This window comes from Phreatobacter sp., from assembly GCF_030691135.1.
GTDB lineage: Bacteria > Pseudomonadota > Alphaproteobacteria > Rhizobiales > Phreatobacteraceae > Phreatobacter.
Map to the genome: position 1 here is coordinate 1 of NZ_JAUYFA010000015.1, position 54,378 is coordinate 54,378.

Consider the following 54,378-nt stretch of genomic DNA (forward strand, 5'->3'; position numbering starts at 1 on the left):
CGGCTTCATCATCGGCATCTGGGCGGAGGGCTTCGAGCAACTCCAGTTCGTGCCGATGCTGGTGGTGACGCCCCTTACGTTCCTGGGCGGCAGCTTCTATTCGATCGACATGCTGCCGCCCTTATGGCGGACGATCAGCCTGTTCAACCCGGTCGTCTATCTGGTGAGCGGCTTCCGCTGGAGCTTCTTCGGGACGGCCGACGTGCATATCGGCGTCAGCGTCGCGATGACGCTGATCTTTCTCGCCCTCTGCCTGGCCGGGATCGCCTGGATCTTCAGGACGGGCTACCGGCTCAAGGCCTGACCCGCCGGGATCAGGACCGCGCGATGGCGGCGAGCCTCTTCTCGTCGAGGACGCGCACGGCCTCCGGCACGATGAGGATGATGCCATCGCGGGCGAGCTTGGTCAGCGTCCGGCTCACCGTCTCGATGGTGAGGCCGAGATAGTCGGCCATGTCGATCCGCTGCATGGGGAGCTGGATCGTCACCGAAGGGCCCTTGATGCGGGCCCAGCGCTCGCGCATGGCGATCAGGAAGGCGGCGACGCGCTCCTCGGCCGAGCGGCGGCCGATCAGCGTCATCTGTTCCTGGGCGATCACCAGTTCATGGGTGGCGAATTCGTGCAGGCGGCGCAGGAAATGCGGCTTGGCGGTGATGAGATTGTCGAAGTCCCGGCGGTCGAACCGGCAGAGCCCGACAGGGTCCACGGCATCGGCCGAGAAACCATAGCGGTTGTGCAGGGCGAGGCCGAGAAAATCGCCCGGCATGGCGAAGCCGATGATCTGGCGGCGGCCGTCGGAGAGCAGCTTGTAGAGACGGACCACGCCTTCCGTGACGGAGAAGACGGATTCGGCCGTCTCGCCCTGGTGGATGAAGGTCGTCTTGGCATCGGCACGGGTGTGGTGGACAATGCTGTCCAGTTCCGGCAATTCCTCGGCCCCGAGCGCCGCGCAGACCGCAAGAGATCGGACCTTGCAGGTATCACAGTAGTTTTCGCCGGGCTTCCGACCGCAAGCGTGGCCGTGCGGCTTTGCAACTTCAATGATTTCGGTCATGGCAGTGACCCTGATTGGGGGAACAAGGCACTATTGGAGTATGCATATTCAGACACCTATACACCCGATTTGATTTAGAGCAAGGACGGATCGCGGTCGGTCTCTCAGGCTCCGGCATTCCATGCATGGCGGGAGCCTCAGCCTTGATGTTCAAAGGCCGCATCATCGACGCTCACGAGGCCATGACCGTCTTCGGTCTGGTGCGTCTCTGCTACCCCGACATCAAGATCGACGCTTGGCGGCAGCACCTCGCCGGCCTCGGCACCGGCAAGCGCCGCCGATCGGGCTGCGTGGTGGTCGACGACCGGCGTGGCTACATCCATGCGGCATGCCTCTTCCGCATCGCGGCGGACCCGCGCTCCGGCCGGCGCCTCGAATTGTCCTACCTGTCGAAGGCGGAACTGCCGGCGAGCACCGCGACCGATACGCTGTTCGATTTCATCGACAACCTCGCCCGTAACGAGGGCTGCTCCACCATCCTGATCGATGATAGCGGTCGTGTCGCGCCGGAGCGGCTGGCGGCCTGGGCGGACATTGACCTAGCGCTGACGGCTCACAACTTCCGGCCTGGCTCGGTCGGCTTCGTCAAGACGGTGCCTGCCGCCTCCTGATCCGTCGGCAGGCGCGCCGATTCGGGAATCGCATCGTCGTCCATGATGGCGCGCCATGCGGCACCGTCGAGATCGTCATATTGCCCCGTCTTCAGCGACCAGAGGAAGGCGGCGAGCCCGAGGCCTCCGAGCCCCAGCGCCAGCGGCACCAGAAAGACCAGAACGTCCATGGCTCATGTCCTCACAACCGGCCGCGCCGCGCCCGGAGGGCGTTGGCGGTGACGATCACCGACGAGCCCGACATGGCGAGAGCGGCGATCAGGGGCGTGACCATGCCGGCAATGGCGATGGGCACGGCGATGGCGTTGTAGACGACGGCGATCCAGAGGTTTTCCTTCATCAGCCGCAGGGCCGTGCGCGAGACCGCCAGCGCATGGGCGACGGGGGCCAGCCTATCGCCGAGGAAAACCGCATCGGCTGCCGCCTGCGTCAGGTGGACGGCAGTGACAGGCGACATGGAGACATGGGCCCGGGCGAGGGCGGGGGCGTCATTGAGCCCGTCGCCGACCATCAGAACCCGGCGCCCGGCGGCCTTCAGGACGTCGAGGCGGGCGATCTTGTCGGCGGGCTTCATGTCGCCGCTGGCGGTGGCGATGCCGAGCGTGTGCGCCACCGTGGCGACGGCGGCTGGCCGGTCGCCGGAAAGGATCTCGATGTCGAGCCCGGCCGCCCTCAGGGTGGCGACCACCGCCACCGCATCCGGCCGCAGGACCTGACGGACCGCGAAGACGTGGCGGAGATCGCCATAGCGGAAGGCGATGAGGGACGCGTCGGGATGGCGTTCGGCGACCGCGGCGCCTTCGGCCGCGGCATCGCAGAAGGCGAGACTGCCGAGCCTGACCTCGGTCCCGTCGACCATGGCGCTGACGCCCTTGCCGGGTTCCTCGGAAGCATCCGCCAGAGGCCTGGCCGCCGGGAAGGCCGCCGCGACGGCGCGGGCGAGGGGATGGTGCGAGGAGATGGCGAGCCCGCCGGCCAGCGCCCTTGCCTCGTCCGACAGACCGTCGGGCCAGTCGAGGGCCGGTTCGGGCAAGGTCAGCGTGCCCGTCTTGTCGAAGACGACGGTGTCGACCGCGGCGAGCCGTTCCAGCGCGTCGCCCGACTGGAGCAGCACATGGGCCTTGAACAGGGCGCCGGCGGCGACGACCTGGACGGCGGGAATGGCGAGGCCGAGGGCGCAGGGGCAGGTGATGATCAGCACGGTGATGGCGATGATCAGGGCCGGCTGCCAGGCGAGGCCGGCGAGGATCCAGCCGGCGAGCGTCGCGATGGCGGCGATGTGCACGACCGGCGAATAGAGCGCGGCGGCCCGGTCGGCGAGGCGCCGGTAGGACGAGCGGGCCTCCAGCGCGGTTTCCAGCAGGCGGCCGACCTCGTCGAGCAGCGTGCCGCGAGCGGCGGCCCTGACCTCGACCGTCAGCATGCCGCTGGTGTTCAGCGTGCCGGCATAGATCGCGTCGCCCGGCCCGACCTCCTGCGGCAAGGTCTCGCCGGTGACGAGGCTCTGGTCGAGCGCCGAGCGCCCGGCGACGATGAGACCGTCGACGGCGACGCGCTCGCCCGGCCGGACCATGACCCTGTCGCCGGCCAGGATGGCGGCGATCGGCATCTGCCGCAGCGCGCCGTCCGGCATGATCTTGACCGCCGTCTCGGCCTTGAGGGCGGCGATGTTGGCGGCGACGGTGCGCGTCTTGCGGCGCATCAGCTGCTCGAAGTAGCGGCCGATGAGCAGGAAGAAGAGCAGCATCACCGCGCTGTCGAAATAGGCGTGGGTGGCGTGGTTCGCGGTCTCCACCAGCGACATGCCCACCGCCAGCAGGACGCCGAGCGAGATCGGCACGTCCATGTTGAGCTGGCGGGCGGCGAGCGCCATGCGCGCCGAGCGGAAGAACGGTCTGCCGGCATAGGCGACGGCGGGCACGGCGATGAGCGCCGAGAGCCAGTGGAAGAAGTCGCGCTGCTCCTGGGTGATGTCGGTGACGTTGCCCGACCAGACCGACACCGACAGCAGCATGATGTTCATCATGGCGAAGCCGGCGACGCCGAGGCATTGCAGCAGGAAGCGCGCCTCGCGGGCCTCCTCGCCCTCGACCGCCTTCGGGTCGAAGGGGAAGGCGCGGAAGCCCATGGCGGTGAGGCGTTCGACGATGCGCTGCGGCGTCGTGGCGGCCTCGCGCCATTCCACCGTCAGACGGCGATGGGTGAGGTTGACACGGGCGGCATCGACGCCGGGCTCGCGGGCGAGCCCCTGTTCGATGACCGGCATGCAGGCGGCGCAGGTGATGCCGTCGACGGCGAAGTCCATGCGCGCGCGACCCTCGCCGAGCGGTTCGACATAGAGCGAGAGGTCGGTCCCACCGGAAAGGGGGGGCGGCGGCAGGGCCAGGTCTGCGGATGTCGGCGCCGTGCCGGTCCGGTCGGCCGCGCGCAGGGTGCTCATCGTGTCGCTCACGGCAACATGACGCGGTTGCGCGAGCGGTAGAGCACAGCTCCGTCGCGCTCGACCTCGATGACGAGGTCCTGGGCCCCGGCCATGACGCCTTCGGCGGTGCCGATATAGAGGCCCGGGCCGCTCCGCGTCACGTCGAAGCCGCGGTCGTTGGTGCGGTGCGCCGGGTGCATCAGCCGTGCCTTGACGGTGATCCGCTCGACGGGCGCGCCCGTCGGTTCGCGCACCGAAACGGTCATGGCCGCGATGCCGGCCGGGTCGCGGTCGACCCGCGCGTCGACCGCCCAGGCGCGGGCGGTCCGTTCGCGGGCGGCCGTCAGGTCCTGATTGAACCGCTGGCTCGCACGGTACGAGCTGTCGGTGGTGGTGCCCGGCATGGTGTCGAGAGCCAGGGTCATCATCAGCGCATTGACGCTGAAGACGACGCCGAAGAAGGCGGCGAAGCCGAAAAACACCATGCGGCCGGTGAGGCGGCGCTCGCGGGGCAGGGCGGGGGAGGCGGGATTGGACATCGGGGGGGTCCTCAGGTCAGCGGGAAACGAAATGGTCGACGACACTCGCCTTGTCGCCGGTTCCGAGCTCGGTGATGCGGAAAGTGATGCGGCGGGACGCCGGCAGGTCCGCGGGCTTCGCGGCGGTGACGTGGACGATCAGTTCGCGGGTCGAATCGGGGCCGATGTCGATCACCGGCCAGTCTCCCGACGTCGTCGTGATGCCGACGGCGCTGAGCCGGGCGAGAGGCAGATCGTCGACGGCGAGCACGAAGATGCGGTGGAGCGGCCGCTTGTTGAGGATGCGCACCGTGTAGCTGTTGCGGACGGAGCCATCCGACAGCTGGACGAAGAGCGGGTTGCGGTCGTGCAGCACCGACAGTTCGGTGAAGGAGCGCGTCATCAGCCCGTAGAGCATGACGAGGCCAACGGCCGCGATCATGGCGGCATAGAGCACCGTGCGGGTGCGGATGATCGGATAGACCTCCTCCTGCCCCTGCCGGCGCCGGTCCATGTTGACGTCGTTGTCGTAGGCGATGAGGCCGAGCGGCCGGTTTACCTTGGCCATGACCGTGTTGCAGGCGTCGATGCACAGGCCGCACTGGATGCAGCCGAGCTGCGCGCCGTCGCGGATGTCGACACCGGTGGGGCAGACGACCACGCACTGGTGGCAGTCGATGCAGTCTCCGGCGGGCTGTTCCGCCTCGCGCGCCCTGGCGGCGGCCTTGGTCGACATGCGCGGCTCGCCGCGATCGTAGCGGTAGGTCACGTTGAGGGCATATTCGTCGGTCAGCGCCGCCTGGATGCGGGGCCAGGGACACATGTAAAGGCAGACCTGCTCCTTCAGGAGCCCGGCCAGCGCATAGGTCGTGAAGGTCAGGATGCCGATCCACATATAGGCGACCATCGGGGCCTGGAAGGTGGCGAGATCCTTCACCAGGGTGGGAGCATCGGCGAAATAGAGCACCCAGGCGCCGCCGGTCCACCAGGCGATCATCAGCCAGAGAAAGTGCTTGAGGACCTTGCGGCCGGCCTTGGCCACCGACATCGGCTTGGCATCGGCGATCATGCGCTCGCGGCGGTCGCCCTCCACCCAGCGCTCGACGACGGTGAAAAGGTCGGTCCAGACGGTCTGCGGGCAGAGATAGCCGCACCAGACCCGGCCGGCGACCGCGTTCATCAGGAAGAGGATCAGGGCCGACATCACCAGCAGGCCGGTGAAATAGTAGATTTCCTGCGGCCAGATCTCGATAAAGAAGAAGTAGAAGCGGTTGTTGGCGATATCGACGAGGACAGCCTGGTCCGGCTGGTTCGGACCGCGGTACCAGCGCAGGAACGGCAGGAAGTAATAGACGCCGAGGCAGGCGAAGAGGACGACCCATTTGATCGTCCGAAGGCGACCCTTGACGCTCTGCTGATAGATTTCGCGCCGGCTCTCGTAGAGCGGTTCGTCATCCGCGCTTGGAATGACCGGGTCGGTCTCCGCGGCGGCGGATTTGCGAGCGGCTTGAGCGAGAAGGTCCGACATGGGGTGTCCGGGGGCAAAATCGTGCCATCCGAGGCGGCACGCCGGGACCATCGGCCAATTGCGGGCGGTCAGCCTTGACCTGCCTCAACAGCGGCCCCGAAAAGACGACGGTGCGCGCCGCTGCCACGGCGCGCACCCCCCCATTCCGCGCTCGGTTGAGGCGGGCTTACTGCCCGCCGCCCAGCGCGTGGACATAGACGGCGAGAGCCTTCACCGTCGTTTCGTCGAGACGGGTGGTCCAGCCGGGCATGACGCCGCCGCGGCCGAGGGTGATCGTCTCGATGATGGTCTTCTCGTCGGAGCCGTAGACCCAGTTTCGGCCCGTCAGGTTGGGAGCGCCCAGGTCGCGATTGCCGCGGCCATCCTCGCCATGGCAGGCGGAGCAGTTGGCGATGAAGAGTTCCTTCCCCTTGGCGAGATCGGCGCCCGGACGGGTGGTTTGCCCGGACATCGAGAGGACGTAGTTGGCGACGGTGACGATCTCGTCGGTCTTCAGCACGCCGTTCGGCCCGCCGAGCGGCGGCATGTTGCCCTGACGAGCGCGGTCGTCGCCGTTGCGGATGCCATAAGCGATGGTCTGGTGGATGTCCTGGATGCCGCCGCCCCAGAGCCAGGAATCGTCGCGCAGGTTCGGGAAGCCGCGCGAACCGGCGGCCCCGAGGCCGTGGCAGGGCGCGCAGTTGTCGCCGAAGGCCGCCTTGCCCTGGGCGAGGGCGAAGGTCAGCAGGGTCGGGTTTTTCGTGATGTCCTCCAGCGGCGTGCTGGCCAGCGCCGTGGAGCGCTCGGCCCGCAGGGCCTTCAAGGCGTCGAGGTCACGCACGACCTCCTGCCGTGAGGAATAGCCGAAGGCACCCTTGGTGTAGTTCGTGACCAGCGGCCAGGCGGGATAGACCACCCAGTAGCCGATCGACCAGACGATGGTGGCGTAGAAGATGTAGAGCCACCATTTCGGCAGGGGCGAATTCAGCTCCTTGATGCCGTCCCATTCATGACCGGTCGTGGTGCGGCCGGTGGCCGGGTCGATTTCGGGTTGAACGGCCATGGTGTCACTCCTCCCTCAGCGGGATCTGGGCGGCCTCGTCGAAGCGCTTCTTGTTGCGCGGCCAGAAGGCGTAGACGGCAATCGCGAGGAACATGCCGACGAAATAGAGAAGCCCGGCGGTCTGGGCGAAGTTGGCGAGGGTCGTGTAGGTGCTCATCATCCTTCTCCCGGCTCAGCGCATGTTCGCGCGGGCGTCATAGGTCCGGAAATCCACCATCGTCCCGAGCACCTGGAGATAGGCGACGAGGGCGTCCATCTCGGTGACGGTGCCGTTGCCGGCGGCCGCGGGATTGCCGCCGAAGGCGCGGGCGGTGGCGCCGGGATAGCGAACCTGCAGGGCCTGGACGTTGGGACTGTCAGGATTGACCTGCGCGCGCAGGTCGGTCAGGGCGTTCTGGATCTGCTCGTCCGTGTAGGGGACGCCGCCGAGGCGGTTGCTCCTCAGGTGACCCTCCACCTGCTCCGGCCGGATCTCGGCACGGGAGAGGAAGGCGTAGCCCGGCATGATCGACTGCGGCACCACCGAGCGGGGATTGGCGAGGTGGGCGACGTGCCACTCGTCCGAATACTTGCCGCCGACGCGGGCGAGGTCGGGCCCGGTGCGCTTGGAGCCCCACTGGAAGGGCTTGTCGTACATGCTCTCGGCCGCGAGCGAATAGTGGCCGTAGCGCTCCACCTCGTCGCGCAGCGGGCGGATCATCTGGCTGTGGCAGTTGTAGCAGCCCTCACGGACGTAGATGCTGCGCCCGGCCAGTTCCAGCGGGGTGTAGGGGCGAACGCCCTCCACCTTCTCGATGGTGCTCTTCAGATAGAAGAGCGGGGCGATCTCGACGAGGCCGCCGATGGCGACCACGACCAGGATGCCGACCGTCAGGACGATCGAGTTCTTCTCGAAGATGGCGTGCTTGTTCCAGAGCGACATAATCCGTCCTCCTCACTGGGCCGGAACGAGGGCAGGGGCGGATTCGGGCTCTGCAACCTCGCCCTGGCGCACCGTCATGATCAGGTTGTAGGCCATGATCAGCGCGCCGACGACGAAGAGGGCGCCACCGAGAGCACGGATCACGTAGTAGGGGTGCATCGCGTCGACGGTCTCGATGAAGGAATATTCGAGGAAGCCGAGTGCGGTGTAGGCGCGCCACATCAGGCCCTGCATGATGCCGGCGACCCACATGGCGGAGATGTAGAAGACGATGCCGAGGGTCGAGACCCAGAAGTGCCATTCGACCAGGCGGTTCGAATAGAGCTGCTTCCTGTTCCACAGCCACGGGACGAGGCAGTAGATGGCGCCGAAGGAGATGTAGGCGACCCAGCCGAGCGCGCCGGAATGGACGTGGCCGATGGTCCAGTCGGTGTAATGCGACAGGGAGTTCACCGCCTTGATGGACATGAGCGGACCCTCGAAGGTCGACATGCCGTAGAAGGCGAGCGAGACGACCATCATGCGCAGCACCGGATCGGTGCGCAGCTTGTCCCAGGCGCCCGAGAGCGTCATCAGGCCGTTGATCATGCCGCCCCAGGAGGGCATCCACAGCATGATCGAGAAGGTCATGCCCAGCGTCTGCGCCCAGTCGGGCAGGGCGGTGTAGTGCAGGTGGTGCGGGCCGGCCCAGATGTAGAGGAAGATCAGGGCCCAGAAGTGGACGATAGACAGCCGGTAGGAATAGATCGGCCGCTCCGCCCGCTTCGGCACGAAGTAGTACATGATGGCGAGGAAGCCGGCGGTCAGGAAGAAGCCGACCGCGTTGTGGCCGTACCACCACTGGAACATGGCGTCTTGGACGCCGGACCAGACGATGTAGCTCTTCGGCGAATAGATGGAGACCGGGACCGCGGCGTTGTTGCCGAGATGCAGCACGGCGATGGTGACGATGAAGGCGAGATAGAACCAGTTCGCCACGAAGATGTGCGGTTCCTTGCGCTTCCACAGGGTGGCGAGGAAGACCAGCAGATAAGTGACCCAGACGACCGTCAGGAAGAGGTCGGCATACCATTCGGGCTCGGCGTATTCCTTGCCCTGGGTGATGCCGAGCAGGTAGCCCGTGCCGGCGATGACGATGAAGAAGTTGTAGCCGAGGATGACGAACCAGGGAGCGATCTCGCCGGCCAGGCGGGCGCGGGAGGTCTTCTGCACCACGTAGAAGGACGTCGCCAGCAGCACGTTGCCGCCGAAGGCGAAGATGACCGCCGAGGTGTGGAGCGGGCGCAGGCGGCCGAAATTTGTCCAGGGCAGATCGAAGTTGAGGACCGGGTAGGCGAGCTGCAGCGCGATGATCAGGCCGACCGTGAAGCCGGCGATGCCCCAGAACACCGCCGCCACGGTCGCGAACTGGACCGGCGCCATGTTGTAGTTCGGCTTGCCGTTGATCTCCTGCGGGATCACCGCGGGGCGCGCCAGGTAGCGGTTGCCGAGGGCGAAGATCGCCGCCACCGAAGCGGCCGCGAACAGGTAGACGTGGAAGGAGTAGGCCGGGTCGACCGAGCCTGATGCGATGAACAGGCACAGCATGGCGGTGGCCGCGAAGGCCGCCATGCTGGTGACCTCCGGAACTGACATTGTCTTCTGGGCTTGACCCTGGCTCATCTCGTGCCCCTCGTCCTGCTGGCGGCAGACGGTCCGCCGGAACAGGCGACCCCGTATTGCAGAGCACCAATGGCAGGCGCAGCGGGGGTGACATTGATGTGCATCAAGACGGCGCGGCGCGGCGCGGCGGCCGTCGGCGGTCGTTGATGTCGATCAACGCGCGCGCGTCCACATCAGTGAAGGTTCAGGATGTTGGCGGATATGGTGCCGCCCTCGTCCGGAGGTCCGCCCCCCATGACGTCCTCGACGCATAAGGCAGCCGCGAGCGCTGCTGCATCCGCTCCCCGCGACGCGGTCTTTCCGGCCTCGATGGGCAATATCGCGCTCGCCGAGAAAAGCGTGCCCCGCTACACTTCCTATCCGACCGCGCCGCATTTCACCCCGGCCGTGACGGCGGCGACCTATCGCCGATGGCTCGGCGAATTGTCGCCCTGCACGAGCCTGTCGCTCTATCTGCATGTCCCCTTTTGTGCCGCGATGTGCGCCTATTGCGGCTGCCACACGAAGGTGACGCGGCGGGCCGAGCCCGTCGCCACCTATCGCGATCATCTGATCGCCGAGATCGACCTCGTCGCCGGGCTGACGCCGGCCCGCCAGGTCCGCCACCTGCACTGGGGCGGCGGAACGCCTTCCATGCTGGGCGAAGCCGGCCTCACCGCCATCGCCGAGCGGCTGGCGCGCCGCTTCAGGATCGGCGCCGATGCCGAACACGCCATCGAACTCGACCCGCGCCAGCTTGACCGCAACCTCGCCGCGGTGCTGAAGCGGGTGGGCGTGACGCGCGCCAGTCTCGGCGTGCAGGACCTCAATGCCCACGTCCAGCAGGCGATCGGCCGGGTACAGCCACACGCCGTCGTCGCCGCGGCGGTCGAGACGCTGCACGCGGCGGGGATCGACGCCCTGAGCTTCGACCTGATGTACGGCCTGCCGCATCAGAGCCTTTCCGACCTGATACGGACGATCGAACTGGCCGCGGCGATGCAGCCGAGCCGCATCTCGCTCTTCGGCTATGCCCATGTGCCGTGGTTCAAGACCCACCAGCGCCTGATCGACGAACAGGCCCTGCCGGATGCGGTCGAACGGTTCCGGCAGCAGACGGTGGCACGTGAAGCGCTCCAGGCCCTCGGTTATGAGGCGATCGGCCTCGACCATTTCGCCCGCCCCGACGACGCGATGGCGGTGGCGGCGCGGGATCAGAAGCTGAAGCGCAACTTCCAGGGCTATACCACCGACGACGCGCAGGCGCTGATCGGCTTCGGCGCCTCGGCCATCGGCCGGCTGCCGCAGGGGTTCGTGCAGAACGCCCCGGACACCGCCGGTTACCACCGCGCGATCGATGCCCGCGAGCCGGCCACGGTGCGGGGCCTCGCCCTGTCGCTGGAGGACCGCGTGCGGGCCGATGCGATCGAACGGCTGATGTGCGACTTCTCCGCCGATCTCGAGGCGGTCGCGAGCCGCCACGGCGTCTCGCGCGACTTCTTCGATCGGGATCTGGAGGAGTTGCGGACGCTGGAGAGCGAAGGCCTCGTCTCGCGCTCGGCGCGCACGGTCGTCGTCAGCGATGCCGGTCGGCCGCTGGTGCGGGTCGTCGCCTCGCTGTTCGACGCCCACCTCGCCAAGGCCGGCCGCCATTCCAGCGCGGTCTGATCCGACGGTTCCGCCATGACCCCCTCGTCCCTGACCCTCTTCGCCGGCATCCTGATGGGATTGGCCTCCAGCCTGCACTGCGCGGGCATGTGCGGCAGCATCGGCTCGGCCTTGATGCTGACCGTTCATCCCGACGGCGATGCGCGGCAGCGGGCGCGCACGCTCCTCGTGACGCAGTTCGGCCGCGTCCTCGCCTATGCGGTCGCCGGCGGCATTCTCGGCACGTTCGGGTCGGGGATCGCCGGCGCCTTCGACCAGACGGCGGCCTACCGGGTCCTGCAATGGGCGAGTGCCGTGACGCTCGGATGGATCGGGCTGTCCACCGCCGGTCTCATTCCCTCGCTGGTCGCCTTCGACCGCCTGGCGGCCCCGGTCGGCCATGCGATGATGACCATGACCTCCCGCCACCCCGGTTTCGGCGTCGGCGGGCCGATGGCGCTCGGAATCGTCTGGGGGTTCATGCCCTGCGCCATGGTCTATGGCGCCCTGTTCACCGCCATGCTGGCCGGGACGGGCGCCGGCGGCGCGGCGCTGATGCTCGGTTTCGGGCTCGGCACCGTGCCGGCCGTGATGGCCAGCGCCATGGGGGTCGCGACGCTGAAGACCCTCGGCCGCAATCCGGCGGCGTCGATGGCGTTGGGCCTCGCGATCACCGCCTTCGCCGTCGCCTCGGTGCTGATCGGACCCGAGGGCGGCATTCTCTGCCTGCCGGCCCTCCGCTAGCCCGGCAGCCTGCTTCATTTCGCCTGTTTGCGCCGCAGCCGGGGATAGTCGACAGTGCCGGCCATGGAGCCGCTTGTCGATCCCCGCCGCGGTGATGCCGAAGACGACGCGTCGAGCCCGGCGACCCGTTCCTTCATCAAGCTTGCAGGCTCGCTTTTCGCCGAGATCAGCCTGCCCAAGCTCATCTTCGCATGGACGAGCCTCATCCTGGTGCCGGGCCTGCTCCTCGGTGCGGCGCCGCTGGTCGTCACCGGCTGGGTCGACACGCTGTCGGGCCGGATCACCGCCCTCGCCGGGTTCAGCTCCGTGCTGCTGCTGCTGCTGGTGGCCGTCGTCGGCTGGGTCGGCTGGCGTCCGCTGTTCCGCTCGGCAGAGCGCAGTTTCTGGTCGCTCAACGCCCTGGCCATCCAGCCGGGCTATGCGACGAGCCGCGAGGCGCTGCGCCATGTCGTCGAGCGCCTCTCGCCGTCGGCGACCCTGCCGGCGGGTCGGGCGCGGCTGAGGTCGCTCTCCGCCATCGGTGCTGCCGCCCTGATTGCGGTCGCCGCCATCGGTGTCATCCTGCTTGTCTGGCCCTCGACCCGCTGGACGGCCGATTTCATCGACTTCGCGCGGCCCAATCGGCTCGTCCGGCCGGCGCTCGCCAATGCGGTCGTTCTGGTGGCGGTCTACATGGCGATCGCCTCGATCAGCTGGGGTTATGCCGATTCGACCATGGCGCCGCCCGTCGATCTCGAGGGCTTCGACCTGCCGGCCGCGGGCGGGCGGTCATGGCGGGTCGCCCATCTCTCCGATCTGCACGTCGTCGGTGAGCGCTACGGCTTCCGCATCGAGTGCGGACGCAGGGGGCCGCGCGGCAACGGGCGGCTGGTGCGGATCCTGGAACGGTTGGCGGCGCTCCATGCCGCGGAGCCCCTCGACCTGATCATGGTGACCGGCGACACGACCGATGCCGGTCGTTCGGCGGAATGGGCGGAGTTCCTCGACCTCGTCTCGCGCCATCCCGAACTCGCCGCGCGGATGCTGCTGCTGCCGGGCAACCATGACCTCAACATCGTCGACCGTGCCAATCCAGCCCGGCTCGACGTGCCGTTCAGCCCGGCCAAGCAGTTGCGGCGGCTGCGCACCCTTTCCGCCATGGTGACGCTCCAGGGCGACAGGGTGCGCCTCCTCAACCGGGATCGCGGCGTTCTCGGCCAGACCCTGGCGGCGGCGGCGGGGCGCAAGCAGGACCTCATCCATTCGCTGGCGGAGACGGCCTCCCTCGGATCCGCTGTCCAGTTCGCCACCTTCTGGGACAATCTCTTCCCGCTGGTCATGCCGCCGGCGACCGATGACGGCCTCGGCGTCATCCTGCTGAACTCGAACGCCGAGACGCATTTTTCCTTCACCAATGCGCTGGGGCTCGTGTCGCATGAGCAGGAGGCCGCGCTGGCGGCGACCATCCGGCAATATCCGCGGGCGTCGTGGATCGTCGCACTGCACCACCACCTCATCGAGTATCCCAGGCCCGCCCGCGCCTTCTTCGAGCGGGTGGGCACGGCGCTGGTCAACGGCAGCTGGTTCGTTCGCCAGCTCGATCCGCTCGGGGACCGGCTGGTCGTCATGCACGGCCATCGCCATGTCGACTGGATCGGCCAATGCGGCGCGGTGCGGATCGTCTCGGCCCCGTCGCCGGTCATGGTCACCGACGAGGCGGCTCCGAGCGTCTTCTACCTGCACGGGCTTTCATCGGGTGCGGGCGCGGGTCCGCGTTTGCGGCTCGCCGAACCGGAGCAGATCATCGTCCAGCCGGAGGCGCCGTCCCTGGCCTCGGATTGGCGCGACGCTGTCGGGACCCGCCGGGCGGGCCGTCGCTAGGGCGCCGAGGACCACGCCGACCAGAATGGCTGTGGAGCACCTTCGCCCGCCGAGGCCTAACCCTTTCGTGATAGCGCCGATGGGGCTAGTGATTGACCCGGCCATCGCGGTCCTGTTCAGTAAAATGCAGTTTTTCCAAGCGTTTCCGAGATCATGACACGGCCAGGCACCGCTCACTCACGCAGCTGGCGCGGCCGGGCAGCCCTGGCCGTAGCGCTGCGGTCGCGCTCGCTGCCCCTGGTGCCGGTCGCCGTTGCTCTCATTCTCGGTCTCACGGGCTGTGCGGTCGGGCCCGACTACCAGGCTCCGTCGCTCGCCCTCACCGCCAATCACGCCAATGCACGCCATGCGCGGCCGATCCGGCCGGGCGAACTGACGGACTGGTGGAAACGCTTCGGCGACCCGACGCTGAACCAGCTCATCGAGGAGGCCGTGGCAGCCAATCTCGACGTCGCGGCCGCCACGGCGCGCATCCGCGCAGCGCGGGCGACACGCGTACAGGCTGCAGCGGCCTTCTTCCCGCAGGTCAATGGCGGGGCCTCATCGTCGCATGCGCGGTCGAGCGCCTCCGCCTCCGGCGTGAACTTCACGTCCAACCTCTATCAGGCGGGCTTCGACGCGAGCTGGGAGCTTGATCTTTTCGGGGAGACCCGGCGAAGCCTCGAAGCGGCGGATCGGGGAGTGGAAGCGGCGGAGGAGAGCCTGCGCACGACGCTTCTGACTCTCGTCGGCGACGTCGCCCAGAACTATGTCGAGGCGAAGGGGTTCCTCGCCCGCGCCGGGTTCGCGCAGCGGACGGTGGCGATCCAGCGGCAGACCGCGGCACTGACCCGCGCCAGGTTCGACGCCGGCGCCGCTTCCGCCGTCGACGTCGCCAGGGCGACCGCCCTGGCCAGCAGCACCAGCGCCAATATCCCGACGCTCGAGACCGCCTTCTCCGCCTCCGCCCACCGGATCGGTGTCCTGATTGGCCGGGAGCCGGCGGCGGTCGTCGCCCGGCTGCGGCGCGGCACCGGCATTCCCGCGCCGCGGCACAATCTGCCGCCGGGGGTTCCTGCCGACGTGCTGCTGCAGCGGCCCGACGTGCGCCTCGCCGAGCGGCTTCTCGCCCAGTCCACCGCGCGGATCGGGCAGGCGGAGGCTGCGCTCTATCCCAGCATCTCGCTCACCGGCTCGCTGCGTACCAGCGGCATCCGGATCGGCGATCTCGGCAACGGCTCGTCGCTCGCCTGGTCCTATGGGCCGTCGGTGACGATCCCGGTGTTCAACGCCGGGCGGCTCAGGGCGGCGGTCGAGGTCGCGGAAGCGCAGCGCGACCAGTCCTATGCGGGCTTCCACCAGGCGGTGCTCTTCGCGCTCGAAGATGTCGAGAACGCCCTCGTCGGCCTCGCGCAGCAGCGCATCCGCTACCAGAGCCTGGCGACCGCCGTGCGCAATTTCCGCGAGGCCGGGCGCCTCGCCCGCATTGTCTACGGGCAGGGGGCGTCGAGCTTCCTCGAGGTGCTCGACGCCGAGCGCTCGCTCTACGATTCAGAGGATTCGTTGCTGCAAAGTCAGGTCCTGATCGCCACCCGGTTCATTGCGTTGGGCAAGGCGCTCGGCGGCGGGCCGGGCGGCGTCATCGACGTGTCGCGGCCGCTCGTCGTCGACGGCGACAGGGGCCCAAGGCTCGCCCGCTGAGGCCGATGGGCTTCAGACGAACTGCACGGAGACGCTGCCGAGCGGTCCGAAGTCGGCGTGGAGCGTGTCGCCCTTGGCCGCCCAGACCGGCCGGGTGAAGGAGCCCGACAGCATGAGGTGGCCGGGCTGCAGCACGGTGCCGAAGCGGCCGACCTTGTTGGCGAGCCAGGCGATGGCCATGGCCGGATGGCCGAGCACGCCGGCAGCGATGCCGGTCTCCTCGATCTCGGCATTGCGATAGAAGATCGCGCCGACCCAGCGCAGGTCCACCGCGTCGGGACGGACCGGGCGGCCGCCGAGGACGATGCCGGCGGCGGCGCCGTTGTCGGCCACGGTGTCCTGGATCTTGCGCGGGTTCTGGATGCGGGCGTCGATGATCTCGATGGAGGGCACGACCCATTCGGTGGCGCGCAGCACGTCGACGAGGCCGATACCGGGGCCCTTGAGCGGCTCCTTCAGGATGAAGGTGAGCTCCGGCTCGACGCGCGGTACGCAATAGTCCTCGAAGCGGACCTTGGCGCCGTCGTTGAGCAGCATCGAATCGAGGAGGTGGCCGTAATCGGGCTCGTCGATCTGCGACGAGGCCTGCATCGCCTTCGAGGTGAGGCCGATCTTGTGGCCGATCAGGCGGGCGCCGCGCGCGATCTTGGTCTCGGTTACCAGCGAGGAGATGGCATAGGAATCCTCGATCTGGATATCCGGCCAGGTCTCGGTGAGCTGGGGTGCCGGCGTGCGGCTCTCCTCGGCGGCGAGCAGGATGTCAGCCGCCTTGCGGCGGTCGGCGTCGGACAGCATGGGTGGCGGTTCCTGTGGTGATGCGGTTGCCGTCAGGCTTTGTCGGGGAAGAGGCCGGTGAGGACCTCTCCAGCGAGATTGAAGGCCGCGACACCGCGGAACAGCGCCGCGACGGCGGCGGCGGCGTGAAGCTCTTCCAGTGTCGCGCCGGCCTTGATCGCCGCCTTGGCGTGGTTGGTGGCGGCTTCCGAGGTCTGGGTCAGCAGGATGGCGAAGGCCATGAGCTGGACGGTCTTCTGGTCGAGAGCCTCCGGCGTCAGGGCGGTGATGCGCCAGTCCTCGATGGCAGCGACGACCTCGGGGGCGACGGCCATGCCGAGCTTCAGCCGCTTGGCGATGCGCGGCGGCGTGAAGCCGATCATGTCCTCGTAGCGCTTTTCCAGCTCGGCGAGGGTCGGAAGGTCGTCGCGCGTCTTGGCCATGAAGTCTCTCGATGGGGGAGGGAAGGCGGCGTCGCGCCGTTACTGGGGCGGGACGCCGGCGGCCTTGACGATGGCCGTCCACTTGTCGGTCTCGGCCTTGAGGTAGCGGCCGAAATCCTCGCCGAAGACGGTGCCCGGCTCGGCGCCGAGTTCCGCGAAGCGGGCGATGATCGCGGGCTCCTTGAGGACCGCGGCGGTGGTCTCGACCAGCACCTTCAGGGTCGCCGGGGGCGTCGCCGCCGGGGCGACGAGGCCGAACCAGGACGAGGCCTCGAAGCCCGGGACGCCGGCTTCCACCATGGTCGGCAGTTCCGGATAGAGCGCGGAGCGGGTCGCGCCGGCCACGGCGATCGCGCGGATCTTGCCGCCGGCGACCTGCGGGCGAACCGCCGGCATGTTGTCGAACATGAAGGGGATGTGCCCGGCCACGAGGTCGTTCATGGCAGGGGCCGCGCCGCGGTAGGGGACGTGCTGGATGTTGATGCCGGCCAGTGACTTGAAGAGCTCGCCCGCCAGGTGGTTGGTGGAACCGGCACCCGAGGAGCCGAAGTGGAGCTTGCCCGGCTCGGCCTTGGCGAGGGCGATCAGTTCGGCGACCGTGTTGGCGCGCACCTGCGGGTTGACCGCGAGGACGATCGGCACGGAGGCGGTCAGCGCAATCGGCGCGAAATCCTTCAGCGGATCGTAATTCATGCGCTGGAAGAGCGAGGGATTGATGGCGAGCGGCCCGGGAGCGGCGAGCAGCAGCGTGTAGCCGTCGGCATCGGCGCGGGCGACGGCCTCGCCGCCGATATTGCCGCCGGCGCCGCCGCGGTTCTCGATGACCACGGGGTGCTTCCAGATCTCCGAGAGACGCTGGCCGATGATGCGGGCGATGACGTCGTTCGAGCCGCCGGCCGGGAAGGGCACCACGATGCGCACGGCGCGGTCGGGGAAGGCGGCGGCGGGAAGAGCAGCGAGGGCCAGGGCGAAAAGCCCGGCCGTCAGGGTCATGAACCAGCGGGACATGGTGTTCTCCGGATGAAAATATCGATTATTTATAGATCATCGATTTTTATGGTACACCATCGGTTCAGCCGGTCAATGGGACAGGCCGGGGACAGGGCGGGGCGGTTATCGCTCTGTTAATGACGTAGAGGTAGCCCATGAACGCCCCTGGCGAGAGCGCGCCGGTGCCGAGATCCTGTGAAGGACCCGACCGTCATCCACGCCGCCCGGCCTTCGTCATGCCGCGCGGCGCCTGCGACACCCATGTCCATGTCTTCGGTCCGGCGGCGGAGTTCCCGTTCAGCCCGGCGCGCAGCTACACGCCCGAGGACTGCACGGTGGAGGATCTCTTCGCCCTCCACGCGGTGCTCGGCATCGACCGCGTCGTCATCGTCCATGGCGGGGCCCATGGCACCGACAACAGGGCGACGCTCGCCGCTCTCGCGCGGGCGCCCGCGCGCATGCGAGGCGTCGCCGTCATCCCCTCCGGCCTACCGCAGGCGGAGATCGAGGACATGCACCGGCGCGGCATGCGCGGCTGCCGCATGTCGACCGTGGTCAGCGGCGGCGCCTCGTTCGAGCACCTGCCGCGGCTCGCGGCGGAGACGCGCGATTTCGGCTGGCACCTCGTGCTGCATTTCCACCGCGCCGACGAGCTCCTGGACGTCGAGGCCGAACTCACGGCCTGCGGCAGCCCCTTCGTGCTCGACCATCTCGCCCGCATCACTGCGGCGGAGGGGGTCGGTTCGCAGCCCTTCGCCGCCGTCCTGCGCCTTCTCGACACCGATCGCTGCTGGGTGAAGCTCGCCAGCCTCTACAGGCTGTCGTCAGAACCCTATCCGCACCGGGACATGCTGCCGCTCATCCACCGCGTCGTGGCTCACCGGCCGGACCGCATCCTGTGGGGCAGCAACTGGCCGCATCCGATCTGCCCGGTGCCGATGCCGAACGACGGCGACCTCGTCGATCTCGTCCCGCTCTGGATTCCGGACGCGGATCACCGCAGGCTGGCGCTGGTCGACAATCCGGCCGCGATCTACGGATTCGCGGCCGTCGATGACTGAGAGGCCAGAACGATGAGCCTGCGCGATGCGACGTCCGCTTCCCCGGCCACCTTGACGACGACGCTGGCGGGACGGCTGCGCGACGCCATTCTGCGCGGCGATCTGGAACCCGGCTCGAAGCTGGTGCTCGACCGTATCCGGGTGGGCTATGGCGTCAGCCTCAGCCCGCTGCGCGAGGCGCTGTGCCGGCTGGAGAGCGAGGGCCTTGTCGAGGCCGAGGACCAGCGCGGCTATCGCGTCTCACCGGTCTCGGCCGACAACCTCACCGAGGTGATCCGCCTCAGGGTGGAGCTCGAGGGCATGGCGGTTCGGGAGGCCATCCTGCATGGCGACGCGGCCTGGGAAGGGCGCGTCGTCTCGGCGTTGCACCAGCTCAGCCGCTGCGTGCACGGGGCGCGCTCGGCCGAGGAGCAGGAGGTCTGGGAAGCACGGCACCGCGCTTTCCATGCCGAACTGATCTCGGCCTGCCGGATGCCGCTGCTGCAGCAGTTCTGCGAGACCCTGCATGACCAGTCCGACCGCTACCGTCGCATCTTCCTGAAGGACCACGCGCCCGACAGGGACGTGCCGGCCGAGCATGCGGCCATCGCGGGGGCGATGATCGAGCGGCGGGCCGACGATGCGGCGAAGCTTCTGCGCGAACATGTCGAGCGCACCGGCCGCAACATCCAGGCGGCCCTGCGCGGCGCCGCCTGAGCGGCGTCAGGCGGCCGAAGGCTTCAGCCCGAAGGCGTGCCGCAGCAACTGCCAACCGGCCGGCGCGGCAGACCCGTCGGGATAGGCGCCGCCGGCCTGCGCCGTCAGTGTGGCGACGAGGCTCTCCTTGACGCCGAAGACCGCATCGCTTTCGAGCCAGGGATCGCCCGGCATGAACAGATGCGTCACCAGCGTCTCGTGGCCGGGAGCGGCAATGCGAAAATGGATATGGGCGGGGCGCATCGGATGGCGCTTCGTCGCCTCCAGCAACTGGCCGACCGGGCCGTCATGGGGGATCGGATAGCTTGACGGCACGATCGTTCGGAAGCCGAACCGGCCGTTGGCATCGGTGAGAAAGCGGGCGCGGAGCGAGGGCTCCTCGGTGCCCTTCTGGGCATCGTAGAACCCCTCGTCGTCAGAGTGCCAGATGTCGACCGCCGCCCCGGCGATCGGCGCGCCGTCGGACGAGGCGACCTTCCCCTCGACGAAGAGGCGCTCGCCCGGCTCATCCGCCGCGATGTCGGCGCCATTGGGGGTCACGCGGTGCTCGCCGAGATAGAAGGGGCCGAGCACCGTCGTCTCGGTGGCGCCGTCCGGCATGCGGTGATTGATGGCGTCGACCAGCATGGAGATGCCGAGCACGTCGGACAGCAGGATGAATTCCTGCCGCTTGTCGTCGCACATGTCACCGGTGCGGGTGAGGAAGCCGATGGCGGCAATCCATTCCGCCTCGGTGAGCTCCACCTCCTTGACGAAGGCATGGGCATGGCGGACCAGCGCCTGGACCACCTGTTTCAGCCGCGGATCCGGACAGTCGGCGAAGCGGTCGACCACCGCGTCGGTGAGATTGTGTTCGTTGAAGCTGAGCATGGCGGCCTGCTAGCGAACGAGGAGTGTGGACAACGGCGGGAAAATCGCAATGAAGAACAGGGCGATTCCCATTACCGTCACATAGGGCATGGACCCGGCGAAGATGGTCTCGATCCTGACGCTGGGATCTCCCAGTGTCGCCTTGACCGTGAAGACCGAGATGCCAAAGGGCGGCGTCAGCAGCCCCATTTCCACGGCAATGATGGTGACGATGCCGAAATGGATGAGGTCGAAGCCCATGGCCGAGGCGATGGGCGCGCCGATCGGCACCATGATGAGCAGGATCGAGGTGGAATCGAGGATCATGCCCATCAAGAGGATGACGACGACGAAGACGAAGAGGAAGCCGTAGGGCCCGAGGCCGAGATGCTGGACGAAGTCGCCGATGGCATTGGGCACGCCCGCCATGGAGAGCATGCGGGAATAGAGGCTGGCGGCGATGAGGAGGAAGAGGATCGAGGCCGAAACGATGCCCGCCTCCTTCAGCACCCGCCAGAATTTCGGCCAGTCGAGCCGGCGGCGGACGAGGGCGATGATCAGGGCGCCGGCGGCCCCCACGGCGCCGGCCTCGGTCGGCGTGAAGAAGCCTGTGTAGAGCCCGCCGAGGATCAGTACGACGAGGCAGGCGATCGGCACGGACTTGGCCAGCATCTCGGCGGTGCCCATGGCCGGCACGTCGTCGACATCGGACTTGCTGGCATCGACGAAGATCTTGTGCGGCCAGACCGTGGCGTAGACCCAGATCATCGCGGTGAAGCCGAGGGCGATGATGATGCCGGGAATGACACCGGCGACGAACATCTTGCCGATCGAGACCTCGGAGAGCACGCCATAGACGATCATCAGCAAGCTCGGGGGGATGAGCATCCCGAGGATCGATGAGCCCGCCACGGTGCCGGCGGCGAAGCGCATCGTGTAGCCATGCCGGACCATTTCCGGCACCGCCACCTTGGTGAAGACGGCCGCCGAGGCGATGGAGACGCCGGTCACCGCCGCGAAGACAGCGTTGGCCGCCACGGTGGCCATGCCGAGGCCGCCGCGGATGCGGCGCAGCAGCGCCTGCGCCACCTCGAACGTGTCCTTGCCGACATCGGATATCGACACAAGCAGCCCCATCAGCACGAAGAGCGGGATGGTGGCGAAGAGATAGTCCTGGATGCCGGAATAGGTGGCGAGCGCGGTGAAGCGGAAGGCGAGATCGACGTTTTCCCTGATCAGCCAGACGCCTATCGCGCCGGTGCCGATGAGCGACAGGCCGATGGGCAGGCCGAGGACGATGAGCGCCACCATGGCGCCGATGAGCACGAATCCGAGTGTGACGTCTTCCATGGGATCAGCCTTCGGCCGGTTTGCGCCGGCCGCCGATCTCGGCGACGAACAGCATGACATAGGCGATCGCACCGGCGGTGCCGCCGAGAACGATGAGGGCGCGGAAGGGCCAGGTCGGCACCGTGAACACGCCCTGGACGCCGAAGAACTCGCGCGCGGCGAGGGAATTCCACACTCCCGGCCAGCCCGCCCAGGCGACGAAGGCCATGACCGCCGCGCCGATGAGCAGAAATAGCGCCTCAATCGCCCAGGCGAGGCCGGGAGCGCGCCGCGAGAGGATGCCATCGATGAGGAAGTCGGCTCGCGTCATGCGCCTGGCATAGACGGTTGCGCCAATCTGGAGGAACACGATGCCGACGATGGAATGGGCGGCGATCTCGGCGACACCGGTGATCGGCATGGAGAGGAAGGACCGCCCGATCACGTCGGCGCAGATGAGAAGCATCAGACCGAAGGTCCAGACCGTACCGACGGCGGCCATTGCGTCGAGCAGGAACCGGACGGGATCGAAGGGCTGTGGCGCCGCCCCGCGCTCGAGTGCCGACATGTCGATGTCGTCGGACATGGTCTGTCTCCGGATGTCTGCAAGGAAAAATGCGCGCGGGCGCCGGGAGGGTCCCGGCGCCCGCCATTGTGCTCAGGATCAGGCCGAGGCTTCGCGGTCCCAGTCGCGGCCGGGCGTCTGGCCAGCGGCACGGATGGCGGCGAAATAGGCACGCAGAACGTCGCGAGAGGCGGGGCCCGAGGTGTCGGCCCAGGTCTTGGCGATGTTCGGCAGGCCGGTGATCCAACGCTTGCGCTCGGCATCGGAGAGTGTCGTGATGATGGAGCCCTTGGCGACCATCTCCTTCTCGGCCGCATCGATGCGCGAGGACACGTCCGCAATGTGCCTCTGCGTGGTGATCTTGCCGGCATCTGCGACGGCTTTCTGGAAGGCGGCCGGCCAGCGGTCATGACGCTGCTTGTTGGCGGCGATGCCACCGACATACATGGCGCCAGTGTCGCATTTGGTCACGTATTTCGCGACCTCGTAGACGCGGGTCGGCAGGATGCCGACGAAGAAGGAGAGCGCGCCTTCCGACACGCCGGTCTGGATGTCGGTGTAGTAGGTGGTCAGCGCGCCGTCGACCGGGGTGGCGCCGGTGCCGGTCAGCCAGTTCGCCGAGGTGCCCGGGGCCGAGATCTTGCGGTTCCGCAGGTCGTCGAGGGTGCGGATCGGGAAGGTCGACCAGATGTGGTAGGTGTCGGTGATGAACGAGGAGAGCGGCACCATGTTGAGGCCGTTCCAGTTCTGCTTGATGGCTGGAACCGTCTCGTTCAGCGTGTCGAAGGTGCGGGCGATGAGGCCGTGGTCGCCGGTGGTGAAGGGCGTGAAATAGCTGACGTTCTGGAGCGGCATGGTGGAGCCCTCCCAGAGCGTGCCGACATAGCCGATGTCGGTGATGTTGTCGCGCACCGCCTCCATCGTGTCCTGGAATCTGTAGAGCGTGCCGCCATAGGCCTCGCGCCAGTTGACGCGCAGCTGGTTGCCGTTGTCGCGCAGGTGCTTCTCGACCTCCGGCTGGAAGACGTTCTTCATCATCGAGACCCAGAAATTCTGGACAGGATGGCTCGCCGCGATCGTGACATTGAGGGTCTGCTGGGCCGAGGCCCGGATGGAGAAGACGGGCAGTGTGGCCGCGCCGGCAGCGCCGGCCATGAATGTGCGCCTGGTGGTCGTCATCGTCGTTCCTTCCTTGGGGTCGAGGATCGCTGCGATCCTCTGTTTCCTGCTGTTTTAGGTGGCCGGTTGGTCCGGCCTTTCGGTATCGGGGGGCAGGCTAACACCGGCCCCCCAGGCTCATGCAATGGTTCCTAGCGCCCTCAGGATCCGGTCCGGGGTGAAGGGCTGGGCGAGAACCCGCGCGCCGAGGGGTGAGAGGGCGTCGTTGATGGCGTTCATGATGGCGGCGGGGGCGCCGGCCGTACCGGCCTCGCCCGCGCCCTTGGCACCGAGGAGGGATTCCTTCGTCGGCGTCTCGACGTGGCCGACATGCATGTCGGGCATCTCGGCTGCCATCGGCACGAGATAGTCGGCGAGGGTGGTGGTGAGGAGCTGGCCGTCCTCGTTGTAGATGCAGTGTTCGTAAAGCGCGCCGCCGATGCCCTGGACGATGCCGCCGCGCACCTGCTCGTCGACGAGCATGGGGTTAATGACGCGGCCGCAATCCTCGACGCACCAGTGCTCAAGGAGCTTCACCATGCCGGTCTCGACATCGACCTCCAGCCAGCTTGCCTGGATGCCGTTGGTGAAGGCGAAGGGGTATTCCTTGGTGATGAAATGGCGCGTCTGGACGAGCTCGCGCGCCAGATCCTTCGGCAGCGTGTCGCCGCGGTAGTAGACGATGCGGCCGAGCTCAGCGAGCGGCATGCGCACCTGGCCGGTGGCCTTGTCCACCACCTCGCCCATGACGATGTCGAGGCTCGCGGCCTGCGCCTGCAGCATGGCGCCGGCGACCTCAAGGATCTGCTCCTTCAGGGCGATGGCCGATTGCAGGGCCGCCTCGCCGCCGATGCCGGCGCCGCGGCAGGCCCAGGTGCCGCCGCCATAGGGCGTCGTCTGGGTATCGCCGGTGACAACCTTGACCTTGGAGACCGGCACGCCGACGCCGTGGGCGACGATCTGGGCGAGGATGGCCTCGGTGCCCTGACCCTGTTCGGTGACGCCAGACAGCGCGACGAGAGAGCCGTCGGGGTCCATGCGCACCGTGCAGCCGTCCTGCGCCGAGATCTTGGCGCCGCCGATCCCGTACATGAAGGGCGAGGGATTGGTCAGCTCGATGAAGCTGGCGAAGCCGAGGCCGCGATAGACGCCGCGCTTGCGCTGCTCGGCCTGGTCGGCGCGGATTTTCTCGACCGGCACCATCTCCAGAAGCTTGTCGAGGGACGCGTGGTGCGACAGGCCCTCGAACTTCATGCCAGCCGGCGAGGTGCAGGGATAGGCGTCGTCGCGGATGAGGTTCTTCCGGCGGATGGCGACCGGGTCGATGCCGAGCGCCTCGGCGGCGAGGTCGACGAGGCCCTCGGTCACGGTCGTGGCGATGGGGTGGCCGACGGCCCGGTACTGAGAGGTCGGCGCCTTGTTCTGCAGCACCACCGTCGTGGTGCAGCGGTAATTGTCGAAGGCATAGGGGCCGCCGCAGAGGTTGACGACCTGGTTGCCCTCCACGGCGCTGGTGCGGGGATAGACCGAATAGGGGCCGATGCCGGTGAGGTCGTCGATGTCGAAGGCCAGGAAGCGCCCCTCGGCATCGACCGCGAGGCGGCCCTTGATGCGATGGTCGCGGGCATGGATGTCGCTGCCGAAGGCCTCGAAGCGGTCGGCGATGAATTTCACCGGCCGTCCCATGATCTTCGACATGCAGGCGACGGCCATCTCGTCGGGATAGACGTGGACCTTGATGCCATAGGATCCGCCGACATCCTTGCAGATGACGCGCACGTCGCCCTCGGCCATGCGCAACTGCGTGGCGAAGACGTTCTGCATCATGTGCGGCGCCTGGGTCGAATGGTGGACCGTCAGCGTCCCGTCGGCGCGGTTGTAGTCGGCGATGATGGAGCGCGGCTCCAGCGTCACGCCGGTATGGCGGCCGGTGTGGAAGGTGGCTTCCACGACCTTGTGGGCGCCGGCGATGGCGGCCTCGACATTGCCGGTCTCGGCGGTGCGGGTGAAGACGAGGTTGTCGCCGAGCTCGGGATGGATGACGACCGCGCCAGGGGCGAGCGCCGTTTCCATGTCGACCTGGGCCGGCAGCGCATCGAAAGCCACGGCCAGCGCCGCGACGCCGTCCTCGGCCGCAGCGCGGGTCTCGGCGACGACGGCGACGACCGCCTCGCCCTGCCACGTCGCGCGCTCCAGCGGCAGCGGATATTGCGGCGCCGATTTCATGCCCTTGAGATGGGCGAGCACGGCCACCCATGGATCGCAGACCTTGGCGAGGTCGGCGCCGGTGAAGACCCTGACGACGCCGGGAACCGCCAGCGCCGCCGCCGTGTCGATCGAGACGATGCGGGCATGGGCATGGGGCGAGCGCAGGAAGGCTGCGTGGACCAGCCGCGGCAGGGTGACGTCGTCGGTATAGGTGGCGCGGCCCTCGACCAGCTTGCGGGCATTGGGGCGCGGCACGGAACGGCCGATATAGGAGTTCGGCAGGTCCTCGCGAGAGAGCCCGAGGGACTTCGGCGTGACGATCTCGTTCATCAGGCGGCCTCGCTTTTGCGACGCGATTTCAGCACGTCCTCGACCGCGTCGACGATGGCCTGGTAGCCGGTGCAGCGGCAGTAGTTGCCGGAGATGTGCTCGCGGATCTCCTCGCGGGAGGCGTTCGGCGCTTGGGTGAGGATGTCGGCGGCGGTGACGAGCATGCCCGGGGTGCAATAGCCGCACTGGGCGGCGTTGCGGGCGACGAAGGCCTCCTGCAGGTCACGGATCTCGCCGCTGTCCGACAGGCCCTCGATGGTCTCGACCACGGAGCCGTCGAGGCTCGCCGCCATGACGAGGCAGCCGCGCACCGGGTCGCCGTCGAGGCGCACGGTGCAGGCGCCGCAGACCCCGTGCTCGCAAGCGGTATGGGCGCCGGTGAGCCCGAGTTCCGTGCGCAGGAAGTCGATGAGATGGAGGCGCGTGTCGACGCTGCGGGAGACCCGCTCGCCGTTGACGGTCAGGGTGATGTCGATGCGGCGGTTCATGCGGCCTGCTCCGCCGATGCGAGGAAGGTGTCGAGGGCGCGGGCGGTGATGACGCGGGCGAGGTGCCGCTTCAGTTCGGGCCCGCCGTGCAGATCCCCCGGCGGATCGAGATCGTCGGCCAGCGCGCCTTGCGCCGCGGCGATGGTGGCACGCGTGAGCGGAGCCCCGATGAGGGCGGCGGAGGCGCCCGTCGCGATCTCGGCGCCGGAACCGACGCCGAAGAAGACGAGCCGCGCGGCGTCGACTGTGCCGTCCGCCCGCATCGCCAGGACGGCGGCGAGGCCGGCCATGGCGTAGTCGCCGGAGCGGCGCGTCACCTCGACGATGGTCTGGCGGCTTGCCGGTGTCGCCACCGGCACTTCCACGGCCGTGATGATCTCGCCGGGCTGGAGATCGGTCGTGAACAGGCCCTGGAAGAAGTCGGCGGCGGGCACGCGGCGCTCGCCGCCCCGCGAGGCGACGACGATCGTGGCATCGAGGGCCACCACGCAGGCCGGCAGTTCGGCGGCCGGGTCGGCGAGCGCCAGGCTGCCGCCGATCGTGCCGCGGTTGCGGATGGCGGGATGGGCGATGAGCGGGGCGGCCTCGGCAAGGATCGGGGCATGGGCGGCGACGAGCGGGTCGCGGCCGAGTTCGGCATGGCGCGTCAGCGAGCCGATGCGCAGCGTCGCGCCCGCCACCGACACGCCGCGGAGCGCCGCGATCCGCGTGATGTCGATGAGGCCCGAGGGCTCCGACAGGCGGAACGACAGCGTCGCGAGCAGGCTCTGCCCGCCCGCCAGGATCTGGGCCTCGGGTCCGGCGGCGTCGAGCACCTGCCAGAGTTCATCGAGGCTTTCGACGCGGGCATAGCCCATCGCCGGCCACTTCATGGTACGTCTCCTCGTCGAGGCCGGCTGTGTTGCCTTGCGGCGCAGCGGTCCGTATTCTTTAATTGGTCAAATGATCAACGACGGGCGGGGCGTGAGTCAAGGGGCTTCCGCCGGCCGTTCGACCCGGGGGAGACGCATGGCGGACGGCATGGCCCTGACCGCGCGACGCAAGCGGCTGGCGCCCGAGGCGCGGCGCGAGCAGATCGTCGACGCGGCCGTCTGCTATTTCGCGGAGGTCGGCCTCGCCGGTACGACGCGGGATCTCGCCAAGCGGGCGGGAATCACCCAGGCGCTGCTTTACCAGTATTTCGGCAGCAAGGCGGAGCTGCTCGAGGCGGTGTTCGCCCGTGTCTATCTCGACCGGATGTCGCCGCACTGGCCCGGACTGATTACCGACCGCCGCCGGCCGCTGCGCGAGCGGATACTGACCTTCTACGCGGAATATGCCGGCGCCATCTTCTCCTATGAATGGCTGCGCATCTTCATGGCGGCCGGCCTTGCCGGCGAGGCGCTGAACCGCCGCTATCTCGACCATGTGCGCGACGTGCTGCTGGCGCCGCTGCTGGACGAGATCCGCTTCGCCGCGCGACCCGATGCTCAGCCGGAGATGGAGGACCTGTGGAACCTCCACGGCGGCATCATCTATCTCGGCATCCGCCGGCACATCTACCATCTGCCCACGCCGGACGACGTGATGCCGGTGATCGAGCGTGCCGTCGACCGCTTCCTCGCCGGTTTCGCCATCGGCCAATGATCCGCCGGCTCCACCAGCAGGACCGCCCATGACCGTACTCTTCGCCATCCATGCCGTCGACCGCGCCGGCGCCCTGCCGGTGCGGCTCGCCCATTACGACGCCCACAAGGCCTTCCTGTCCGACACGGCGGCGTTCGGCGTGCGCATCGTCATGTCGGGGCCGCTGATGAGCGACGACGGCAAGGCGATGATCGGCAGCCTGTTCCTCATCGAGGCTCCCGACCGCGCCCATGTCGAGGCTTTCAACCAGGCCGATCCCTTCCACTCCGCCGGTATCTGGCAGAGTGTCACCATCACGCGGTTCCTGCGGCGCCAGGGCTGACGACGGCCGATGGTCAGCTGATCACGGAGGGACTCGTGCGGCCGGTGAACCGCGAGACGTCGGCGACCTGCATGGCGAGAGCCTGGACTTGGGCGAGCGCCTCCGCTGGCAGGCGCCGGTGGTCTTCGCCACGCGGGGCGAAACGCTCCAGATAGACCCGCAGGGTGGCGCCGCGCGTTCCCGTTCCCGACAGGCGATAGACGATGCGGGCCTCGTCCGCGATGATCTGGACGCCCTGCCGGGTGGCCATGGAGCCATCCACCGGATCGGTATAGGCGAAGTCGTTGACCTCGGTGACGGTGAGCCGTCCCGCGAGGTCGGCTGCGAGAAGCGGCATCCGGCGCCGCAGCGTCTCCATGAGATCCTCGGCGGCGGCGGCATCCACCTCCTCGAAGTCGAGCCGCTGATAATAGTCGCGCCCGTGGGCCTGCCAGTGGTCGCGCAGGATCTCGGCGACGGGCTGCCGCCGTTCGGCGAGGATGTTGAGCCACATCATCACCGCCCAGAGGCCGTCCTTCTCGCGGACGTGGTTCGATCCGGTGCCGGCGCTCTCCTCGCCGCAGATCGTGATGAGGCCGGCCTCGAGGAGGCTGGCGAAGAATTTCCATCCCGTCGGGGTGACGTGACAGGGCACACCGAGGGAGGCTGCGACGCGGTCGAGTGCACGGCTCGTCGGCATGGAGCGGGCGACGCCGGCGAGGCCGCCGCGATAGCCGGGGACGAGATGGGCGTTGGCGGCGATGACCGCGAGGCTGTCGCTGGGCGAGACGACCAGGCCGCGGCCGACGATCAGGTTGCGGTCGCCGTCGCCGTCGGAGGCGGCGCCGAAATCGGCCTGGGCGCGGCCGGCGACGAAGTCCACGAGGTCCGCGGCATGGTGCGGATTGGGGTCTGGATGCAGGCCGCCGAAGTCGGGCATCGGGATCTGGTTCATCAGGCTGGCCGCGGGCAGGCCGAGGCGGCGCTGGAACAGCTCGGTGGCGTAGGGGCCGGTCACGGCATGCATCGCGTCGAAGCGCATGGTGAAGCCCGACCGGAAGAGATCGGCGATGCGGTCGAAGTCGAACAGGGTTTCGAGCAGCGCGACATAGTCGGTGACGCCGTCGATCACCTCGATGAGGCAGCCGTCGACCTGGTGGCGGCCGTCACGGTCCAGCGCGATGTCCGGCATGTCGGCGATTGCGTAGTGCGAGGTCGTGCGGGTGCGCCGGTGGATGGCGTCGGACACGGCAATGGGGATGGGACCACCATGGGCGGCGTTGATCTTGATGCCGAAATCGCCGTCCGGGCCACCGGGATTGTGACTCGCCGACAGGATGATGCCGGCCTTCGCCCGGCGTGCGCGGATGAGGGCCGAGGCGGCCGGCGTCGACAGCAGCCCGCCACGGCCGACGACCACATGGCCGACCTTGTGGGCGACGGCCATCTTCAGGATGGTCTGGATGGCCTCGTCGTTGAAATAGCGCCCGTCGCCGCCCACCACCAGCGTCGCGCCGGCGACGTCGAGCTCGGCGAAGACCGCCTGCATGAACAAGGCGACATAGTGGGGCTGCATCGCATGGCCCGTCGGCTTCCTCAGGCCCGACGTGCCGAGGGTCTGGTCGAGATAGGGGCTGGCATCCACGGACAGGATCACATGCATCTCCAAGGTGGCGGCAGGTCTTCGGTCGTCGGCTGCCGCGCCGACGCTGCGCCATAGCACTGCAAGGTCGATGAACCCTAGCTGAAGTCGGGACCTCGACGACAGGACCTTGAGCGGATGCCGATGGGATCGACGGTCGTCCCTGCCGGCTTCAGGCCGCCGGGTGGCCCTCCGCCGCCGCGACGCGGGCGAGATAGACCGTCTGGGTGTAGCGCCGGTCGAGCAGCGGGTTGTGGAAGGTCACCGGCTCGGCCCAGGCCTCGGCGAAGACGCCGGCGAGCCTCTCGACGAAGGTCGGGTCGGGCATGGCGTCGGACCACAGGCCGAAAATGCCGCCGGGCCGGATGTGGCGCGCCACTGCCGCGAGGCCCTCGGGCGTGTAGAAGCCGGTGCTGCGGCCATCGAGGAGTTCGTCGGGGGAGTGGTCGATGTCGACCAGAATGGCGTCGAAGAGCCGGTCGGGCACCTCGGGGTCGAGGCCGGTGCGGCTCGCCGCCAGGGCGAAGAAATCCCCCGCGACGAAGCGGCAGCGCGGATCGCCGTGGAGCGCCGTCCCCATCGGCAGGAGCCCGGCCCGGTGCCAGCCTATCACCGGTTCCAGCATCTCGACGACGACGAGCGAGGCGACGCCCGCATGGTCGAGGACGGCTTTGGCGGTATAGCCGAGGCCGAGGCCGGCGACGGCGACATCGGCTGGGCCGCCGGCCAGGCTGGCGAGGCCGAGATCGGCGAGCGCGATCTCGGAGGCGGTGAAGAGGCTGGACATCAGGAACTCGTCGCCGAGCTTGATCTCATAGACGTCGACATCGAGCCTGTGCTCGCGCCGCCGCCTGAGGCTCAGGGCGCCGATCGGCGTCTCCTGATAGTCCAGTTCCTGGAAAAAGAGGCTCAACCCATGCATCCCGCTGCGCCGCCGTCCATGCGACAGCCGGGCGGACCCTAGGCCCAAAGGGCGGCCAAGGATACCGCGCCGTCCGGTGTCAGGGCTGATCCGTCCCGTCTTCGGCCTTGCGGGCGATGATGAAGGTGCGGGGGTCCCAGCGCTTCGATCCATGGCGCTCCGCTGCGAGGACCGCGTAGCCGGCAACTGCCAGTTCTGCTTCGAGGTCACTGGCGGAGAATGTCGAGACGAAAGGCGCCTTGCCGATAGCGCGCATGAGCGGAATGGCGAGGCGGATCAGCAGGTTCATCTCGGCGAGAGCCGGCGTCTTGGTGATGAGGAGGCCGCCGGCCTTGAGCCGGTGGCGGATGGCGCGCAGGGTCGCGGCACGATCGTGCACCAGATGCAGCAGGTTGAACGCCAGAACGGCATCGTAGCCGCCGTCGACCTCCGGGCTCGTTTCCGCAGTTCCGACCGCGAAGTGGGCGTCGATGCCAGGCACCGCCTGCGCCTTCTCCCGGGCGATCGCGATCATGGCCTCGGATAGATCGGTCGCGACGATGCGGCGGATGCCGGGAGCGATGGCCAGCGCGGTGGTCCCGGTGCCGCAACCGATCTCCAGCACGACGTCCGAGGATGTGAGCAGGCCGCGTGTCCGATCGACGCTCCGCTCGTAGCCGGCCATGTCGGCAATGCGCCCCGCGGCGTATTTTGGGGCGATCTTGTTCCAGAACGCAGCGTCTCGATCGATCAGGGTCATGTTGTCCTCTTCTGGACGGGGCATAGCATATGCGCTTGCGCATCGAATTGCGCAAAAGCGGACAAGTGATATACGGATTTCCATGGTATCGGTGGACTGGAACCAGCTACGCGCCTTCGCCGCGACGGTCGATTGCGGCACGCTGTCGTCGGCGGCGCGGCGACTTGGGCTGACGCAGCCGACCCTGTCGCGCCAGATCGCTGCGCTCGAAACGAGCCTCGGTGTCGCCCTGTTCGCGCGGGTCGGCAAGCGGCTGGTCCCGACCGAGGCGGGCCTCAGCGTGATGCACCACGCCCGGACGATGGCCTCGGCCGCCGATGCGATGGCCCTGGCGGCTGCGGGACAGGCGCAGGAGGTGGCCGGCAGGGTGACGATCTCGGCCACCGATGCCATCGCCGCTTATCTCCTGCCCGACATTGTCCGCGCGCTGCGGCAGACGGCGCCGCAGATCACGCTGACGATCGTCGCCTCCAATGCGCTCAGCGATCTGAGGCGGCGGGAGGCCGATATCGCCATCCGTCACGTGCGGCCGCTGGAGCCCGACCTGATCGCCCGGCTGATTGGCGAGATGCCGGCCCATGTCTATGCGGCGGCGGCGTGGCTGGAAGGCCGCGATCGGCCCGCGACGCTGGCCGAGCTCGGCAAGGCCGGCATGCTGGCTTTCGAGCCGGCCGAGAGCTTCGCCGCCCATCTCGCGACGATCGGCATTCCGGCGCAGGTCGAGGATTTCCCCATCGTGTCCGAGAATGCGGTCGTGCTCTGGGAGATGGTGCGGCAGGGGCTCGGCATCGGGATCATGCTCGAGGCGGTCGCAAAGCTGACGCCGGGCATGGTGCGGCTCGCGCCGGACCATGCCGGCATCCAGGTTCCCATCTGGCTCGTGAGCCACCGCGAACTTCACACCAGCCGTCGCGTGCGCGTCGTCTTCGACACCATGGCCGAGGTCCTCGCGCGCCATGTCCGCAAGGGCCGGTCGGTCCGCCGGTCAGAGGGTCTCTGACCGCAGAGAAAGGCTATCCGTGATTGCCGGCGTGTCGGTGGGGCGGGCGTTGCCCGGGCGCACCTGGTCGTCGATCCCGCCCGGTGGGGGTGCCGGGCGGGATCGGGACGGCGACGCCTCAACTGTGTCCGTGCGAACCCGGCGCCGCGTGGCCGCGGGTCTTCCAGAGCGAGAAGACCACGCCGCCTGCGATGAGCGACAGGGTGACGCCGAGCGAGATCGCGGGATCGAGTTTGCCGACGATCTGGTTCCAGAAGATCTTGCCGCCGATGAAGATCAGGACGATGGCAAGGGCATATTTCAGATATTCGAAGCGGTGGACCATGGCGGCCAGGGCGAAGTAGAGCGCGCGCAGGCCGAGGATCGCCATGATGTTGGCGGTGAAGACGATGTAGGTGTCGGTGGTGATCGCGAAGATGGCGGGCACCGAGTCGACCGCGAAGACGAGGTCGGCGATGTTGATGACGACCAGCGCCAGGAACAGCGGCGTGGCGAAACGCACCATCTTGCCGGTCACCGGGTCGGGCTGGGTGACGAAGAAGCTGGAGCCGTGCAGTTCCTTGGTGATGCGCATGCGCTTCGACAGGAAGCGGATGACGGGGTTGGCGGAGACGTCCTGCTCGCTCTCGCCCATCATGAGCATCTTGATGCCGGTGGCGATCAGGAACGCGCCGAAGATGTAGAGCACCCACTCGTACTGCTGCACGAGCGCCGCGCCGAGGGCGATCATGATGCCGCGCAGCACCAGGACGGCGAGAATGCCCCAGAGCAGGGCGCGGTACTGGTACTTCGCCGGGATGGCGAAATAGCCGAAGATGATGGAGATGACGAAGACATTGTCGATCGACAGGGCCTTCTCCAGCGCATAGCCGGTGAAATACTCGATGCCCGAGGTCGGCCCCATGGACCACCAGATCCAGACGCCGAACACCACGGCGATGGCGATGTAGAAGGCCGACAGGATGAGGCTTTCGCCGACGCCCAGTTCCTTGTCGGTCTTGTGGAGCACGCCGAGGTCGAAGACCAGCAGGGCGCCGACCAGAATGAGGAAGATCAGCCAGAGCCATGTGGCCTTGCCGAGAAAGTCGCCGGTCAGAAACGAGACGAGCAGTTCCATTGTGAACCCTTGCGTGGTCGCGCCGCGCGGCCACCGCGCGGGTGGCCGGGACGTCGGAGATATCGGTTGTCTTCTCTGCTCCCCGTGATCCCGGCCGTCACTTGGTCCGGGGTCTCGGCGAGCCATTCAATCTGCCGGGTGGGGGTTCAGGCCCCCGCCGGCAGGTGTCGTGTCGATGCATGCGTCGGTCTATCGCCCGTTCCGTGTCTCAGTGGGAGAGCAGCACAGGCAGCGGCGGCTGCGAGACGATGGTCTTCGTCGCGCCGCCGAGAATGAAGTCGCGCAGGCGCGAATGGCCATAGGCGCCCATGACGAGGAGGCCGAGCCCATGGGTCGCGGCGTAGTCGCCGAGTGCCTGGCCGATCGGCCGCCCGGCGGCGTCCTCCTCGTCGAGGATCGCCGTGATCCCGTGGCGGGCGAGGTGGCGCGCCAGTTCCGCGGCGGAGCGGTGCGTCGGGATCGTCTTCTCCCGGGTGACGGTGACGATGCGCACGGTCCTGGCGCGCGCCAGGATCGGCAGGGCATCGGCGACGGCACGTGCCGCCGGGCGGCTGAAGTCCCAGGCGATGCCGACGGCATCGAAGGCGGCGGGGGTGACGGCCGCCGCCGCGGCCGGAAAGACCAGGGTCGGGCGGCCGGAGCCGAAGATGACGCTCTCGACGACGTGGTGCTGGAGGCCGGATTCCTCACCGACCGGGATCACCGTCATGTCGCGCATCCGGGCGAGTTCGGTGACCAGGGTCGCGAGCTGCGAGCTCGGGCAGGATTCGACGACATGGTCATGGGCGACGCCGCGCCGGCTGGCTGCGGCCTCGAAGACGGCGATCGTGGCCTTGGCGCCGGCCTCGCTCTTCTCCCGCTCGGCGGCGATCATGCCCGGCAGATCGAGCAGGCTCTTCGCCAGCACATTGCCGACATGCGGCAGTTCGATGTGCACGGCGAGTGCCGCGATCGACGCGTCGAGTGCGGCGGCGATGCCCACCGCCCCCTCGATGGCGGCGACCGGTGTCGCCTCCGGGTAGCTGTTCAACGGGAACAAGAGGTCCTTGAAAGCCATCTCATCGTCCTTGTTTTGACCTGAACGTCCCGCCTGAGGCGTCGGGCCGCACCCCGGGAGGGCCGGGAGCGGGCGGAATATGGGCTTGATCGATCATCGAAAAAAGCAGATTGTTTGCGCTGATATGATCGAAAAAAACTGCGAATGACAAAGGGCTGCCGGTGCTCAATTACAAGCAACTGAACTATTTCTGGCAGGTCGCCAAGGCCGGCAGCATCGCAAGGGCCGCCGCCCAGCTGCGCCTCGCGCCACAGACGATCAGCGCCCAGATCGGCACGCTGGAGGAGGCGCTGGGCGCCAAGCTGTTCCGCCGCGTCGGGCGTGGCCTCGAACTCACCGCCGCCGGCGATCTGACGCTGTCCTATGCCGACGAGATCTTCCAGATCGGGCGCGAGCTGGAGGCCAACCTGCGCAACCAGACCAACAGCAAGGATGTCCTGTTCAGGGTGGGGGTGGCGGACGTGGTGCCGAAGTCGATCGCCTATCGACTGCTGGCACCGGCCCTCGCCGGCGGGGCCCGCGTCCGCCTGATCTGCCGGGAGGACAAGCTGGACCGGCTGTTCACGGAAATTGCCACCCACAAGGTCGATCTGGTGATCGCCGACCGGCCGCTGCCGCATGCCCTCGGCGTCAAGGGGCAGAGCTACTCGCTCGGGCGCACCGCTCTCGCCTTCTTCGCGACGGCCGAGCTTGCCGCCCGCTACCACCCTGGTTTTCCACGCTCGCTGCACGGCGCCCCCATGCTGCTCCCCGGCGACGGCTCCACCATGCTGATGGGGCTGACGCGCTGGTTCAGCGACCATCAGATCGAGCCGCACATTGTCGGTGAATTCGATGACAGCGCGTTGATGAAGGCCTTCGGCAAGGCCGGCACCGGGATTTTTCCCGCGCCGGCGATTCTGGCGGACGAGATCCAGGAACAGTTCTCCGCTTCGATGATCGGCCTCGCAGAGGGCATCGCGACCCAGTACTACGCCATCTCGGTCGAGCGGAAGCTGAGCCACCCTGCGGTTGTCGCCATCAGCGAGGCGGCGCGGGCCGAGGAGGCCCGCTGAGCCTCCTCCGGCGGGGTCGGATCAGGCCTTGCCGATCAGACGCCGACGGATCGTGGCGTCACAGGTCCGGTGCCAGTGGTGCGCCAGCCCGGTCTCGAACAGGAAGTCCTGGCCGGGGAAGCGCAGGTTCTGGGTGGCTGTGCCGGTGATCGCGTGGACCTCGCCGAAGGGCCGGTCAACCGCCTCCCAGACATTCGCCTTGGAGCCGTTGGTGAGCATGATCGGCCGGTCGAGGTGATCGGCGTGGACATGCAGCAGCTGCGGCGAGGCGGTGTCGACATCGGCGACGATGGCCAGCGGCATGCCATCGAACCAGACGTACTCGCGCACAGTCGTGCCGTTCGATCCGGCGACACTGGAGATGCTGCGAGAGGAGACCGACAGGTGACGGCGCCATGCGCCGCTCACGCCGGAAGGCTTCTTCTGCTCCAGAGCCCGAGTGCCGCGAGTGCTACCGCCGAGACCACGATCAAAGCGAGCGTCGCGTCGGGCACATAGTAGGTGGTGTAGATTTCCCACCCCATAAGACGCAGCGCCTGCGAGGCGGCGGTCGGCGTGCCCATCAGGTGACCGCCGATGGAGCCGGTGATGGCAAGCAGGAGGCCGCCCAAGCAGCCGAGACCCAGCATGACCCATCGGGTCACACCTTCCCATATCGCCGGTCCCTGCAGCCAGCGGGTGACGAGCAGCAGAGTCCAGTAGGCGACCGTCCAGGCGGCAGCGAGCACGTGGTTGCGCCCGAGAGGGCTGGAGAAGGTGGCCTCCATGGGCCAGACCAGCAGGCCGACGGCAAAGGCGGCGACAGCCGACAGGACACCGAGAGACAGCAGCGGCACCAGGGCCCGGTCGGTGGCAAGCGCCAGCGGCCCGTCGGAGAATGCCCTGAGGGCGATCACCAGTGTTGCGGTCACCAGAAGCGCGATCGGAAAGTGGACGACGACGGCGTGATAGGGACCCATGGTCATGCACCTTTGCGGCCGAGAAGCGTGTTGAGGGCGAAGCCGAAGCCGGCGATCAGGAGGATGCCGGCGAGCAGGGTGAGGGCCCACTGGCGCTGGATGGGACCGTTGAACTCCATCTCGATCCCGTAATGGGCCAGCTGGTCCTCGCTGTGACGGTAGCGCACCGGCACCCCGGCCCTGACATTGCTGGCCCCAGCATGGCGGGTGCTGTTGATCAGCGCCCAGTTCACTTGGCCGGGATAGAACAGCGTGGCGTTGAGCGGCGGCTGCTGCCAGCCGGGCGTGTCACCTTAGAAGCGGGTGGCCTGGATGGTGGCATCGCGTCCGAGCCCGAGGGTCACCGGCAGCGACACGTAGTGCCAGCGGCCGCCGGTCGCCTCGCGATGAATGGCGAAGGCGAGCTGGTAGAGGCCGCGCTCGACGAAGATCTTGTCGTCGCGCGGATTGCCCGTATCCATGCGACGGCTGAGCGTCACCTCCCAGAAGCCGTCGGTCCAGCGCGCCCGGCCACTGACCGCGATGTCGGCCCGCGATCCCTGGCTCGTCCGCAGGATGCGCCGCGGGATGGTATCGCCGTCGCGCCACGCGAGAGCGGGATCGAAGGGCACCGCCTCGTCCTCGCGCAGGGCGTAGACGTCGTCCTGCCCGATCCGGCCCTGGACGATGGCGTCGAAGTTGAGTGCCGAGCGCTCGACCCGGGCCGGATTGAACATGAGCCGCGGCTGTCGCTTGGCGGAATCCCAATTGGTGGTGTACGCGCCGCGGCCGGCGTCGCTCAGCCTGCCTGCCGCCACCATCTGGTCGTCGGCCACGCCCATCGGGTTCGAACGATTGGCGCGCCAGTGCCAGAGATCGAGAAAGTAGCCTGCCGAGATCAGCGCCTGCTGCTCGGCCTCAGGCAGGGTCGAGGCCCAGTCGTTGATGTTCGAGCGGGTCCCCGGAAGGTATTTGGTGCCCTCGTCGAGCCCAAGCCGCTGGCCGAGATAGGGATGCGCTTGCACCTCGCGGCCGGGCACTTCATTGGCGGTTCCGGCAAGCCGGTGGCCGATCGCGACATAGCCTCCATACCGGCCGAATTCCGGCACGCGGCCATCATCGACCATCATCGCGACGCGGTCCTCATGCAGCCCGTCGGGCTGGGGACCGGCAACGGTGGCACCGCGCACGACCCAGGCCTTGCCGTCATACCGTAGCACGTCGTGGAAGATGCCCGGGCGGGGCGATGGCCAGCGATAGCGGAAGAAGATGGTGGTGCCGTTGTAGGCCGCCTGCACCTGCAGGGGCACGGTCAGCGCCTGCGGAATGGAGATATGGCGCGCGGGGTCGTTGTGCACGACGCCCCTGCCGTGGGTGAGCCAGGACACGCCGAGGACTCCTATGAACAGGGCCACTGCGGCATAGATCGCTGTTCGTCTCATGTCTCTCTCCCCGCAGCATGCGCCAGTGACGCAGCCGTTGTTCTCATCGTTGGTCAGCGGCAAGTATTCGGCCGGCCATATCGCCCGCGAGGGGCACTACAACGATCGCGAATGCCAAGCGCCGATCAGGCTCGCGGGCGCCTTTCACAGGAGTTCCGGAGGCCAATTGGCTCAGTCCGGCCGGAAAGCATCCGACACGACGCCCTTCTGCGCCGGAACACGAGATTTTGGCAGTCACTCAATGTGAATTGCACAATTGATCCTGAGCACCTGTCTCCCACTGATGTGGATCAAGCTGCTCTCTCCACCCCGGTGCTCGGCGCCAATGCCGGCTTGACCGGCGTGAGCCGCGCCAATCGCGATGGAAGGCCTGCTGGCTCAAGAGCCGCGGAGGTCACAGTCGGGGTCAGCGACCCACAACATCGGTCCTGGGCCTTGCCCGTCGGGTTGTGACGGGGTGAGATGGAGGAGGCCGCAAGCCAGCCGCTGTGGAGACAGCCCAGAATGTCCGTTTCCGGGCGGCGCTCCGATGACCGCAATGCGGGCGCGAAGCGGACGTATCACGTTGAGCGTGCCAAGCTCGGCACAAATGCGGCCCGTCGGCAATGAGATCGACCTATGCAGGCTTCCGAAAGTCAGAGCAGGTACTCGCCGTGTTACCCCGGTGTTACCCTGAGGGCCGTCGATCTGCTGCAAAATCCCGTAAGTCTTTGAAAAAAATGGCGCGCCCGAAAGGATTCGAACCTCTGACCCCCAGATTCGTAGTCTTGCTAAACTAGTTGCGGCGCATTGCGTAACGTTGACATATCAGCGATTTAAGTCCATTGGTCTTTCGCCTAGATGCTTGTGAATGGGGCGCTTGTGGTAGCTAAATGGTAGCTATCCCAGATCAGAGGGCGAAGGCAATGCCGACCGTGAAGCTGACGAAATCCGCTGTCGACGATCTGCCGACCGGTGGCGTTCTTTGGGATCAAGCCGTGCGCGGCTTCGGCGTCAGGCGGCAATCGCGCGATCCGGTCTTCGTGTTGAAGGCCCGCGTGAACGGCCGTCAGCGCTTCCTCACTATCGGTCGGCACGGTTCGCCTTGGACCGTGGACACAGCCCGGAACGAGGCCAAGCGTCTGCTTGGCGAAATTGCTGGCGGCCGTGATCCGGCTGAACGACGCGCTGACGAAAAGAGCGCTCCGACCGTTGGTCAGCTTGCCGACGATTTTTTGAAGGAGCACGCCACCGCCAAGCGGAAGGCCTCGACGGCGGACTACTACAGGATGATTGTCGAGACGCACATCAAGCCGGCGTTCGGCCACCTGAAGGCCAACGCTCTGACTTCGGCTGAAGTCGAGAAATGGCACGCGGGCGCGAAGCGGAAGCCGACCGCCAACCGAGTGGTAGCGGTCCTGTCGAGCATCTATTCATGGGCTGCGAAGACGAAGCGTCTCCCCGATGGGCCAAACCCGGCGCGCCCGGTCGAGCGGTATCGAGAGGAAGCCCGCGAGCGCTACCTGACGTCTGACGAACTCGCGCGCTTGGGCGACGCCATCCGTGAAGCCGAGACGGTCGGCACCCCATGGAATGTGCGCGAGACGACGAAGGCGAAGGCCACAGCCAAGCATCTGCCCAGGGAGGGCAATCAGCGGACGAAGATCGCGCCTGCCGCAGCCGCCGCGCTGCGGCTCTTGATCCTGACCGGCGCACGGCTTCGCGAAATCCTGCATCTCGAATGGCGACATGTCGATCTGGAGCGCGGCATTCTGTTCCTGCCGGACTCCAAGACCGGCCGAAAGGCGCTGGTGTTGAACGGGGCGGCCGTCCAGCTTCTGACCGACCTTCCGCGCCTTGGCCGCTATGTGATCGCGGGCGCGAGCGTCGGGACAGAAGATGAGCAACCGCGATCCGACCTGAAGCGGCCATGGGCGCTTGTGGCAACGCGGGCGAGGCTGGAGAACGTTCGGCTTCACGATCTGCGACACACCTTCGCGTCGGTCGCGGCGGCCGCGAACATCGGGCTCCCGGTCATCGGCAAGCTGCTTGGTCATTCGCAGACAAGCACGACCGAACGCTATGCGCATCTCGCGGTCGACCCGGTGCGGGCCGCCACAGATCTCGTCGGGCAGAAGCTCGCGGCGGCGATTGGTGGACGCTGATGGTGGGTGTGCCGCCCTTCACGCTGGAGCAGCGCGCAAAGGCCACATGCGCCTTCGCAGACGCAATCATGGTCGAGATAAGCACCCTGCCGCCGATCACGAATGAACAGCTTGACCGAATGCTGCGGATCGCTGCTGCTGTGATCGAAGCTGGCCGCGTGGATGGTGCCAGCCCGGATGATCTAATCCCGCACTTCGCAATGGTGTTCGCATTGGTGCGATATCGGCCGAATGAGAGATCTGGCAGGCGTGGCCGGCCTCCAAAGGAATCTCGGGGCTGGTTCGCACTGACCGTGGCCGGTGAAGAAACATGGACGACGCGCGAGCGGCGCTTCATGGCCCGGCTCAATCGACAACGTAACGCTGGTGATCGCGGTCCGCTTCCGCAATCGACCTTCGATATGTCCGTTTATGACGCCGAGGGTCTGTTGCAGATGCTCGGCTACATGAGCGCCAAAGGCACCGGGAAGCAGACTGCGGCCTATGCGGCAACGGAGAAACCATTTCGCTCGCACGGCCGGGATGGCGGCGAACACCCACCCGAAGTCAGGCGGCTGGTCGACGCTTTCAACCGCTTCAGCCTGCGTGGGTTTTCTGAAGACCTGCCAAAAATGCTGCTGCATCGGCTTATCGCCGCCGCGCTCGATACCGGCGACATGGACGAAGCCCGCGCGCTTGCGGCGAAGCTCTAGCTGCTCCACTGTTTGCTATTATCGAAAAACAAACAGCCGCCCCGGCGAGCCAGAGATGGCCGGGATGGCTTAAGCGGCGAGGTGTGAAGGTCTGACCGCCAGTCACGCGGGCGCCGCTGGAAGACCGGCCCCGCGATCTTTGGGCAGTGCTACCGGCCGGGCCGGAAGCCGAGCCGCTTCGCCTCGCTCGCGGCCATGAGGATCGTGTCGGCGCTCATAATCGCGACGTTGAAGCTGGCGTCCAGCGCCGGGGACTTGTCCGCCAGATATTCGAGATAGGCCACCCCGAGCTTCAGGTTGTCGCGCCCGCCGGGCATCCGGTGGAACAGCTCGCGGACTTCGACCAAGTGCCGGTCAACGGCCGCGTCGCCAGCCTTCAGAGCGTCGGTGATCCGCTTGTCCTGCGTAATGCCTTGCACCGCAGATTGGACGAGCCGGGCGTCTAGGCCGGCGGCGCTGGCGACTTGGCCGAATGCGTCGCGCTCGGCTTGGTCCGCAAACACGTCCGACCGGAGGGCCGTGTACTCGGCCGGCGGGGTCTGGCCGGCAGGCGGCGCGTCATTCGCGTTCGGGTCCATGCGCTTCGCCGTGGCCTCCCCGTCCAAGGCGGATTGTGCCTGGCGCTGGCGCGCATCGTCCGCGCCGCGCCCGCCAAGTGCGTCCCAGCCCGAGCCGCCGGTCTCGATCTCGCGGTTGACAGCTTCCGCGAGCCTGATGCGCTGGTCATGGGTGATGCCGGGCGCGTTGCCGCGCCGGGCAAGCTCCTGCATCGCGCCGAGGCTATCGGCGGAGGGGCCGGCCGGCGCGCCGCCATTGGTCGGGATCGGGGCTTCGCTCATGTCGTGACGGTCCTGTGATTGCTGGCGAGGAAGGACAGGGCGTTGATTTGCGGCGACGGCTTCATCCGGGCGGGCGCGACGCCTTCGCAGCGGAAGGCGATGCGCTTGGTCCCGTCCTGAAGAATGGCGAAGCGCGTGGCGGGCATGTCGGGACGGAGCACGATCAAGGCCACATCCGGCGGAAGCTTCACCTGAAGCGGGGCCATGTCCGCCCCGTGCTTGATCTGTCGAAGGTTGGCGTAGAGCCGGCCTTCCGGCGCTGGCGCGACCGATACGGCTTCTTCGTCGTCGTTCAGGTGGAGATGGCCATGGCCGGACAAGGCCAACGCTTCGCCGGCCGCAAGCGCCAGTTCGAAAGCCGCGCCGGGGCGGGCGTGTTCCGCTGCATAGAGTGCGGCTTCGGCGGGCGTCATCGGCTTGCGCCCCAATCGTGCTTGTCGAGGGGCGACGTGTTCGGCCACGCCAGCTTGAGCTTGCGCCGGTCGATGGTGTCGACGGTCAGTCGTTCGGCATTGAGCGGGCGTGGGATCACGAGCACGGCGTCCATGGGAAGCTGCTTGCGCGCGATCCGGTCGACCGCTTCGCCGGTGTCGCGATCGGCGGTCGCGCCGGGGCGAAGCAGCGTCACCACGAGGTTGCGCCGGGGCGGCGGGTTCACGGTCCAGCCATGCGGAGTTTCCTCGACCTTCAGCGCGCCGCCGGCCGTGATTGTCATCTGGTCGCCCTGGCTGATGGCCAGCGTCGCGGCCGTGGCATCGGACGCTAAAGCATCCAGCACGGCGAAGGCGTTATCCGGCGCGCCGCTGGCGAGCGAACCTGAAGGCGCATTGTCGAAGCGGTGGAAGCCCATAACGGCTCATCCTTCAGGGTAGCTTGATGAAGACGCGCGACCCGGCCGCGAGGGCATCGCGGTAGACCGCGCCGGACGCGATCAGGTGGCCATTGTTGAGCGGGTTGGTGATGTTGTGGCCGGGCCGCAGAATGGCCACGCGCATCGCGCCAGCGTTGGCGGTGATCTCGATTTGCGCGCCGCCTGATGGGATGGCCGCCGTTACGGCCGGAACCTCAACCCATGCGGCGGTTTCAGTCGGGGTCTGCGACGTGAGCACTGTCCCGGCCGCACTGGCGGGTCCAGTCGATTGCAGCAAGCGAACTTGGCTCATTGGGTTCAATCCTCCCATTCGGTCGGCTTGGGGGGCGTTACGGCGGCCTTGGCGGCGTCCGTCACGGGCAGGCCGAAGCGCTCAACGAGGGCGGCCAAGGTCTGCCGGTAGTCGGACGGCTCGAACAGCGGCCGGGCGACGACGCCCGTCTTGGCGAGCAGCCAGGTCGCGGTCGCCTTCAGGGACTGTTCCCCGAGCAGGTCGTGACCGAAGACCTGATTGCGCAGATCGGCGGGCGTCGCGACCGAGGCGTTGACGATGGCCTGCTTCAGCGCGGCGAGATTTTCAGCAAAGGCGGCTGCGGCTTCGTCCGCCTTGCTCGCGGCGACTGTAGCGTCTGCCAATGCCTTCGCCGCTGCCTTCAGGCGCTGCGCTTCGACCGCGATCCGCTTGGCCTCATCCAGCTTCGCAGCATCGGCTTCCACGGTCGCCAGTGCGGACCGCACGGCAGCTAACTCAGCTTCGAGCCGGACCACGATCCCTGTGGCCTGATCCTTCGTCGCAAGGTTCGCCTTGGACGCTTCAAGGGTCGCGGCGGCGATGGCCCGGTTTCGGTTCGCGGTGGCGTCCGCCATCTCGCGAGCAAGCTTATCGATCTGCCCTTGCAGGGCGGCTTGCTGCATAGCCAGCGTGTGCCGGCTGTCTTCGGGACGGGTTTTGGCGGCGGCGCTCATGTTGATGACCCTCCAGCTGGTCATCAATTTACTCCAACATTTCAGTCTATCCAAACGGTAAAACGTCTATTTACTGCATATAATTCTATGCGTCTGCGTAGACGTTATTAGATGTTGCTAGAAGATGTGAGGCTGCGACATAAGATCAGCGCTTCGGTTGATGGCGTTTTGGCGGATGGCCATGGGCTTGAGGCGAGCGGCTGATGCGCCTGGTTTGACAGGGGCGGACAGGTCGCCGGTTCGGGGTGCGCCGGATGGCGAAGGCTGGGGCGCTGGTTCGGCTGGGCCGCGCGAAAAGCAAGGCGGAAAGCTTCACCGGAATCGAAAATCGACCCCGGTATGTGAACGAAGACCCGCGCTGCGCTGATGGCGACGCCGTGGGGAGGGCCGGGTGCCTGTCGCGCGCATTGGCGGCGGGCGGTTCTCGCACCACTATCGGGCGGGCTTCGGCGGAGGCTGGCGACGTGACGCGACGGCGAGCCTGCCGAAGCCCATCCGCGAGCGCGGCGATGGCTGAAGCAGGCCAGCGCCAGCCCGGCGGCATGGCGGTTGACGGGGCTAGGACGCGCCGTGGCGGGCGCAACCGTGGCAGGCTGTTCCACTTACCGATCGAATGCCATGCGCCCGCCACGCGCCGCTCCTGCGAAGCTGGCGAGCGATGGGGCAAGCGGGCGGATAGCCATGGCTGGAACGAAAGCGCGGCGATCAAATGGTTCGTTATGGGTGTGCTTCGAACGAACTGGCATCACACCCGGCGCAATCGGTTCGATATGGCCGACTTGACAATTCAAAACGAACCGATAAAAAGCGAACTATTCTAATCGTACTGAGAGGTTCGCCATGTTCGTTCGCGCCTATCTCCGCGCCTCCACCGATGAGCAGGACGCCAGCCGGGCGCGAGCCGACCTTGACCGCTTCGCATCCGAGCGCGGCTTGGCCGTCGCGGCGTGGTACGTCGAGAACGAAAGTGGCGCGAAACTGAAGCGCCCCGAACTGTTCCGGCTACTTTCGGACGCCAAGCCCGGCGACGTGCTCTTGATCGAACAGGTGGACCGGCTGTCGCGTCTGAACGCGGCGGATTGGGAGCGGCTGAAGCGCGAGCTACGCGAACGTCAAGTGCGCGTGGTGGCGCTGGACCTGCCGACCTCTTGGATGATGGCCGGCAAGGATCATGACGCCTTCACGGCGCGCATGTTCGACGCCATCAACGGCATGATGCTGGACATGCTCGCGGCCGTGGCGCGCAAGGACTACGAAGACCGCAGACGGCGGCAATCGCAGGGCATCGCCAAGGCCAAGGCGAACGGCTCCTATCGCGGCCGGAAGGAAGACGCCGACCGCAACGCGGGCATCATGGCCATGCTGAAGCGTGGCGTGCCGTGGTCGCAGATCGTGGCGTCAACCGGCGCGTCGCGGTCGACACTGGCGCGGCTGGCGAAGCGCGCCGTGACGTCAGCCGCTCGGTGACGATAGCGAAAATCGTTGCATGAACGCGACGCGACGGAACGATTTACGCTTTTTTCGCTTATTACGGATATTACACTTGTGACGCTTGTCGGTGCGGTTTATATGCGGTGCAACGAAGCACAAAAAGAGGGAGACAGAATATGGCGAACTCAGCCCTTGCAGCCGATCTCACTCATCGGCTTCCGACACGCGAAGAAATCGAGAGCGCCGCTGAAGCAGCGACGGCGCTTGCTCAAGCTAGGGAAGGCGATGGCCGGCTTGTCATCGCCAGCGCGGACGGTCGCGAGCTCCGCCTTGCGCCGGCCATCAGCGACATTCTAGTTGACCTATTGGGCCATGTGGCGCGCGGCGACATGGTGACGCTTGTTCCTACGAGTGCGATGCTGACGACACAGCAGGCGGCCGACATTCTGAACGTTTCGCGACCCTACCTCAGCAGTTTGTTGAAGAAGGGCGACATTCCGTTCATCCCGGTCGGCTCGCACCGTCGTGTCATGCATGCGGACTTGGTGGCCTACAAGGAACGGCGCGACGCAGTACGAAACGCTGCACTCGATGAGCTGGCGCGCCTCGGACAGGAGTTCGACGCGAGTTGAAGCATATCGCCGATCGCTTTGTTGTCTTTCTGGATGCGAACGTCCTGTTTCCCTTCAGGAAACGGGACGTTCTCTTGCGCTTCTGCCAAGCCGGTCTGTTTCGCGCTCGTTGGATCCCAGAGATACTAGACGAGTGGACGCGAAACCTTTTAGCGGAGAAGCCGCAATTGGCAGCAAGCATTCAGTCGCAGCTTGAGGCAATGCAGCGCGCTTTTCCAGAAGCGTGCGTGACTGGCTATGAGCCTCTAGTTGAAGGGCTAAAACTCCCCGATGCTAACGATCGGCACGTTCTAGCAGCCGCGATCCGCTGCGGCGCTCAACACATCATCACTGAGAACCTGAAAGACTTCCCGGACGACGTGCTAAGCGAATTCGCGGTTGAAGCCATAGACGCCGATGAATTTCTTTCCCGAACGTTCGACCTCTATCCGGCGGCAGCGCTCGAAGCGTTGAAGACGATGCGCCAGACCTATCAAACCCCGCCCTTCACACAGTCTGAGTTCGTCTTCGATCTGACAGCCAAAGGAATGCCGAAGCTCGCCTCGCGCCTTCGGCCGGCGCGTTCGCTTCTGTGAGCGCGCCGCTTACTCTGTTGCCAAATCACTCGCTTCGACAGCTCTCCAATAGGCAAGCCGCGCATCGCGTTCCTCCAGCGCATACCGACGCGCTGCAATGAAAACCATCTTCTCGAATTCGGCCAGCTGTCCGACCTCGCGTTCGTCGAACTCGGCAAGCTGCACGTCGGTGGGCCATACATACATCAATTGCTTCAGCGTCGGCCGCAGAATGGTTCCCGACAGATAGCCCCGCCGATTTTTCAGATACTCGGCGCGCGCTTTCTCTTTGTCAGCGTCGTAGCGATCCAGCGCCGCATTGATCGCTTGTGCATATGCCAGCCAGGCAGAATTCCGAACCTCTGATGTGCGATCGTCAAATTGCGGATCGTGAAGCAATGAACAGGTCGCATCGAACAGGGACAATGGAGGCATGCCGGTAACCGCGTTGTTTCGGGATCGGGCCGAAGGCTAAGTCGATTCTCGATTGAGTGGGATAAGCGCCGCATCTGCTATCCCACGCTTTAGCCGTGCGTCGTGGCAAATTTCTCCGCTCCAGCCGTTCCGGAAAGGCGCACGGTGGGAAGGCCGGGCCGACGAAGGGCTATCACAGTTCGCGCCAGGAGATGGATCGGCGGGGGCGCTGAAGCTCACGCCGGGCGCGGATCGCGCATCAGACCGTCGGCCATCTTCGGTTGAGAAAACCGCCTTTGCGCATTGTGCCCGAAGGCCCCTCCCAATTCGATCAATCCGACCGAACCGCCATCGCGCTCGCGCGCGAGGGCTATCAACCCGCGACCCGTGATCAAGCGTCCCGTCCGAGCGCCGACGCGCTGATACGCCATCGGTCAAGCTTCCTTCACGGCCATGGGGTTCGGCGACTACCCACCGGCGAAATCCTGATGATCCTGATACGCGCACACGGACACAAAACCATTTGTACGCTTTCTCTCCTTATCTGCCTTTCACTCCCGGCATCCGCTCACGCCCGCGTATCAGGATCATCAGAACGCAGCGCCGAAGACGTTCATGGCCGCCCATGCAGAGGCCCGCCCGGCATGGCCGGATGGGGCGCCAAGCGTGAAGCTTCCTTGCCTGCTAGTCCTTTGCGCGGCGCGGGCCGTTCATCAGCCGTGCCAGTTCCTGCTTGCGCCGTTCCTCATCCTCGCGGCGCTTGGCGAACTGGACCGCAACGGCCGCGCTCACGCGCCACGCGCGGTTTTCCGGCCCGGCCGCTTCCGGCTCCAGCCATCCGCCCGCGACCAACGGTCCAAGCGCGCGGCCGATGTCGAAGGTGGAGAGCCCGCGAAGGCACGCGACGTTCGCCATGGCTTCGCCGGCCGTGAAGCGCCCGCCGTTGCGGGTAAGAACCCATGAACCGATCTTGCGCAGCCGGTCGGTTCCCGCAACGTGCTCCGCGAAGCCGTAGAACTCGAAAGCGTGCGGCATGATGAAGTCTGCGAACAGGCGTTCGACGCGCGCCGCCGTCTCGGCAGGCACGCGGTCCGCCATCCAGCCATCGGGCTCAAGCCCGTCCGCGACGTGGAAAAGCAGTGCGAAGGTGCCGAACAGCCCGTCGAGCTTCCCGACGAATTGGGCGAACCCCGGCAACGCCGTCTCTGCCGCCCCTTGTAGGTCATGCGTTCGCTGGCGGAACCGCTCCATGACCGCTAGCGCCTTGTTATCGAAGGTGAACTCCATTGGCGCGACCGACGCCGCTTGCTCCACCATGGCCGCGAAGCCGTCCGGCGGCACGGGCCGGTCATCGGCCACTCGTCCTGGCCCGACGAAAACCGGAACGAAGCGCTGCAACAGGCCGTCCGATTGGAGCCCCTGAAGCTCGGCAAGCCGGTCCGGCTGAATGCCGCCGATGATCGAAACCGACAGGTTCGCGACGCTGATGGTTCCGCGCCCCACGCGGTCCACCATGAAGGGCGATCCGTTGAACGCCTCCAGCCAGAACGCCCGATCCGCCATGGACGCGCGCCCGCTGGCGTATTTCTCCATGCCGCCGATCCAGCCGGCGATTTCATCCCGCTTCACCAAGACGCCGCGATCCTGCCGCGCAAGGATCGCCGCGAGCGCCTCGCTTGTCGTGTCGCCAGCGATGAAGCGTTCCGGTTCAGGCGGCTTCGGTTGGCCGTCCGGGACGCGGGCGCACTCGGCTTCCCACGCCCGGCGGCGGCGCGCCTGAAGATGCTCCAGCGGCGCGAGCGCCGCGTTGATGATCGGCGTCTTCTTGCTGGACGGCGGCCCCGCCAAGAGCGTCCAGAGGCGCGGGCTCCCGCGCCAGCCGCCGTGCCGCATCAGGCGGAGCGACATGCGATGGTCGACCGCGCCGGACAGCGCCGCGAGCGCCGCCATGGCGAGCGCGTTGGTGCACGCGCCCATGACGCGGCCTTGCCCGATCGCGAACCGCTCAATTGTCGGCGGCAAGATACCGGCCGGAACGTCCGGCACGATGAAGTCACGCCACGGATCGAATAGGGGCGCGGGCTGCGGCGTATCAACCGTCACCGTGTCGCCGAAGCCGGCCGCGAGCGCTTCCATCGACTTCACGGCGGGCGGGTTTTGGCCATAGGTGAAGGCATTGGCGACCTTGGCGGCAAGCCCGGCGTCATCCCAAGGCGGGGAGCATCGCGCGTTCCAGTGCTCGCGCATGAGGTCCAGCGCGGTCGGTTCCGTCAGTCCCATGTCGCGCAGCACACACGCCACCTTGTAGGTGGCCGCGTCGCCACCTTGCCCTTCGACGGCCGGCGGTGCGTTCGCGAGCCAATCGCGGGCGCGGGCCAGATCGGCGGGCGCGTCCTGTTCGGCGGCCGGCGGCGCGTCGCTGCGCTCGCGCGGCTGGCCGCATCGCAGGATCAGGCTTTCCGGGGCGACGGCGGCGGGCAGATTGGCCGCGATCTCATAGGGGCCGGCATAGCCCTTCTTGCCGCCGGGGTCTGCAAAGTATGAGCCTGGGCCGACGACGTAGCCCCCGCCCGAACGGATATCGACGCCCGGCGCGATCCGGTCGACCGATTGCGCTACGTCCGGCCCGGTAAGATACAGGTGCAACCCGCCACCGGGCGTCTTGACGGTGAATGTCTCGGGTAAGCCAAGCGTCTTCAGTGCCTCAAGACCTCCCTTCGCCGCGTCCACGTCTACCACTATCAGGCCAGCGCCTGCCGCGACGCCGTAGTTCATCGCCGGATCGGCTGCGAACCAAGCGCGGATCGTTGCAGCATCAGTTGTGGCGCGCGTGACGCCAGCGACGCCCTTGGGCGGCTCCTTTGATCCGGGCAGGAGCGGAAAGACCCGGAAGCCGTGAGCCGCCATTTCGAGCGCCAGCGCAAGCCGTCTAGTCGTATCGTCGGCGCGGTCGTTGCGAGGGGCGATCCCCGATGGGGCTTCATCCCATAGGCTCGCGTCCTGATAGCCGGCAGCGACGCCTAGCGCGCTTTCGGGAAAGACCCGATCAAGGAAGTTCTCAGCAGCCATGACGACCGCCTTTGCGGCCAGCGGCGACTTGCGAGGCTGACGGCGGGCCGGTCGGTCGATGGGCAGGGGCGACAACGGATCCGGCTGGCGCATCTTCGGGAGTGGTCGACGCGGCTGGCGGCCGGGTGGTGCCGGGCTCACTGACGACGACCTGAAGCTCGCCGAGCAGGGGGTCGTGGATGACTGTGACAATCGACTTGCCGTTGAACTGGCGTGCATGGTTCGGCATGTTGAGGGCTCCTAGGGCGTGACCTGCCAGTCGCGCCGGTGTGATTGAAAATGTCTGTGAGAGTCGCGGCCTCGCCTTACCCGGCGGGGCCGTCGTCATCTTCGTCCGCCACGCCATGAACCGGCCGCGCCCCGAACCGGAGCAACGCTTCATCCGATGCTGCGTAGAGCGCTTCGCCCGGAGCGACAGGACGGCCGCCGCCAGAGACTGGCGCAACCCATATGCGCCGGTAGCGCTTCCCGCCCGCACGCCATACGACAGCCCAAAGCCGCCCGGTCAGGTGTTCAAGCTTCCGGGCCATCGTTGGTCTGTTCGGGTTCTGGATCGCCTTTAGGCCGCGCGTCCTTAGGTTCGGCCGGCGGCGAAACTGGCGCGAGCAACACAGAAGGCCAGTCCGGTCGGGTGTCACGAACGGCTGCAAGCCTTTGCAACGCGACCGCTTGCATGATGGTCGGCTTAGGCGGCGTGCGCATCGGCCGCCTTCCGGGCGGCTTCGGCCGTGTTCGAGGAAGTGCGGGCAGCAAGCCAGCGTTCGATAGCGTCGACTTCGTAAAGTACAATCGTGCTGGACGGCTTCGTGAACGGCGGGCCGTCACCACGGCAGCGCCATTGGGCGAGTGCGGATTCGGAAATGCCGTAGCGCTCGGCCACGGCGCTCGGCCGCAAGTATCTCGGATTGGACGAAATTGACATGGGCATGGGGCAGTTCTCCGGCTTGCCGCGTGTTCCGCGGTGAAGCCGTAGCTTGCACGCATCTGCGTCGAGCAGAGAGGACGGGGGTTTTGTTCGGAAATTCACCCGCTGACGATGCACGGCGCTGCCGGGCGCTGACAATCCGGCGGTTGCTAAATGGTAGCTAGCCGTCAGCTACCAAACCAAGTCGCCGTTATAAGTCATTGTTTTTGAAGGGTTAAATGGCGCGCCCGAAAGGATTCGAACCTCTGACCCCCAGATTCGTAGTCTGGTGCTCTATCCAGCTGAGCTACGGGCGCGCGCCGCATCCGAGGAACAATGTGCCTCTCGAACGGAGGCGGTCGGATACGCTGTTTCGAAACCGATTGCAAGAGGGCCGGGGGCTGGATCGCGCCACGTCCGGGCAGGTCGGAAACCTGTGATCAGGCGCGCTTGCGCTGCGCGCGTCTGGCGCTCGCGAGGTCGATGGGCCGGTCGGGGATGGTGATGCGGAAGGTGGCGCCGAGGGTCCCCTCGGCCAGGATGATCGTGCCGCCATGGGCGCGCACCAGTTCGGCGGCGATGGCGAGGCCGAGGCCGGTGCCGCCCGGACGGGTGGAGCCCTGGAAGGCCTCGAACAGGTGCTGGCGGGCGCGGTCGGGCACGCCGGGGCCGGTATCGGAGACCTCGATGACCGCCACCGCCCCCTCGCGCCGGCCGGCGATGCGGATCTGGTCGCGGGCGGGATCGTTGGGGGCGCGCGATTCGAGCGCCTGGTGGGCGTTGCGGGCGAGGTTCAGGAGGACGCGGAAGAGGTGGTCGGGATCGGCGTCGAGGCTGATGCCCTCCTCGACCGCGTTGACGAAGGCGATGCGCGCCTCCTCGCCGAGCCCCATGGTCTCGCGGACCTCCTCGGCGAGCGGCGCCAGTTCCACCGGGCGGCGCTGGGGCGGGGCCTCGTGGGCGCGGCCGTAGGACAGCGTCGACTGGCAGAAGGCGATGGCGCGGTCGAGCGCCTGGATCATCTTCGGCGCGAAGCGCTGCACGGTGGGGTCGGGGACATTGGCGAGCCGGTCGGAAAAGAGCTGCGCCGAGGCCAGCAGGTTCCGCAGGTCGTGGTTGATCTTGGAGACGGCGAGCCCGAGGGCGGCGAGCCGCGAGCGCTGCGCCAGCATGTCGTGCAGCGAATGCTGCATGGACTGGAGCTCGTATTCGGCGACGCCGACCTCGTCCTTGCGGCCGGTCGGAACGATGGCCCGGCTGATGTCCTCCGGGTTCTCGCGGAAGGCGATCATCGTGTCGGTGAGCCGCCGCATCGGGCGCACGAACATCAGGTGCAGCGTCACATAGACCAGCGCCGCCGACAGGGCCGAGATGAACAGCGAGTAGATGAGCAGCGTCTTGGAAAAGGTCAGCATGGCGTGACGCAACGGCGTCTCGTCCATGACGATCTCGACGAAATCACCGACGGCGCGGGCTTCCCCCATGACGCGCATGGTGCGCCCGTCATGGGCGAAGAGCGTCGCGAAAGCCTCGGGGATCGACCTGAAGATCGGCTGGGTGCGCATGTCGATGGTGACGTCGACGCTGGGCATCTCCTCCGAGGCGGCGAGGAGGCGGCGGGCCTGGCCGGTCTTCAGGGCCACCGCCCTGGCGCCGGCGCTGTCGAGCAGTTCGCGCACCAGGGCTTCCGGCACCATGCCGCTCGGCGCGGCCTCGAGGACGAGGGCGGCGGTGCGCCCGGCGGCCAGGCGGTCGTCCAGCCAGGAATTGCGGAAATTGGCGACGGCCGGCACGTAGATGAGGACTTCGGCGATGAGAATGAACAGCGTCGTCAGGATCAGCAGCTTGCCAGAGAGGCCAACGCCGCGCGAAGGCACGGGCGCCGCGACGTCCAGCTCCGCCGGGTCGATGGCCATCGGGCGCGGCGGTTGCGCCATGTCCTGGGTCCGGCGATCCTCCGTCCTGTCGTCCATCCGGTGTTCCGTCAGTCCCGTCTCAGCCGAGCCAGCGTAGCAGACGGATGTTCCGCCTGATCGAGGGATTCGACAACCGGTCACCGAAATAGGCGATCGCGGCCCGTTTGCCCAAGTCTGTTACGCTCGGATAGGACAACTGGATGGCGGCAAGATTGTGAACCGTCAGTCCCTCGCCGATGGCGAGTGCGATGGGCGCGGCGATTGCACCCGCATCCCGCCCCATGATCGCGGCGCCGAGGATGCGCCCCTTGGCCGAGACGATCAGCTTCACATGGCCCTCCGCCGGGCCGTCGATAAGGGCCGCCGCACTCGCGCCGGCGGGCACGCGCAGGACGCGGCAGCCGGGGTCGCGGCGCCGCGCCTCGGTCTCGCCGAGGCCCATCTCGACGATGGCGGGCGTGGTGTGGGCGACGCGCATGGGCACGAGGTCGCCGGCGCGCACGGCCCTGCGGAGAAGGATGTTCTGTGCCACCAGCGCGCCCTGCCGTTCGGACAGGCCGGCCTCCGCCGCCGGGTCGCTCGTCTCGCCGAGGGCGAAGATGCGGCGGTTCGCGGTGAGGAGCGCCCCGTCGACCGGAATGCCCGCCGGCCCGTGGGCGATGCCGGCGGCATCGAGGCCGAGTGACGCGATGGACGGCAGCCGCCCCGCCGAGACCAGGACGTGCGAGACGACCAGCGCGCCGTCCTCGCTCCCCCGGCTGGCCTGGACGGCGATCCCGTCCGAATGGAGCGCCACGCTGGTGACGCGCGCCTGTTCGAAGAGCGTGACGTCGTCGGCATCGAGCCGGTCCCGCAGCGCGGCGGCCATGTCCGCGTCGAAGTCCGGCAGCAGGCCGTCGGCGGCGAAGAGCGTGACGCGGGCGCCGAGCCGCCGGAAGCCCTGGGCGAGGGCGGCGGCGGCGGCATCGCCGCCGATGACCGCGAGATGGGCCGGCACCGCGTCGAGCTCCCAGATCGTGTCCGTGGTCAGCACGGGGATGTCGGACAGGCCGGGGATCGTCGGCATCTGCGTTTGCGAGCCGGTGGCGACGACGAAGCGGCGGGCGGTGACGGCGCGGCCCCCTGCCTCGACGGTGCGCGGCCCCGTGAAGGTCGCCGCGCCCTCGATGACGCGGATGCCGGCCGCGGCGAGGCGGTGCGAGGCTTCATCCACCGCGTGATGGCGAACGGCCGCCGCGACGCGGCGCTGCACCTCGGGCCAGTCGCACGCGGCCGCGGTCGAGGTCGCTTCCCGCAGCACCGCCAGGCGCAGCGCCAGCCCCTGCAGGGTCAGGCTCGCCGCGGGCGGCCGGATCACCGCCGCGGGCACTCCGAAGGCGGCCAGGGACAGCGCCACGGCGAGGCCGCCCGGATCATCGCCGACGATGCAGGCATCCACGGTTTCGACGGGCAGGAGGGAGGCGGCTGTGCTCATGGCGCAGTTGTGGGATGCCTGACGGGCGGTGTCGAGAGGCCCACCCTCCTGACCGCCGCCGCAGGCTGTGTG

The 54,378-nt window shown here is 67.4% G+C and carries 56 protein-coding genes, 1 tRNA gene and 1 pseudogene; 18 read left to right on the forward strand and 40 right to left on the reverse strand.

Going from position 1 to position 54,378, the window contains the following annotated elements; all coding sequences use genetic code 11:
• Positions 1–304 (forward strand): ABC transporter permease (locus tag Q8O26_RS02660; protein WP_305573205.1); only part of this gene is annotated, 304 nt, incomplete at its 5' end.
• A gap of 10 nt (positions 305–314) precedes the next feature.
• Here the strand turns inward: Q8O26_RS02660 and Q8O26_RS02665 are convergent.
• Positions 315–1,055, reverse strand: coding sequence for a Crp/Fnr family transcriptional regulator (locus tag Q8O26_RS02665; protein WP_305573207.1), 741 nt, complete (start codon positions 1,053–1,055; stop codon positions 315–317).
• A 146-nt stretch (positions 1,056–1,201) separates the two neighbouring features.
• On the opposite strand from Q8O26_RS02665, the gene Q8O26_RS02670 reads away from it, so the two are divergent.
• Positions 1,202–1,666: a hypothetical protein gene (locus Q8O26_RS02670; RefSeq protein WP_305573209.1), complete on the forward strand. Its 465-nt coding sequence runs from the start codon at positions 1,202–1,204 to the stop codon at positions 1,664–1,666.
• A gap of 17 nt (positions 1,667–1,683) precedes the next feature.
• Here Q8O26_RS02670 and ccoS read toward each other — a convergent pair.
• The 8 genes and pseudogenes from ccoS to ccoN form a co-directional block, all read right to left on the reverse strand.
• Positions 1,684–1,836 (reverse strand): annotated as a pseudogene (gene ccoS, locus Q8O26_RS02675) (cbb3-type cytochrome oxidase assembly protein CcoS); the annotation flags it as partial.
• Positions 1,837–1,847: 11 nt separating this feature from the next.
• The gene (locus Q8O26_RS02680) at positions 1,848–3,971 is read right to left on the reverse strand and encodes a heavy metal translocating P-type ATPase (protein ID WP_305573316.1); all 2,124 of its coding nucleotides are present in this window, start codon (positions 3,969–3,971) and stop codon (positions 1,848–1,850) included.
• A gap of 143 nt (positions 3,972–4,114) precedes the next feature.
• Complete coding sequence (locus Q8O26_RS02685) at positions 4,115–4,627, reverse strand: FixH family protein (protein WP_305573213.1); 513 nt, start codon at positions 4,625–4,627, stop codon at positions 4,115–4,117.
• 16 nt (positions 4,628–4,643) lie between these two features.
• Positions 4,644–6,134 (reverse strand): cytochrome c oxidase accessory protein CcoG, encoded by a 1,491-nt coding sequence (gene ccoG, locus Q8O26_RS02690; protein ID WP_305573215.1) that lies wholly within the window; start codon positions 6,132–6,134, stop codon positions 4,644–4,646.
• Positions 6,135–6,300: 166 nt separating this feature from the next.
• The gene (gene ccoP, locus Q8O26_RS02695) at positions 6,301–7,176 is read right to left on the reverse strand and encodes a cytochrome-c oxidase, cbb3-type subunit III (RefSeq protein WP_305573217.1); all 876 of its coding nucleotides are present in this window, start codon (positions 7,174–7,176) and stop codon (positions 6,301–6,303) included.
• Positions 7,177–7,180: 4 nt separating this feature from the next.
• On the reverse strand, positions 7,181–7,333 hold the full coding sequence (locus tag Q8O26_RS02700) for a cbb3-type cytochrome c oxidase subunit 3 (protein WP_371134420.1): 153 nt from the start codon (positions 7,331–7,333) through the stop codon (positions 7,181–7,183).
• Positions 7,334–7,348: 15 nt separating this feature from the next.
• Complete coding sequence (gene ccoO / locus Q8O26_RS02705; RefSeq protein WP_305573220.1) at positions 7,349–8,098, reverse strand: cytochrome-c oxidase, cbb3-type subunit II; 750 nt, start codon at positions 8,096–8,098, stop codon at positions 7,349–7,351.
• Between the two features lie 12 nt (positions 8,099–8,110).
• Positions 8,111–9,709 (reverse strand): cytochrome-c oxidase, cbb3-type subunit I, encoded by a 1,599-nt coding sequence (ccoN, locus tag Q8O26_RS02710; protein ID WP_371134421.1) that lies wholly within the window; start codon positions 9,707–9,709, stop codon positions 8,111–8,113.
• A gap of 285 nt (positions 9,710–9,994) precedes the next feature.
• On the opposite strand from ccoN, the gene hemN reads away from it, so the two are divergent.
• The 4 genes from hemN (at position 9,995) to Q8O26_RS02730 (ending at position 15,670) form a co-directional block, all read left to right on the forward strand.
• Complete coding sequence (gene hemN / locus Q8O26_RS02715) at positions 9,995–11,407, forward strand: oxygen-independent coproporphyrinogen III oxidase (protein ID WP_371134423.1); 1,413 nt, start codon at positions 9,995–9,997, stop codon at positions 11,405–11,407.
• A 15-nt stretch (positions 11,408–11,422) separates the two neighbouring features.
• Complete coding sequence (locus Q8O26_RS02720; protein ID WP_305573224.1) at positions 11,423–12,130, forward strand: sulfite exporter TauE/SafE family protein; 708 nt, start codon at positions 11,423–11,425, stop codon at positions 12,128–12,130.
• 63 nt (positions 12,131–12,193) lie between these two features.
• On the forward strand, positions 12,194–13,990 hold the full coding sequence (locus Q8O26_RS02725) for a metallophosphoesterase (protein WP_305573225.1): 1,797 nt from the start codon (positions 12,194–12,196) through the stop codon (positions 13,988–13,990).
• A gap of 153 nt (positions 13,991–14,143) precedes the next feature.
• Positions 14,144–15,670 (forward strand): efflux transporter outer membrane subunit, encoded by a 1,527-nt coding sequence (locus tag Q8O26_RS02730; protein WP_305573227.1) that lies wholly within the window; start codon positions 14,144–14,146, stop codon positions 15,668–15,670.
• 12 nt (positions 15,671–15,682) lie between these two features.
• Here Q8O26_RS02730 and hpaH read toward each other — a convergent pair whose 3' ends face one another.
• Genes hpaH through Q8O26_RS02745 form a run of 3 tightly spaced genes read right to left on the reverse strand, consistent with a single transcriptional unit; the run spans position 15,683 to position 17,895 of the window.
• Positions 15,683–16,465, reverse strand: a complete 783-nt coding sequence (hpaH, locus tag Q8O26_RS02735; protein WP_305573229.1) for a 2-oxo-hept-4-ene-1,7-dioate hydratase — start codon at positions 16,463–16,465, stop codon at positions 15,683–15,685.
• Positions 16,466–16,497: 32 nt separating this feature from the next.
• Positions 16,498–16,887, reverse strand: a complete 390-nt coding sequence (locus tag Q8O26_RS02740; RefSeq protein WP_305573231.1) for a carboxymuconolactone decarboxylase family protein — start codon at positions 16,885–16,887, stop codon at positions 16,498–16,500.
• 39 nt (positions 16,888–16,926) lie between these two features.
• On the reverse strand, positions 16,927–17,895 hold the full coding sequence (locus Q8O26_RS02745; RefSeq protein ID WP_305573233.1) for a tripartite tricarboxylate transporter substrate binding protein: 969 nt from the start codon (positions 17,893–17,895) through the stop codon (positions 16,927–16,929).
• Positions 17,896–18,032: 137 nt separating this feature from the next.
• On the opposite strand from Q8O26_RS02745, the gene Q8O26_RS02750 reads away from it, so the two are divergent.
• Together Q8O26_RS02750 and Q8O26_RS02755 are read left to right on the forward strand one after the other, a co-directional pair.
• On the forward strand, positions 18,033–18,938 hold the full coding sequence (locus tag Q8O26_RS02750) for an amidohydrolase family protein (RefSeq protein WP_305573235.1): 906 nt from the start codon (positions 18,033–18,035) through the stop codon (positions 18,936–18,938).
• A gap of 12 nt (positions 18,939–18,950) precedes the next feature.
• On the forward strand, positions 18,951–19,634 hold the full coding sequence (locus tag Q8O26_RS02755) for a GntR family transcriptional regulator (RefSeq protein WP_305573237.1): 684 nt from the start codon (positions 18,951–18,953) through the stop codon (positions 19,632–19,634).
• 6 nt (positions 19,635–19,640) lie between these two features.
• On the opposite strand, the gene Q8O26_RS02760 is transcribed toward Q8O26_RS02755, so the two are convergent.
• From Q8O26_RS02760 to Q8O26_RS02790, 7 genes are all read right to left on the reverse strand, one after another.
• Complete coding sequence (locus Q8O26_RS02760) at positions 19,641–20,504, reverse strand: intradiol ring-cleavage dioxygenase (RefSeq protein WP_305573239.1); 864 nt, start codon at positions 20,502–20,504, stop codon at positions 19,641–19,643.
• Positions 20,505–20,513: 9 nt separating this feature from the next.
• Positions 20,514–21,833, reverse strand: a complete 1,320-nt coding sequence (locus Q8O26_RS02765) for a TRAP transporter large permease (RefSeq protein WP_305573241.1) — start codon at positions 21,831–21,833, stop codon at positions 20,514–20,516.
• 4 nt (positions 21,834–21,837) lie between these two features.
• Positions 21,838–22,398 carry a TRAP transporter small permease subunit gene (locus tag Q8O26_RS02770; protein ID WP_305573243.1) on the reverse strand — a complete coding sequence of 187 codons (561 nt, stop codon included), beginning with the start codon at positions 22,396–22,398 and terminating at the stop codon, positions 21,838–21,840.
• A 78-nt stretch (positions 22,399–22,476) separates the two neighbouring features.
• On the reverse strand, positions 22,477–23,556 hold the full coding sequence (locus Q8O26_RS02775) for a C4-dicarboxylate TRAP transporter substrate-binding protein (RefSeq protein ID WP_305573245.1): 1,080 nt from the start codon (positions 23,554–23,556) through the stop codon (positions 22,477–22,479).
• A gap of 117 nt (positions 23,557–23,673) precedes the next feature.
• Positions 23,674–26,073, reverse strand: a complete 2,400-nt coding sequence (locus Q8O26_RS02780; RefSeq protein WP_305573247.1) for a xanthine dehydrogenase family protein molybdopterin-binding subunit — start codon at positions 26,071–26,073, stop codon at positions 23,674–23,676.
• Positions 26,073–26,561: a (2Fe-2S)-binding protein gene (locus tag Q8O26_RS02785; RefSeq protein WP_305573249.1), complete on the reverse strand. Its 489-nt coding sequence runs from the start codon at positions 26,559–26,561 to the stop codon at positions 26,073–26,075. Before Q8O26_RS02785 ends, Q8O26_RS02780 begins: the two co-directional genes overlap by 1 nt.
• Entirely contained in the window at positions 26,558–27,433 is an 876-nt protein-coding gene (locus tag Q8O26_RS02790; RefSeq protein ID WP_305573251.1) for a xanthine dehydrogenase family protein subunit M, read from the reverse strand. Before Q8O26_RS02790 ends, Q8O26_RS02785 begins: the two co-directional genes overlap by 4 nt.
• Positions 27,434–27,569: 136 nt before the next feature.
• Between Q8O26_RS02790 and Q8O26_RS02795 the strand changes: the two genes are divergently transcribed.
• A complete protein-coding gene (locus Q8O26_RS02795) occupies positions 27,570–28,187 on the forward strand; it encodes a TetR/AcrR family transcriptional regulator (RefSeq protein WP_305573253.1) in 618 nt (205 codons plus the stop codon).
• Positions 28,188–28,215: 28 nt separating this feature from the next.
• The gene (locus Q8O26_RS02800) at positions 28,216–28,509 is read left to right on the forward strand and encodes a YciI family protein (RefSeq protein ID WP_305573255.1); all 294 of its coding nucleotides are present in this window, start codon (positions 28,216–28,218) and stop codon (positions 28,507–28,509) included.
• Between the two features lie 13 nt (positions 28,510–28,522).
• On the opposite strand, the gene Q8O26_RS02805 is transcribed toward Q8O26_RS02800, so the two are convergent.
• The 3 genes from Q8O26_RS02805 to Q8O26_RS02815 form a co-directional block, all read right to left on the reverse strand.
• Positions 28,523–30,145: an alpha-D-glucose phosphate-specific phosphoglucomutase gene (locus Q8O26_RS02805; protein ID WP_305573257.1), complete on the reverse strand. Its 1,623-nt coding sequence runs from the start codon at positions 30,143–30,145 to the stop codon at positions 28,523–28,525.
• Between the two features lie 157 nt (positions 30,146–30,302).
• Positions 30,303–31,043: a spermidine synthase gene (locus Q8O26_RS02810; RefSeq protein WP_305573259.1), complete on the reverse strand. Its 741-nt coding sequence runs from the start codon at positions 31,041–31,043 to the stop codon at positions 30,303–30,305.
• Positions 31,044–31,131: 88 nt separating this feature from the next.
• Positions 31,132–31,791 carry a class I SAM-dependent methyltransferase gene (locus Q8O26_RS02815; RefSeq protein WP_305573261.1) on the reverse strand — a complete coding sequence of 220 codons (660 nt, stop codon included), beginning with the start codon at positions 31,789–31,791 and terminating at the stop codon, positions 31,132–31,134.
• 82 nt (positions 31,792–31,873) lie between these two features.
• Here Q8O26_RS02815 and Q8O26_RS02820 point away from each other — a divergent pair, with 82 nt between their 5' ends.
• The gene (locus Q8O26_RS02820) at positions 31,874–32,791 is read left to right on the forward strand and encodes a LysR family transcriptional regulator (protein ID WP_305573263.1); all 918 of its coding nucleotides are present in this window, start codon (positions 31,874–31,876) and stop codon (positions 32,789–32,791) included.
• 118 nt (positions 32,792–32,909) lie between these two features.
• Here the strand turns inward: Q8O26_RS02820 and Q8O26_RS02825 are convergent, their stop codons facing one another.
• Together Q8O26_RS02825 and Q8O26_RS02830 are read right to left on the reverse strand one after the other, a co-directional pair.
• Positions 32,910–33,908, reverse strand: coding sequence for a TerC family protein (locus Q8O26_RS02825; RefSeq protein ID WP_305573265.1), 999 nt, complete (start codon positions 33,906–33,908; stop codon positions 32,910–32,912).
• A 208-nt stretch (positions 33,909–34,116) separates the two neighbouring features.
• Positions 34,117–34,965, reverse strand: a complete 849-nt coding sequence (locus Q8O26_RS02830; RefSeq protein ID WP_305573267.1) for a universal stress protein — start codon at positions 34,963–34,965, stop codon at positions 34,117–34,119.
• A 161-nt stretch (positions 34,966–35,126) separates the two neighbouring features.
• On the opposite strand from Q8O26_RS02830, the gene nhaR reads away from it, so the two are divergent.
• A complete protein-coding gene (nhaR, locus tag Q8O26_RS02835) occupies positions 35,127–36,020 on the forward strand; it encodes a transcriptional activator NhaR (RefSeq protein WP_305573268.1) in 894 nt (297 codons plus the stop codon).
• Positions 36,021–36,041: 21 nt separating this feature from the next.
• On the opposite strand, the gene Q8O26_RS02840 is transcribed toward nhaR, so the two are convergent.
• From Q8O26_RS02840 to Q8O26_RS02855, 4 genes are read right to left on the reverse strand one after another with little or no spacing between them, the layout of a single operon-like run.
• Entirely contained in the window at positions 36,042–36,428 is a 387-nt protein-coding gene (locus tag Q8O26_RS02840) for a hypothetical protein (RefSeq protein ID WP_305573270.1), read from the reverse strand.
• Positions 36,425–36,979: a hypothetical protein gene (locus tag Q8O26_RS02845; protein ID WP_305573272.1), complete on the reverse strand. Its 555-nt coding sequence runs from the start codon at positions 36,977–36,979 to the stop codon at positions 36,425–36,427. Before Q8O26_RS02845 ends, Q8O26_RS02840 begins: the two co-directional genes overlap by 4 nt.
• 2 nt (positions 36,980–36,981) lie before the next feature.
• Positions 36,982–37,212, reverse strand: coding sequence for a hypothetical protein (locus Q8O26_RS02850; RefSeq protein WP_305573274.1), 231 nt, complete (start codon positions 37,210–37,212; stop codon positions 36,982–36,984).
• Positions 37,213–37,272: 60 nt separating this feature from the next.
• Positions 37,273–38,400 (reverse strand): ethylbenzene dehydrogenase-related protein, encoded by a 1,128-nt coding sequence (locus tag Q8O26_RS02855; RefSeq protein ID WP_305573276.1) that lies wholly within the window; start codon positions 38,398–38,400, stop codon positions 37,273–37,275.
• A 905-nt stretch (positions 38,401–39,305) separates the two neighbouring features.
• Between Q8O26_RS02855 and Q8O26_RS02860 the strand changes: the two genes are divergently transcribed.
• A complete protein-coding gene (locus tag Q8O26_RS02860; protein ID WP_305573278.1) occupies positions 39,306–40,544 on the forward strand; it encodes a site-specific integrase in 1,239 nt (412 codons plus the stop codon).
• Positions 40,544–41,236 carry a hypothetical protein gene (locus Q8O26_RS02865; protein WP_305573280.1) on the forward strand — a complete coding sequence of 231 codons (693 nt, stop codon included), beginning with the start codon at positions 40,544–40,546 and terminating at the stop codon, positions 41,234–41,236. The genes Q8O26_RS02860 and Q8O26_RS02865 overlap by 1 nt, the downstream gene beginning before the upstream one ends.
• 149 nt (positions 41,237–41,385) lie before the next feature.
• Here Q8O26_RS02865 and Q8O26_RS02870 read toward each other — a convergent pair whose 3' ends face one another.
• Genes Q8O26_RS02870 through Q8O26_RS02890 form a run of 5 tightly spaced genes read right to left on the reverse strand, consistent with a single transcriptional unit; the run spans position 41,386 to position 43,936 of the window.
• The gene (locus tag Q8O26_RS02870; RefSeq protein ID WP_305573282.1) at positions 41,386–42,075 is read right to left on the reverse strand and encodes a hypothetical protein; all 690 of its coding nucleotides are present in this window, start codon (positions 42,073–42,075) and stop codon (positions 41,386–41,388) included.
• Positions 42,072–42,488 (reverse strand): hypothetical protein, encoded by a 417-nt coding sequence (locus Q8O26_RS02875; protein WP_305573284.1) that lies wholly within the window; start codon positions 42,486–42,488, stop codon positions 42,072–42,074. The genes Q8O26_RS02870 and Q8O26_RS02875 overlap by 4 nt, the downstream gene beginning before the upstream one ends.
• Positions 42,485–42,925: a hypothetical protein gene (locus Q8O26_RS02880; RefSeq protein ID WP_305573286.1), complete on the reverse strand. Its 441-nt coding sequence runs from the start codon at positions 42,923–42,925 to the stop codon at positions 42,485–42,487. The genes Q8O26_RS02875 and Q8O26_RS02880 overlap by 4 nt, the downstream gene beginning before the upstream one ends.
• 13 nt (positions 42,926–42,938) lie before the next feature.
• Entirely contained in the window at positions 42,939–43,238 is a 300-nt protein-coding gene (locus Q8O26_RS02885) for a hypothetical protein (RefSeq protein ID WP_305573288.1), read from the reverse strand.
• Between the two features lie 5 nt (positions 43,239–43,243).
• A complete protein-coding gene (locus tag Q8O26_RS02890) occupies positions 43,244–43,936 on the reverse strand; it encodes a hypothetical protein (RefSeq protein ID WP_305573289.1) in 693 nt (230 codons plus the stop codon).
• Positions 43,937–44,166: 230 nt separating this feature from the next.
• Here Q8O26_RS02890 and Q8O26_RS02895 point away from each other — a divergent pair, with 230 nt between their 5' ends.
• The 4 genes from Q8O26_RS02895 (at position 44,167) to Q8O26_RS02910 (ending at position 46,550) form a co-directional block, all read left to right on the forward strand.
• Positions 44,167–44,733 (forward strand): hypothetical protein, encoded by a 567-nt coding sequence (locus Q8O26_RS02895; RefSeq protein WP_305573291.1) that lies wholly within the window; start codon positions 44,167–44,169, stop codon positions 44,731–44,733.
• 19 nt (positions 44,734–44,752) lie between these two features.
• Complete coding sequence (locus Q8O26_RS02900; RefSeq protein WP_305573293.1) at positions 44,753–45,379, forward strand: recombinase family protein; 627 nt, start codon at positions 44,753–44,755, stop codon at positions 45,377–45,379.
• Between the two features lie 140 nt (positions 45,380–45,519).
• Entirely contained in the window at positions 45,520–45,975 is a 456-nt protein-coding gene (locus Q8O26_RS02905; RefSeq protein WP_305573295.1) for a helix-turn-helix domain-containing protein, read from the forward strand.
• Positions 45,972–46,550 carry a putative toxin-antitoxin system toxin component, PIN family gene (locus Q8O26_RS02910; protein ID WP_305573297.1) on the forward strand — a complete coding sequence of 193 codons (579 nt, stop codon included), beginning with the start codon at positions 45,972–45,974 and terminating at the stop codon, positions 46,548–46,550. Before Q8O26_RS02905 ends, Q8O26_RS02910 begins: the two co-directional genes overlap by 4 nt.
• A gap of 9 nt (positions 46,551–46,559) precedes the next feature.
• On the opposite strand, the gene Q8O26_RS02915 is transcribed toward Q8O26_RS02910, so the two are convergent.
• The 7 genes from Q8O26_RS02915 to Q8O26_RS02945 form a co-directional block, all read right to left on the reverse strand.
• Positions 46,560–46,964: a hypothetical protein gene (locus Q8O26_RS02915; RefSeq protein ID WP_305573299.1), complete on the reverse strand. Its 405-nt coding sequence runs from the start codon at positions 46,962–46,964 to the stop codon at positions 46,560–46,562.
• Between the two features lie 215 nt (positions 46,965–47,179).
• A complete protein-coding gene (locus Q8O26_RS02920) occupies positions 47,180–47,374 on the reverse strand; it encodes a hypothetical protein (protein WP_305573300.1) in 195 nt (64 codons plus the stop codon).
• Between the two features lie 253 nt (positions 47,375–47,627).
• Complete coding sequence (locus tag Q8O26_RS02925) at positions 47,628–50,012, reverse strand: DUF3987 domain-containing protein (RefSeq protein ID WP_305573302.1); 2,385 nt, start codon at positions 50,010–50,012, stop codon at positions 47,628–47,630.
• Between the two features lie 685 nt (positions 50,013–50,697).
• A complete protein-coding gene (locus Q8O26_RS02930; protein ID WP_305573304.1) occupies positions 50,698–50,892 on the reverse strand; it encodes an AlpA family transcriptional regulator in 195 nt (64 codons plus the stop codon).
• A 264-nt stretch (positions 50,893–51,156) separates the two neighbouring features.
• Positions 51,157–51,233, reverse strand: a tRNA-Arg gene (locus Q8O26_RS02935).
• A 123-nt stretch (positions 51,234–51,356) separates the two neighbouring features.
• Positions 51,357–52,832, reverse strand: a complete 1,476-nt coding sequence (locus Q8O26_RS02940) for a HAMP domain-containing sensor histidine kinase (RefSeq protein ID WP_305573320.1) — start codon at positions 52,830–52,832, stop codon at positions 51,357–51,359.
• Positions 52,833–52,911: 79 nt separating this feature from the next.
• The gene (locus tag Q8O26_RS02945) at positions 52,912–54,306 is read right to left on the reverse strand and encodes an FAD-dependent oxidoreductase (protein WP_305573306.1); all 1,395 of its coding nucleotides are present in this window, start codon (positions 54,304–54,306) and stop codon (positions 52,912–52,914) included.
• Positions 54,307–54,378: the final 72 nt, after the last annotated feature.

What these genes read in the sequence shown, in the direction of transcription:
- Q8O26_RS02665 (WP_305573207.1), bottom strand. Translation starts at nt 1,055, where the DNA reads ATGACCGAAATCATTGAAGTTGCAAAGCCGCACGGCCACGCTTGCGGT.
- Q8O26_RS02670 (WP_305573209.1), top strand. Translation starts at nt 1,202, where the DNA reads ATGTTCAAAGGCCGCATCATCGACGCTCACGAGGCCATGACCGTCTTC.
- Q8O26_RS02680 (WP_305573316.1), bottom strand. Translation starts at nt 3,971, where the DNA reads ATGGACTTCGCCGTCGACGGCATCACCTGCGCCGCCTGCATGCCGGTC.
- Q8O26_RS02685 (WP_305573213.1), bottom strand. Translation starts at nt 4,627, where the DNA reads ATGTCCAATCCCGCCTCCCCCGCCCTGCCCCGCGAGCGCCGCCTCACC.
- ccoG (WP_305573215.1), bottom strand. Translation starts at nt 6,134, where the DNA reads ATGTCGGACCTTCTCGCTCAAGCCGCTCGCAAATCCGCCGCCGCGGAG.
- ccoP (WP_305573217.1), bottom strand. Translation starts at nt 7,176, where the DNA reads ATGGCCGTTCAACCCGAAATCGACCCGGCCACCGGCCGCACCACGACC.
- Q8O26_RS02700 (WP_371134420.1), bottom strand. Translation starts at nt 7,333, where the DNA reads ATGAGCACCTACACGACCCTCGCCAACTTCGCCCAGACCGCCGGGCTT.
- ccoO (WP_305573220.1), bottom strand. Translation starts at nt 8,098, where the DNA reads ATGTCGCTCTGGAACAAGCACGCCATCTTCGAGAAGAACTCGATCGTC.
- ccoN (WP_371134421.1), bottom strand. Translation starts at nt 9,709, where the DNA reads ATGGCGGCCTTCGCGGCCACCGCCATGCTGTGCCTGTTCATCGCATCA.
- hemN (WP_371134423.1), top strand. Translation starts at nt 9,995, where the DNA reads ATGACGTCCTCGACGCATAAGGCAGCCGCGAGCGCTGCTGCATCCGCT.
- Q8O26_RS02720 (WP_305573224.1), top strand. Translation starts at nt 11,423, where the DNA reads ATGACCCCCTCGTCCCTGACCCTCTTCGCCGGCATCCTGATGGGATTG.
- Q8O26_RS02725 (WP_305573225.1), top strand. Translation starts at nt 12,194, where the DNA reads ATGGAGCCGCTTGTCGATCCCCGCCGCGGTGATGCCGAAGACGACGCG.
- Q8O26_RS02730 (WP_305573227.1), top strand. Translation starts at nt 14,144, where the DNA reads ATGACACGGCCAGGCACCGCTCACTCACGCAGCTGGCGCGGCCGGGCA.
- hpaH (WP_305573229.1), bottom strand. Translation starts at nt 16,465, where the DNA reads ATGCTGTCCGACGCCGACCGCCGCAAGGCGGCTGACATCCTGCTCGCC.
- Q8O26_RS02740 (WP_305573231.1), bottom strand. Translation starts at nt 16,887, where the DNA reads ATGGCCAAGACGCGCGACGACCTTCCGACCCTCGCCGAGCTGGAAAAG.
- Q8O26_RS02745 (WP_305573233.1), bottom strand. Translation starts at nt 17,895, where the DNA reads ATGTCCCGCTGGTTCATGACCCTGACGGCCGGGCTTTTCGCCCTGGCC.
- Q8O26_RS02750 (WP_305573235.1), top strand. Translation starts at nt 18,033, where the DNA reads ATGAACGCCCCTGGCGAGAGCGCGCCGGTGCCGAGATCCTGTGAAGGA.
- Q8O26_RS02755 (WP_305573237.1), top strand. Translation starts at nt 18,951, where the DNA reads ATGAGCCTGCGCGATGCGACGTCCGCTTCCCCGGCCACCTTGACGACG.
- Q8O26_RS02760 (WP_305573239.1), bottom strand. Translation starts at nt 20,504, where the DNA reads ATGCTCAGCTTCAACGAACACAATCTCACCGACGCGGTGGTCGACCGC.
- Q8O26_RS02765 (WP_305573241.1), bottom strand. Translation starts at nt 21,833, where the DNA reads ATGGAAGACGTCACACTCGGATTCGTGCTCATCGGCGCCATGGTGGCG.
- Q8O26_RS02770 (WP_305573243.1), bottom strand. Translation starts at nt 22,398, where the DNA reads ATGTCCGACGACATCGACATGTCGGCACTCGAGCGCGGGGCGGCGCCA.
- Q8O26_RS02775 (WP_305573245.1), bottom strand. Translation starts at nt 23,556, where the DNA reads ATGACGACCACCAGGCGCACATTCATGGCCGGCGCTGCCGGCGCGGCC.
- Q8O26_RS02780 (WP_305573247.1), bottom strand. Translation starts at nt 26,073, where the DNA reads ATGAACGAGATCGTCACGCCGAAGTCCCTCGGGCTCTCTCGCGAGGAC.
- Q8O26_RS02785 (WP_305573249.1), bottom strand. Translation starts at nt 26,561, where the DNA reads ATGAACCGCCGCATCGACATCACCCTGACCGTCAACGGCGAGCGGGTC.
- Q8O26_RS02790 (WP_305573251.1), bottom strand. Translation starts at nt 27,433, where the DNA reads ATGAAGTGGCCGGCGATGGGCTATGCCCGCGTCGAAAGCCTCGATGAA.
- Q8O26_RS02795 (WP_305573253.1), top strand. Translation starts at nt 27,570, where the DNA reads ATGGCGGACGGCATGGCCCTGACCGCGCGACGCAAGCGGCTGGCGCCC.
- Q8O26_RS02800 (WP_305573255.1), top strand. Translation starts at nt 28,216, where the DNA reads ATGACCGTACTCTTCGCCATCCATGCCGTCGACCGCGCCGGCGCCCTG.
- Q8O26_RS02815 (WP_305573261.1), bottom strand. Translation starts at nt 31,791, where the DNA reads ATGACCCTGATCGATCGAGACGCTGCGTTCTGGAACAAGATCGCCCCA.
- Q8O26_RS02820 (WP_305573263.1), top strand. Translation starts at nt 31,874, where the DNA reads ATGGTATCGGTGGACTGGAACCAGCTACGCGCCTTCGCCGCGACGGTC.
- Q8O26_RS02825 (WP_305573265.1), bottom strand. Translation starts at nt 33,908, where the DNA reads ATGGAACTGCTCGTCTCGTTTCTGACCGGCGACTTTCTCGGCAAGGCC.
- Q8O26_RS02830 (WP_305573267.1), bottom strand. Translation starts at nt 34,965, where the DNA reads ATGGCTTTCAAGGACCTCTTGTTCCCGTTGAACAGCTACCCGGAGGCG.
- Q8O26_RS02845 (WP_305573272.1), bottom strand. Translation starts at nt 36,979, where the DNA reads ATGGGTCCCTATCACGCCGTCGTCGTCCACTTTCCGATCGCGCTTCTG.
- Q8O26_RS02855 (WP_305573276.1), bottom strand. Translation starts at nt 38,400, where the DNA reads ATGAGACGAACAGCGATCTATGCCGCAGTGGCCCTGTTCATAGGAGTC.
- Q8O26_RS02860 (WP_305573278.1), top strand. Translation starts at nt 39,306, where the DNA reads ATGCCGACCGTGAAGCTGACGAAATCCGCTGTCGACGATCTGCCGACC.
- Q8O26_RS02865 (WP_305573280.1), top strand. Translation starts at nt 40,544, where the DNA reads ATGGTGGGTGTGCCGCCCTTCACGCTGGAGCAGCGCGCAAAGGCCACA.
- Q8O26_RS02870 (WP_305573282.1), bottom strand. Translation starts at nt 42,075, where the DNA reads ATGAGCGAAGCCCCGATCCCGACCAATGGCGGCGCGCCGGCCGGCCCC.
- Q8O26_RS02875 (WP_305573284.1), bottom strand. Translation starts at nt 42,488, where the DNA reads ATGACGCCCGCCGAAGCCGCACTCTATGCAGCGGAACACGCCCGCCCC.
- Q8O26_RS02880 (WP_305573286.1), bottom strand. Translation starts at nt 42,925, where the DNA reads ATGGGCTTCCACCGCTTCGACAATGCGCCTTCAGGTTCGCTCGCCAGC.
- Q8O26_RS02885 (WP_305573288.1), bottom strand. Translation starts at nt 43,238, where the DNA reads ATGAGCCAAGTTCGCTTGCTGCAATCGACTGGACCCGCCAGTGCGGCC.
- Q8O26_RS02890 (WP_305573289.1), bottom strand. Translation starts at nt 43,936, where the DNA reads ATGACCAGCTGGAGGGTCATCAACATGAGCGCCGCCGCCAAAACCCGT.
- Q8O26_RS02895 (WP_305573291.1), top strand. Translation starts at nt 44,167, where the DNA reads ATGGCGAAGGCTGGGGCGCTGGTTCGGCTGGGCCGCGCGAAAAGCAAG.
- Q8O26_RS02900 (WP_305573293.1), top strand. Translation starts at nt 44,753, where the DNA reads ATGTTCGTTCGCGCCTATCTCCGCGCCTCCACCGATGAGCAGGACGCC.
- Q8O26_RS02905 (WP_305573295.1), top strand. Translation starts at nt 45,520, where the DNA reads ATGGCGAACTCAGCCCTTGCAGCCGATCTCACTCATCGGCTTCCGACA.
- Q8O26_RS02915 (WP_305573299.1), bottom strand. Translation starts at nt 46,964, where the DNA reads ATGCCTCCATTGTCCCTGTTCGATGCGACCTGTTCATTGCTTCACGAT.
- Q8O26_RS02920 (WP_305573300.1), bottom strand. Translation starts at nt 47,374, where the DNA reads ATGGCGTATCAGCGCGTCGGCGCTCGGACGGGACGCTTGATCACGGGT.
- Q8O26_RS02925 (WP_305573302.1), bottom strand. Translation starts at nt 50,012, where the DNA reads ATGGCTGCTGAGAACTTCCTTGATCGGGTCTTTCCCGAAAGCGCGCTA.
- Q8O26_RS02940 (WP_305573320.1), bottom strand. Translation starts at nt 52,832, where the DNA reads ATGGCCATCGACCCGGCGGAGCTGGACGTCGCGGCGCCCGTGCCTTCG.
- Q8O26_RS02945 (WP_305573306.1), bottom strand. Translation starts at nt 54,306, where the DNA reads ATGAGCACAGCCGCCTCCCTCCTGCCCGTCGAAACCGTGGATGCCTGC.